This window comes from Bacillus sp. NH11B (assembly GCF_001884205.1).
GTDB classification, from domain to species: Bacteria; Bacillota; Bacilli; order Bacillales; family Bacillaceae_G; genus Bacillus_A; species Bacillus_A proteolyticus.
In genome coordinates this window covers 1-45597 of the sequence record NZ_MAOG01000127.1, presented here as the reverse complement: position 1 = coordinate 45597, position 45597 = coordinate 1, and the positions used below count along the sequence as shown (strand labels likewise).

Sequence of the window (45597 nt, the reverse complement as noted above, 5' to 3'; positions counted from 1 at the left end):
TATGCATTATCCCATAGAGATAGGAAATGATTGAATACAAAACGAGAACAGCCAATCGTTTTATTGATTAGGATTGCCTGTGCTTTATTTGGATAGATACGAAATTTATATGCTTTATTAATCATCATTCATTTCACCTCCATTTCGATATGTGTCTATTATACAACAAACATACATTCGATAGGTAGTGAAGTAACAGTTTATGTATGTCGAACAATTAAGATGGCTTCCTGCCATCCCTTGTCCGAAGCCAATTCATCTCCCACCTACTCACTTCGCGTTCCTTGGGGAAGGAGTCTTCTTGGCTAAAATGATAAAAGCAACAACTACGCTTCAATTTCATTCGTAAAGTATCAGGAGTAATCCCCCATCGATCACTCACTTCTCTCGGTGTAATAATCTCATATAACATAAATAGCAATTAAAACCGCTTTATTAAATTGTTGATGTCTCTAAACAGCTTGTTAACCGAATTAAAGAAGTCGTAGCGACATTTTGACTCATCCTTACAAATAAAAAGTACGCCATCTTATCTCAATGGCGCACTTTTTTATACAAATCATTTAGAAGAATATATTTATTCCATGCCGTGTATGTAGAAACCCTAAGTGAATCAGGGTAAGGGTGGTGTTTCATTAAAAAAATTTTTAAAACTATAAAAAAAGGGTTCTGGTGCAAAAACTTCAAAATAATTTACAAGTGTTTGTGCACCAGAACCCTTTTGCTCATGAATAGAATACAAATTTGTATTCTATTCATGAGTTCTGTATGTTCATATATATTTACTTTAATTTCAAGATACGTTCTATTTCCTCCACACTTAACTTACTTGCTTTTGCAATAGTTTCAAGCGGTACACCAATTTCATGCATCCCTCGAATCATTTGCATCTTACCTTGCTCAATACCTTTTTCCATACCCTCTTGTTCTGCATGCGCTAGCTTAGCTTGTTCATCTAGAAGTAACTTCTCTCGAGCTTCATATGCTATTCGGAAAGAAGAATCATGGCTCATATTTTCCCATTTATTTATAGCCTTTTGTAAAATTGGATCTTGATTCATTGCAATCTCCTCCAATGTTTGAGTTAAATGTTCATCTTCATGTGCTGGCAATAATAACATCCAACGAACAAATGTATTTTCCCACGGGTTTACTTTTTCTTCACGCCATTGTTTTACCAACTTCGGTATCTCTACAAAATGGATTTCAATGTCGTCACTTAATAGTTGCTGCATTTTTGTATTCCATAATTGTCCAATGGTATGAAATGTATCATCCTGAGAAAACAAAATAAAGTCTAGTAAGTTAATGGTAATTGTTTTCCGAAGTGAACGATATGGCATTCCTTCTTGCATTTGGGATGTATAAAGTTTACTCCAATAATATAAAGATCGCTTCACCATATCATGTGTATTTCGAAGCTGAATTTCTATATTCACTTGTGTTCCATTATCTAGTGTTGCTAAAAGGTCTAAAATCGATAACTTATCATCTTCATAAGATTTATGGAGATGCGGATCATCTATTTGTAGCGATGTAATTGGTGCCTCTAAAGATTCCTCTAGAATTGCATTTAAGAAACCTGTTAAAATTTCCTCATTTCCTTTCGTCCCAAATAACTGTTTAAAAGCAAAATCAATGCGTAAATTTACTAATTTAGTGGACATGGGTTTCCTCTCCCTGTCTATATTATCTCTTATCCTTATTGTACATAAAAAAAGGTAGAACATGCAAATAGGCTCTTATGCTATCTAACATAAGAACCTGCCTAAATTCGCAAAAAAATTGGTGGTTCTGCACAAAAACAATCACAAGTAACATCGTTTTTGTCTAGAACCTTTATTTTCGTCTATTCCTTTTCCGGCCAAATTTTCGCGTTTCGTTCTAATAACCACTTGTGATCTTCCTCCATGATACGATCATTCCATGGATTATTCTCAAGATGTCGAATCATCCAACAAAAATACATCGCATAGCCGGGCGCTGTTGCTTGTGGGTGATCTAACTCACCTGGAATTGTAATAAAGCTATTATGTACAACGCGATAAGCATCCTCACCAACCATTGCACACCCAAATCCCTGCGGCTTGTTAAAGCGATAATAATATACCTCTGGTTGGTCGTGATGATGTGGCGGATAACTGGACCATCGCCCTGGATAAGAAATAACTTCTCCTACTACCATATTAGAATATGCCGCATTGTTATAGTCAAAAATTGTACGAATAACACGCTGTGCTGTTCCCTCCCATACCCCTTCTCCGGCTACAACACTTTGACACTCATTTGGAGTATACAGCTTGGACGCGAATTCTTGGTGATTATCGGTTTTTTGAACAAGCACTTCACTATCTGACAGAGCAGTAATTGTAACTTTCACATTTTTAGCCACATGTAAACACCAAGGGTTTTCTTCAAAAACAGACTCTCTTTGAATAACTTCTACATTTCCTTCCCACTCTAAACGTATTGCCCCTTCTAGTAAAAGAACTGCCGTTTCATTCTTATTATCAAATAGCAACTCTTCTTTTCCATTAGACATCTTATATATGCCTATATCCATTAACATATCACTACATTGACCGTTCATTTCTGTTAATACATTAAACCCTTCTTTTAATTCGCCTAATTTTCCTAACATGACGTTCTCCCCCTTGTTAAATGGATACTCTATAATTCTCTACCTTTTTCAGCTAACTAAATTTCGAATTTCTTCTAATATTAATGAAGAAAGCTTTTCTGGTTATACTCTGTTTTCACTTCCGAATATTCGCATATGATTTTTAACGTTTTCGTATGCGGCCTCAATAACATCTTGATGGTATGTAAAGTAATCTGAATAGGGAGAATTCCCCACAGCAGCATTTACCGTAGTAATTACATTCTGAAACGTGGCTGTTGCTACATTAATTTTACGAACACCATGTTGAATACATAACTTGAAATCCTCTGGACTAATGCCAGAACCACCATGTAATACTAGTGGAATACGAACTACCTCATTAATTTCTTGTAGGCGGTCTAATCGTAAATTAGGATCTCCATTGTACATACCGTGCGCATTTCCAATCGCAACAGCTAACGCATCTACGTCTGATTCTTCTGCAAATTGTTTTGCTTCTTTAGTACTTGTCAGCAACATCTCAATATCTTCTGATCCGTCCTCACTACCACCAACTCTGCCAATCTCAGCCTCTACCGTCGCTCCGTACTGTTTCGCAAGCGCTACAATTTCTTTTGTCCTATGGATATTCTCTTCTAATGGAAAGTGAGAGCCGTCATACATAACCGAACTAAAACCAATTTCTAACGTCTCTTTAATCTTTTCAAACGTCATACCGTGATCAAAGTGAACTGCTACTGGGACAGTCGCTTTTTTCGCCGCAGCAACCATCAAAGGACCAATCAGATGAATTGGCGAATGATTCAAACGAACTTCCGCAATTTGTAGAATAAGCGGCGAACGCAACTCTTCTGCTGCTTGAATAGCTCCCATTACCATTTCCATATTAGCGACACTGAAAGCTCCGACCCCATAATTCTCTTGATTTGCCTTTATTAAAATATCCTTCATTTGAACTAATGGCATTACATCTTCACCTTTTTCAATATTATTTATTGAATGGAAAAACAAACGTCTCGTCTTTTTACTCCTTATGTAAGAGGAAAAGTTGATTGCCGAATAATTAACTCAGGGGTAAGAAGCAAACGTTTCTTACAAAGTTTTGGGTGTTTCATCTCTTCAACGAGCATCTCTACTACCCTTGTACCCATTTGCTTCATTGGCTGGGCAATGGTCGTTAACATAGGGGTTGTCGTAGTAGAAAGTACTGTATTATCAAAACCAATAATTGATAAATCTTCAGGGATATTCAGGCCCTCTTCTTTAGCAACCTTCATGACCCCAATCGCCAATAAATCATTACAGGCAAAAATCGCGGTAGGCCTTTCTGGTAGTCTCAAGAGTTGCTTAGCACTCTCATATCCACTTTGAATTGTCGCTTCCGTTTTCACTACATAATCTCGTGGTACAATTATTCCCTCTTCTTTCATAACATCCTTAAAAGCACGTAAGCGAAGCTGATTACTTTTGGCATCCTCTGTAATGATAGCAATCTTCCTATGCCGTAAAGATAGTAAATAGGACGTAGCTAAACAAGCGCCTTTATAATCATCTACGGTTACAGTATTGACGGATAAATTGTAGATTTCTGAAGCGATTAAACTAACAGGTACATCCTGTTTTACCATATTCTCTAGTAAACTAGCATTTCGAAAAGCTGAAGCAATAATAAGACCATCAATTCTTTGACGAGTTAACAATGATAAATACTTCTTTTCTTTCTGTGCATCATTATCCGTATTACATATCATCACATGAAATCCTAGTTCATAGCTTCGGTCCTCAATACTTCTTGCTACTTCTGCAAAAAACGGATTGGAGATGTCAGGGATGAGAAGACCAATCATTTTTGTTTGTTTTCCTGTTAAAGCGGATGCCACGACACTTGGATGGTAATTTAGTTGATCCATAACCTGAAGTACTTTTCCCCTTGTACGCTCACTTATATTTCCAGTCCGGTTAATTACCTTTGAAACAGTTGATATAGATACACCAGCTTCCTCTGCAACACTATAAATTGTTGGTTTCATATGACACCTCCTTTTCCTACTACTACATATTCCTTATATGTCATTGAAACTTGTAGTCTCACAATGCGGAAATTAAAGACCTGCTTTTTCTTGTATAAACTTTCGGGCTTTTAATGCGTATTCAAAAGGATTCGCTAAAGCTGGGTCTTGCTCTGCTTCTACCACAAACCACCCTTTATAATTAGAGTTTGCAAGGATAGTAAACACTTCATCAAATACAATTACACCATCCCCGGGAACTGTAAATGCACCATTCTTCACTGCCTGTAAGAAGCTTAATTCGTTTTTCTTTACAGCATCTACTACTTCCTGGCGAATATCTTTTAAATGTACGTGTTTAATACGAGGTAAATATTTTTTCAGAATATAAAGCGGCTCTTCTCCTGAAAAAACAAGATGACCTGTATCAAAAAGCAGAGATACAAAATCTGGATCAGTCATATCCATTAACTTTTCAATTTCTGCCGTTGTTTGAACCCCCGTACCCATATGATGATGGTATACAATATGTAGCCCCTTTTCCTGAGCTAATTTACCAAGGTGATGTAACCCATCCGCAAGCTTATCCCACTCTACTTCTGTAAAAATAGGCTTGTTTTTAAATAGCGGTACATCCATTAAACCTTGAATACTATGTCCTTGCTCTGAAACAACGATGACTTTTGCACCCATATCATGCAAGAAATCTCTATGCTTAATAAATGCTTGTACAGTCTCTTCAAGCGGCTTCGTTGTCAAAAACATACTAAACCATGCGCTAGCAATCTCCAGGTTTCGTAATTCCAAAGATTTTTTCAATACAACTGTATTTCTCGGATATTTATTACCTACTTCACTTCCATTAAATCCAGCTAGTGCCATCTCACTAATACATTGTTCAAAGGTATTTTCTGCTCCTAGCTCCGGCATATCATCATTTGTCCAAGCAATTGGTGCAATTCCAAGTTTAATTGTATTTTCTTTAAACATTCCCTTGTCTCTCCTCTTTGCAAAATGTTATAGAATTTCGCCAAATTCTCTTATCTGTTCGTTAAAAAGATAGCTTCCTAAACAATATGCATGTAGATAAAAAGCTCTCTTTGTGTCCTAATCTAATAAGATCTTGCCTTTTGCAAGTTACTTACTTTACTCTCGTACGCAGCTTGTACACTTTGACTATTAGATACTTCTGCAACACCTACATGCCACCATGACTCGTATCCATCTGTCATTGTTTTTGGTAATACTTTAATATCAATCAATGTAGAAACCGTTTGGTTTTTCGCATCTTTAAGTGCTTCCTGTAATTGTTCTATCGATGTAACACGATACGTTTTCACGCCATATCCCGCCGCACTAGCTGCAAAATCAATTTTCATAATGGCCCCGTTTAATTTACGAGTTTCCTGATTTCGGTAGCGAAACTCTGTTCCAAAGCTCCCCATTCCGTTGCCCATTTGTAAGTTATTAATGCAGCCAAATCCGGAGTTATCAAACAATAAGACGTTAATTTTTTTGTTTTCTTGAAGACTTGTGACGAGCTCAGAATGAAGCATTTGGTAACTACCATCCCCTACCATTGCATATACTTCCTTCGATGGTTCAGCTAGCTTTGCACCAAGTGCACCTGCAACCTCATAGCCCATGCAAGAGTATCCATACTCCATGTGATATGTATTTGGTTTGCTCGATGCCCACATTCTTTGTAAATCACCCGGAAGACTTCCTGCCGCACCAACGATAATTGCATCTTCATCAAGTAATGTATTCATTTGTCCAATGACTGCAGTCTGTGTTAATTGTGTACCAAGTGCGTCTACATACTCATTTAAATTCTCATCGAAATGACCTTTGACTTCTGGCGTAAAATCTTGATTTGTAAACTGAATGCTGTGTAGGCGTACTAATTCTGTAGACCAAGCCTTTTTTGCATCTGCGATTTCTACTGTATAACTAGAACGATAATCAATTGCTTGCAGTTCATCTATTAGCGCAAGCAGCGCTTCTTTCGCATCTGCTATAACCTTCAATGCATCAAGCTTGTTCGCATGAAATTCTGAAATGTTGATGTTTAAAAACTCAACTTCTTCATTTTGAAATAATTGTTTAGATGCAGTTGTAAAGTCAGTAAATCTCGTCCCGATTCCAATAACAAGATCCGCTTCCTTTGCAATTGTATTGGCTGCTAAATTTCCAGTTACCCCAATGCCGCCAAGATTATATGGATGACTGCTTTCAATCGCGCTTTTCCCAGCTTGCGTTTCTCCAAATGGAATGTGGAATGTTTCAGCAAACTGTTTTAGTTCTTCTGCCGCTTCTGCGTACCTTACACCACCACCGCAAATCATAACCGGCTTTTTCTTTCTCTTAATCATTTCAACCGCATCCGCTAAGCTGGCTTTTGTAGGTAGACGACGTTCAATACGGTGAACACGCTTTTGGAAGAAGTAACTTGGAAAATCCCACGCTTCCCCTTGAACATCTTGTGGTAAACAAATTGTTACAGCTCCTGTATCTGCCGGATTCGTTAAAACACGCATGGCATGAATCATAGCTGTCATCAATTGTTCAGGACGGTTCACCCGGTCCCAATACTTACTTACAGCACGAAAGGCATCATTCGTTGAAATAGATAAGTCATGCGTTTGTTCAATTTGTTGAAGAACAGGATCAGGTTGTCTCGTTGCAAACACATCACCTGGAAGTAGTAAAACGGGAATATTGTTTGCAGAAGCTGTTGCAGCAGAGGTAACCATATTTGCTGATCCAGGACCAACAGAAGAAGTACATGCCATAATTTGTTTTCTGTGTTTTTGTTTTGCAAAGGCCATCGCAGCATTTGCCATCCCTTGCTCATTTCTCCCTTGATATACTTCTAATTCGCCTGCGTCTTCTTCTAAAGCTTGACCTAGGCCCACTACATTTCCATGACCAAAAATCGTAAAGATTCCCTTAATAAACTTTTGTTGCTCTCCATCAAACTCTACATATTGCTGATTCAAAAATTTCACCAATGCTTGCGCCGTCGTCATTCTAACAGTTTGCATTTTATTTGCTCCTTTCTATCTCTATCCGTCATTCTGCATATGAAAAAGGAGTATCAGGAATTTGATAGACTCCTAATACTTCCTTCTTATGTTTTAATACTTACGTTACTTTCGCTTACGAACAACTAGAGAGATTCTACTTCTCTCTTAATGATTACTTTTCCCAACGAGATGTAAGCATTTTCTTTCTTGTGTAAAATTCAACGCCGTCAGTACCGTTCGCATGAAGGTCACCATAGAAAGAGTCTTTCCAGCCAGAGAATGGGAAGAATGCCATCGGCGCTGGAACACCAACATTTACACCTAACATACCTGATTCAATTGTTTCACGGAATTGACGTACACTTGCCCCACTATCTGTATAAATGCAAGCTCCATTTGCAAAGCGAGACCCATTCGCAACTTCAATCGCTTCATCCAATGATTTCACACGAACAATTGATAAAACAGGAGCAAAAATCTCATCTTGCCAGATTTTCATTTCTTTTGTCACGTGGTCAAAGATAGTTGGACCAACGAAGTATCCAGCTCCTTTTACCGCTGTATCTTCACGTCCATCACGAACTAATGTAGCGCCCTGTTCTACACCTGAATCGATGTAACCAATTGTGCGCTCTTTATGGTTATCGCGAATAACTGGTCCTAAAAATACATCTTCATCAAGACCATTGCCGATTACAATTTTGTTTGCTTCTTCTACTAGTCTTCCAATTAATTGATCTGCAATTTCTTCTTGTACTGTTACAACAGAAGCAGCCATACAACGCTCACCAGCTGAACCAAATGCAGCACTAATAATTTGCTTTGTTGCTAGTTCAAGATTCGCATCATTTAATACAATGGAATGGTTTTTCGCACCCGCTAACGCTTGAACACGTTTTAAGTTTTCTGTTCCTTTTTTGTATACATATTCTGCAACTGGCTGAGAACCTACAAACGAGATTGCTTTCACTAATTTGTGTTCAAGAAGACCATTTACTACATCGTGTGCACCATTGACGATGTTTAATACACCTTTAGGTAAACCAGCCTCTTCAGCTAATTCGGCTAATTTTGCAGCTAGAAGTGGTGTGCGCTCTGAAGGTTTTAACACAAATGTATTACCACATGCAATCGCAAGTGGGAACATCCAGCATGGAACCATCATTGGGAAGTTAAAAGGTGTAATCCCGCCTATAACACCAATTGGGTAACGATACATACCAGACTCAATACCTGTCGCAATATCAGGAAGCTGTTTTCCCATCATTAATGTAGGAGCACCCGCTGCAAATTCCACGCACTCAATACCACGAAGAACTTCACCGTAAGCTTCGTTATAACTTTTTCCATTTTCAATCGTAATAAGTTTCGCTAACTCTTCCCAGTTCTCTACTAGTAATTGTTGATATTTAAATAGAATACGAGCACGTTTTGGTACAGCTGTTTTAGACCAATGTTTGAACGCTTCATTTGCTGCTAGTACAGCTTGTTCAACATCTTCTTTTGTTGAAAGTGGTACTTGAGCGATTACTTCTCCTGTTGCAGGATTATATACAGCTTCCATCTTAGTTGAAGAGGATTCTACCCATTCGCCACCAATATAGTTTTTTACAATTTGTGCTGTTTGTACTGTCATATTCATTCTCTCCCTTTTATGTAATGTAGAAGCGTCCATAGGATACGCCTTTACTTGATTATTGGTTTATGATGTTTCTATACAATTTCCTCTGCCGTTTCCATGAATGCAGAAATTTCCGCCCTTGTTGGCATTGCATCAGAACAGCTATGTTTGGAAATAACAATGGAAGCTGAAGCGCCTCCTAATCGCATCGCTTGAGGAATCTCAAGCCCTTGCATTAAGCCGTAAATAAACGCAGAAGCATACGAATCACCAGCACCAAACGTCTTTAGTACCTTTGTTTTAAAGATACCGCCTCGGTGAGATTGACCGTCTCTCGTATAAGCGATTGAACCATCCCCGCCATGCTTAATTACGACGATTTTCGCATGATGAGAAAACCATCTTTCAGCCGTAACCTGATCATTAGATTGTTCGTAGTTTAATAGTTTTTCCATCATATCGAATTCTTCACGCGTTCCAATAATGACATCAGACTTTTCAGCCGCTAGATTGTAATACACAGCCGTTTCAGCTTCTGACTGCCATGTATAAGGGCGGTAATCAACATCAAAAAATACGACTACATCATGCTTACGCGCATATTCTAACGCTAAAAATACCGCCTCGCGAGAAGGGCTTTTCGCTAAAGCTGTTCCTGAAATTAAGAGTGCTTTTGATTGTTTAATATAGTCCTCAGATACTTCTATTGGATCAAGATTTAAATCTGCGACATTGTCACGATACATTAAAATACTGCAATCTTCAGGGCTTTTAATTTCTGTAAAAGCTAGACCTGTTACTGCACCCGTACGATCAATACATATCTGATCTGTATTAATATCGTTGTCCTTTAGGTACCCTGTAATAAAGCGGCCCATTTGATCATCGGACACTTTACCGATAAATCCTGTTTGTAAGCCAAGACGTGCCGCACCAATCGCAATATTGGCAGGAGATCCCCCCACATACTTAGTAAACGTTCTTGTTTCCTCCATAGGGCGTTGTGTTTCATTGGCATTTAAATCAACGCATAAACGTCCAACTGCAATTAGGTCTAATGGACAATCTTCTTTAAATATAAGTGGATTCATTGTTACTACCTCCCGTGCTTTATGTAAAGGTAAATGATATGGTTAAAAAATTTTATGACCATACTATTCACGGCTCTTTAACTACCCATAAGTAAGCGCTCTCTTTATTGATTTAAAGCAGGCTGTTTATGTTCAATTTGAACAGGTTTTCCTGTTAGTAAAGATTCTTTCGCGGCCTTCGCAATTCGCTCTGCTTGTAACCCATCATTACCACTGCAAATAACAGCTTGCCCTTCTATAATTGACTTTGTAAATTGTGTTACTTCTTCAATGTAAGCCTGCGTATAGCGCTCTAAGAAGAAATAAAGCGGTTTATCTTTTACAACACCTTCTGTTTTTGACACTTGTACTGTTGTCGGACAGCAATTATCAGCAGCGACCGCTCCTTTTTCACCAAACACCTCAAGACGCTGGTCATATCCATAAACAGCTTGGCGGCTATTATCAATTACCCCTAAAGCTCCATTCGCAAATTTCAATGTGACAATTGCTGTATCAACATCATTTACTTCCTGAATGGATGGATCAATTAATGTTGTACCATATGCAAATACTTCAACAACTTCACTATTCATCACATACCTAGCCATATCAAAATCATGAATCATCATATCCATAAACAATCCACCTGAAGAACGAACATATTCTATACTTGGCGGTTGTGGATCTCTAGACGTAATTTTTAAAATATGTGGGTGTCCCACTTCTCCTTGTTGAATAAGATCATAGACTTTTCTGAAGTTAGGATCGAAACGGCGGTTAAAACCTACTTGAAGAGATACTCCTTGTTCTTTTACTACTTCTAATGCATCTAATGTTTCTTCTACCGAGAAACTAACAGGCTTTTCGCAGAAAATATGTTTTTTCGCAAGAGCCGCTTCTTTAATAATTTGCGCATGTGTATTTGTTGGTGAACATATAAAGACAGCATCAATTTCTGGGTCTGCTAATAAATCCTGATAGTTAGTTGTCAAAGTGGAAATTACTTTGTCTGCAGCCCACTTTTCTAGATGACTTATCACTACATCTGAAACCGCTTTAATTTTTACTTGTGGCATAAGCTGCAAATTATCAACATGCAGTTTCCCAATTCGTCCAGCACCAATAATCCCAATCGTTAAAACATTCATATGATTTCTCCCTCTTTATTTAAATTTAAGAAACAAAATGGAAGTCTATAAGGTTTAGCACATCAAATTAAGTTAAGCGCTTTCCCTATTTTTCTTCATTATACACACTTGATTCTAAATTGAAAACATTTTTATTTTTTTGAATACTTTTCTTTTCATCCGAATTTCAAATTTCGTGAGTAATCGTAATCCATGCATCTACAAAGTAATAATAAGAAACAAATAATCTAAACAGCTACAAAAATACTCTTTTAAAATACTGATATAACAAAGGAAATTAAGCCTTTTAAATAGTAAACTCCCATCTATAAGTTATTTCTTTCTTTTCATACTCACAATTATTTTAGTGTCCGATAAGTAAATAGATTGCAAGCTATGAAAGAAAGTTGTAAATTGTCAAAAAATTTCATTGACGACCCCATAATGTAAGCGTATACTTTTTTTATCAAAAAGAATTAAGCGCTTAACCAAAAATAATTTATCGGTGGTGGGAGAATGAACGCAATTGGTTCAAACAAAACATTTATGGACAAGATTGGTATCCCTTCTAATTTAACTTGGGGATACATAGGGATTATTGTTTTTATGATTGGGGATGGTTTAGAACAAGGATGGTTATCCCCTTATCTCGTTGAGAATGGCTTAACGCTAGAACACGCTGCTTTTCTGTTTACTATTTACGGAATTACTGTATCTGCTTCTTCCTGGTTTTCGGGGGTATTTGTACAAATGTGGGGACCAAGAAAAGTAATGACGTTTGGTTTAGTATCATTCATTTTAGGCTCCATTGGGTTCATCGGTATAGGAATTCAACATATGAATTATCCCGTTATATTACTTTGCTACGCTCTACGAGGATTTGGTTATCCCTTATTTGCTTATTCTTTCCTAGTTTGGGTATCTTACAGTACTCCTCAGCAAATGCTTTCAAGAGCAGTCGGATGGTTCTGGTTCGTATTCCAGCTTGGCTTAAGTGTTATAGGGGCCTTTTATTCTAGCTATATGGTTCCTAAAATCGGGGAAATCGCTACTTTATGGAGTGCTTTAATTTTTGTTGTCGTCGGGGGATTATTCTCAATTGTTGTAAATAAGGACAAATTTAAGGCACAACCCGTAAGCGCTAACAAATCAAGTGAATTACTAAAAGGCATTACCATCGCATTTGAAAATCCTAAAGTTGGTATAGGTGGTATTGTTAAAATTATTAACTCGGCCGCTCAGTTTGGATTTGTTGTTTTCCTGCCTACTTATATGATGAAATATAATTTTACGATGACTGAATGGCTACAAATTTGGGGTACTCTATTCTTTGTAAATATGGTATTTAATATTATTTTTGGTATTGTTGGAGACAAGTTTGGTTGGGTAAATACGATTAAATGGTTCGGAGGAGTCGGTTGTGGAATTGTAACTCTTGCCCTCTATTATGTACCACAAATGGTAGGGCATAATTATTGGGCTATATTATTTGTTGCATGTTGCTACGGAGCAACACTTGCCGGTTATGTACCTCTTACAGCTTTAGTACCATCTTTAACTCCTGAAAATAAAGGCGCTGCAATGTCTGTCTTAAATTTAGGTTCAGGGTTATCAGCATTCGTTGGTCCATTAGTAGTAACTGCTTTCATCGGTCCATTAGGTGTAGGCGGCGTAATGTGGATCTTTGCTGGATTGTACTTCTTTGGTGCATTCTTAACTCATTTCCTTACTATTCCAAAGGAGAATGAGATGAAACAGGATTTAGATACGAAAAGTGGAGAGCAATTCTCAGTATAAATTCTTAATAAAAAAGAAGGTCATCATAACTTCTCATAGTTATGATAACCTTCTTTTTTTACATTCAAATAGACCACTAAAGAAACCTATCATGTAATATCCTTTACTGAGGATCGCTCTACTAACTGAGGAATAATTGTAATTTTTTGCTTAGCATGCGCCTTCATTTCCATCGTTTTTAAGAGTTGTTCAAACGTACAGGCTGCCATTTGTGTAATTGGCTGTTCAATCGTTGTTAACCCAGGATCTGCAATCTCAGCATAGATGGTATTATCAAATCCAATAATTGATAAATCTTCCGGAATCGAAAGTCCTTGTTTTCTTGCTTCATTCATAAGGCATATAGCAATTAAATCTGTACAAGCAAAAACCGCTGTAGGCCTGTTAGGTAAATTAAGTAATTCTTTACTTGCACGTTTGCTATCTTCTACTGTCGAATAGCAGCTAATGATAGCATCATCATCTAATGAAATCTCTGAATCCGTAAGAGCTTGTTTGAAACCATTTAGTCTTCCTAAGCTACTTTTTCTATCCTTCTCCATCATAATCGTTAACGATGTATGGCCTTTCTGCGTCAGATAATTCCCAGCTAGATAGCCTCCCCTCATATCATCAGTTGTCACCACATGAGTTGTAATGGAAGGATGATCTACGGTGAATAAAACAAGCGGTAAATCTCGATTCACGATTTTTTTAACAAGTTTATAATCATTTAGTTCCGTTGCAATAATAATGCCATCTACTTGCTTTTTAAATAATAGATCAATGTACTCGTGCTCACGTTTTGTTTGATGGTCTGTACTACATAAAATAAGTGTATATCCAGATTCTCGTGCACTATTCTCAAAAGCTCTTGCTACTTCTGCAAAAAATGGGTTTGAGATATCTGGGACAAGTACCCCAATTGTATATGTTTTTTTGCCTGTTAACGCTGCTGCTACACTACTTGGCTGGTAATCTAATTCATCCATTACCTGATTTACTTTGTTTATTGTTTTTTCACTAATACGCCCAGTTTGATTAATTACCTTGGATACAGTTGCTATTGATACACCTGCTTTTTCCGCAACATCATAAATTGTTGGTTTCACTTTAATTATCCCTTCTTAATCATCTTTTTCTATATTTTATCATAAATATATTTTGCTTCTTGGTACGCAAGAGGAAATCTTTTGAAATTCCCAAAGAATTGTCCCCTTATGTGTATCTCCTCTCATTTACATAACAACTTGTTCTAAGTGGAAAATTAACTGATAGATATCCGATTAAATGGGAATAATTAACAAAACCTTAGAGCCCTCTATCTAAATGGGGATTCAAAGCTTTTCTCTTGAAATGATACCGGAACTCTACTTATTTTTACTCAGTTGATAAATTCAATAAAATATTTTTAGCCAAACTATTTTTAATTATAAAATTTAGAGATAAACTTTGGTATCATTTAAAGAAATCATATATATAACCTCCAAATAGTTTTTACTTTGCTAACTCCGAATTAGGTATCTAAAAGCACATGATTATCCTCAGCATTATATTTCTAAATATTGCTGGAAAACAGTATAACAATCTCGTTCAATTACGACAATATTTTTTAGGTTAAGTTGATTAAAAATTCGCATTTCTACAGTACCAAATAGTTTTCCACTTCCAAGTCCTTGTCCAACATCATCTTCTTCAACAAGATCGTCTTTTGGAATGATGAATCCATTTGTAAACCCATATCCATTTTCTTCTGCGAGCTCCATATAAGCTAGCTGATATAGATATTGTTTGGTGACATCACCAACACCCGGTTGCCCTTTAATTTTCAACTTGCCATATGCATCCGGCTCCATTCGGATAACATAATATTTCGCATCGAATATACGAAATGTCTTTGTTGTTAGGTCAACATCTAGCACATCTAGCATTAAGGTTTTACTTGCTTTTACTCGTTTATTATCCGTTGCATGAACCCAAACTGGTTTCTCGACAAAATCACCTAATTTGAGTTTTTTCCAGTACATTTCTCGTTTAGCTTCTGGGACATCGGAATCATCATAAGTTGCAAACTTGTGCAATGCAAGCGAGTTCATGTCCATTTGTAAGCTATTCCGATATACCGATACACAAACATCTTCCCAAACTAAATTAAATGCAGTGGTACCGTATAGTTGAATCTCATCCTCAGGTTGGTATGCTTCTTCTTCAAGATATTTTTTCATATTGTTTAACATTATCTGTTTACTAGTTACGAATTGTTTTGAAAACTCTCGCTCAATTAAATAGAGCAAATACTCAACATCTCCAAAATCTGTCGTTTCTTCATCTGATATTTGGAAATTAAAGTCCAATCCAATGTAAGGCAAAATCCCTTCAACTTCACGATTAATCTCCGAAATAATAGCAGCATGAACCCGACGAATGATATCTAATTCATTAAGAACAGAAGTTTGAGTAAACAAGTCCAAATACACAGGCGTTCCATCAGAGATATATGCAGATGACTCATTTATAGTCTTCTCCCATAAAATTTGTCCTTCTCCGTTTTGCTCGATTACTATTTCATCATTTGAATACAATCCATTCTTCAAATAATCTTGTAGTAATTGAATCATCATAGAAAGCTTACTCTTTCCAAATTCGTCATTCACTGACAGATTGGAAGAGTGATTTGCTTGATACTTATCGATTACTTTTAGAATCTGACTAAATTTCTCTACCTTCTTTGGGTCATTTTCAAAGTCATCTCTCCAATATTTCGGATACACAAAAAAACAGACATCCCGTACTAAGACAATGCCCACATACGTGAATTTGTAGTGCTCATTTTTATCTTCACCAAGATCATCTAAATCAACCTCATCTAGAACATCTTGTCTTGGGATGAAATGCTTTAAACAATGACTTAATTCCAACCGTTTCAAAATATCTCTTAGTTCTTCATCAGAATATGAAACATATTGTCTTGCTTTTGATTGGAAGCCGCGAAAATTGAAATGTCTTTCCTCTTGCATTTCAATGATTTTCATATCGCCACCGCCCGCCTATTGTTCTTCTTCTTTTTCTTTTTCGGCAACTTCTTCATTACTTATTTTAAATAGTGCAAGACCATCATCCCTAAATTTTTTCACTACTTCTGAATAACGCATTTTTTCAACTCCATGGAATATCCTATCAGGGCGTATTTTTGCTACGTCATCAAACAAGTACATTAACACTTTGGACTCAAAAGATTTAGTCACTGCCTCGTTATCACTTCTTAGAATATTTTCTGAAATAAAGTATGGACCCAACATTTTATCCTCTGGAATATTATTGTAATCTGAAAGAATATCATTGATGAGTCGACGCATAACATTCCAAGAAATCGTTTCTCCTTTTGGAAGGTTGATTTTACTGTATCCAGCAAATCTTTCCTTACCTTCATTTGTATTCCAAGCATCATCAATACCAAAATATTTCTGTTCCCAACGACGTTTAAATGCTGTATCCATTGGCATAACCCCCTGGTCAGCACTATTCATTGTTGTCCAAATAAAGAAATTACTTGGGAATACTAATCCATCTTTCAACGTACGTTTCATGTTTTCAGCATAAGGTTTATTCTTTTCTTCTGCATAGACCGACTCGAAATATAGCTGCAAGTCTTCACTAATCGCAATGGGATATTCGCTTGAGAAATCACTCTTGCGATCAAGCAGTTGGAACATCTCTCCAAACACAGCTGCAACATTCGCGCGATTTAACTCTTCAACTATGAGAAGATAGGCTGAATTTGGGTGGAGTAGCGCTTGCACTAATTGTTTTATTAATGCTCCTGGGATGAACTTATAAGTAATCTTTTCTTCCAAAACAGGTTTGCCATTTATATCTCGAACAGGAATCTTTGTGGGAAACGGTTTGAATACACCCACAAATTGCCCATATGACATGTTCGGGTGGAAAGTTACTCGTTCAACCTTACCTTCGAACAATTGACTATCAATTGCTAGTTGATAGCTTTTTCCTGTTCCTGGTGCACCGAAGTAGATATACTGACGAAACTTTTCTTTCAGTTTATCGTTAAAAGTATCTACATATTTTTCGTCTTCAATTATTAAATTAAAGTCTGTTTCGTTAGCCCAGGTTACATAGGAATTCCACGCTGCTTCCCATCCTACTCCCCCAGATTTATTAATAACATACGATTGTGGCAAATTAGGAACTAACTTAGCTAACTCTTTTAGACTTTCAATGTTTACTTCTGTTACAGTTTGTTTTGGATCATTCCATAAGACAATTGGTACATCAACTATTGGTGGTTGCACCTTGTTAATTTCATTAATAAGTTTATTTAAATTTTTCAGAAAATTTTTCCTGCTCTTTGTTGGATCTGTCCCAGAATGCGAAGATTTCGCGAACCACCAATTCGCAAATTGTTGCTGAAGGTCCTTCGTATCAATTTTTTGAACCTCTTCCAATTCGACGCTAGTACTAGTAAGTTCTTCTGGTTTAAACATGACAACGTCAGTAATATCAAATTCTTTTGCTACATCCTTTTTAATGATGTACGCTTCGTAAATTAATTCCCCTTGACATTTTAATAATACTAATACATCTCCCTCAGCAAACAACTTGCGAAACAATTTGAAATTATCTGTTGAAGTTGTTGTATTTGCGAATTCAATTTGAGGATTTGCTGGTCTACTAATCTTTACAGATACTTTTGTCAACACAGTCCCTTTTTCATCAAAGTGTATTCCACTAGATTCATTCACATGACTAACGTTTAACTCATTTATAAATACAGGAACTTGTAGTGTAAAAAATGACTCGAATTCCGAACTTTTAAAACCAGGATTTAGTTCGGAATCAGTGTAGTGCAGAATGTTAACATAAGGGAAAAAGTCTTGGCTTTTTTTTCCTTCAATTGTAATATACGACTGAGAACTACTTGCAGTAGCCTTAGACAATAAATCTCTAGAAGCCAAGGTTTTTATTAAAATTGCATCATACTTACTCTCGAGTTGAACTCCCGCAGTATCTCTAAGTGATTTTTGAATTTTTTTTAAACCCTCATTGAATGATAATTTTTTCATAAAGTTACTCACTCCTTATCAATGCAATTCTAACACAGTTAGAAAAAGGCTGGCACAATACATTTCCAGTCTTTACAATCACAAATGTTTAATTATTTCATTTCCAATAATCTTTTCCATTAAAGGTGGTACGCTATTCCCAATTTGTTGATAAGTCAGGGATTTAAGTATCCGGGTTTTGGTGTGCTTTCATTTGAAATGCAAATACCAATACATTGCAACTTCATCACTTTCCTCATGTATACCTTTATAGGCTAAAAAATCAAACCCACCAATTACAAATCCACATTTTTCATAAAACTTACATGCTGCCACATTATTATTTTGTGTTTCGAGCATTATACCTGGCATATTGCTTTCTTTTGCCCACTGCGTTGCTTGCTCAATTAATCTTCTACCAACCCCAAGTGAACGATAATTTTTATCCACCTTTATATCTTCTATGTAAGCATAATGATTCCAATTCTTTTTCAATACCATTACTCCTATTATTTGGTTATGTAAAATGGCTATGTAAATTACTTGATCAGGCTTATTTATATATTCAGTGTACGCTAGTTCATCATCATATTGATCTTATAAATAACTTTTCTCATAACTTGGAACGTCTTCTACTGTATATTCTATTCGCTTATTTACTTTTGAAAGAGAAAGAATTAACCGAGAATTCACTATAAAACTATCATCAATCTCCGGTAAATTGTTTAAATCATTTACTTCTAGCTCTCTAATTAAAAGGTTCATCGTATTCTCCTTTAAGGGGACCTCCAATTAATATTATTTCCCCTAGTTCTTTCTATGTTCTTTATTTGATTCTAATTTACTAACTGATTAGGATTATACTATCAATATGTAAAAGTTTATGAGAGTAATTGCAAGAGTCATAAATTGTTTCACCAGAATCAATTTACCTAATTAATTCGCCGTTTATTTTAATTGAGTTATGAATATATATATATGAGAGTAATTTGTACAAGCTGTAGTACGTTTTTTACAACAAATTTCTCTTCAAAATTGTTAAAAGGGGGATTTATCTTGATTTGTCCATCGTTTAATAGAGCGATAAATTATATGGTAGGGACTCATCCTGTTGGAATCACGAGTGGTGATTTTAATGGGGATGGTAATCTTGATTTAGCTGTTGCAAATAACAGTTTTGTATCAATCCTTCTAGGAGTTGGAAATGGTACATTTCTGCCCGCAATGAATATTAATATCGGGGATTCTCCATTAATAGGAATCCTTGCTGCTGATTTTAACGGGGACGGAAAGTTAGACCTAGCTGTAACAAACGACGAACCTGGTAACGTTATCTCAATTTTGTTAGGAAACGGAGATGGCACATTCCAATCTCCAACAAATTACGCCACAGGAACACGTCCTGGACAATTTGTTGCTTCTGATTTTAACGGAGATGGAATTTTAGATTTAGCTGTTACAAATGATATTTCCGGTAATGTTTCCATCTTTTTAGGGAATGGAGATGGCACATTCCAACCCTCAACTTTTTATCCGGCTGGAGATGCTCCTATAGGAATCACGACAGGTGATTTTAATAGAGATGGAAAGCTTGATCTCGCCGTTACTGATGTTGGGGTAGGTGCGAATAATGTATCTGTCTTGCTAGGAAACGGAGATGGCACATTCCAGCCTCCATCAAGTTTCCCAGTAGGACAATCTCCAGTAGGAATCGCTTCGGCTGATTTTAACGGAGATGGAAAACTTGATCTTGTGGTCGCAAACGAAAATAGCCAGAATATTTCGGTCTTATTAGGGAACGGAGATGGCACATTTCAACCAGCAGTAAATTACCCAGTGGGGACAGTAGGAAGTTTCCCATTATTTGTTACGGTAGCTGACTTCAACAACGATGGTCTTCTCGATCTTGCAGTTGGAAACCTTGGCACAAACAATGTTTCAATCTTATTAGGGAACGGAGACGGCACGTTCCAGGCTGCAGTTAATTTTGAAGTAGGACAAAGCCCTGAAGTAATTATAACAGCTGATTTTAACAATGATGGTGCCATCGATATAGCTGTTCCGAATTATGAATCTAATAATGTATCAGTATTACTAAACAACTGTTTCTCAAGTTGTGGTCAACAACATTCTCAACAAGTTTGTTACGTTCTTCAATTCAATATTTCCACACAGAAATTTTCCACTACAATAACTTGTGAGTCTTGCAATCAGTCCGTTACATTTAACCCTTCAACAGGAAATCTGACCATCACACTTCCATTTACAGTTACTTATACAGTTACAATCACAAACACTTTCGAATTGAATTGTAACCTCATAAATGTACAGGCAAATTTCTAAATACCAAAGGGAAAAGAACCCTGGTAACTAATCAAGGGTCCTTTTCCCTATATTATTAAGGAAACAAACACTACTGATCCGTGTTTGCCTTAAATTGTTTGTCTTATTAGTTTTATCAATGGCTTACCCTTCACAATATTGCCCCTGCATTACAAGTTGAATATGTTCCTAAACACAATAATGCTGATAATAACCAACCAAACCTTTCAAGGTAGTTCTCACCTACCATTGTAAACAAATAGAAATACACAACGTTGAGGTAATGATTTGCTACGCCAACACCAATTAGTATAATGGATGAAGGATAGCATATATTTGTCTAAAATCCCCTCTTTTAAGAATCAAATTTTCAAACAGACATTAACACTATAAACTCAATAACTTTACAGTCGGAATATCCGCTGGTGCCCATTTTAACTCTAATAATTTTTCAGATTGAACCCACTTGAGTTCTGCATGCTCAAGTGCTTTAGGTATACCGGACTTTATATTTGCCTTATAAGTAACTAGATGAACTATAATATTCTCATACTCATAATCCACTTCTTCTATTTTGTCACCTACGTTGATCAAACATCCTAGTTCTTCTTTAATCTCACGAACCAATGCTTCTTGCGGCATTTCCCCTTCATTAATTTTCCCGCCTGGAAATTCCCAATAGTTCGGTAATGACATTGCAAGAGAACGTAATGCACATAGTACTTCATTTTTCTCATTAAAAATAACAGCTCCAACAACCGATACTTTTCTCTTCATGAATCGTCACTTCTTTCACATCTTATTTAGTACATATACTCTCTATATCTCGTCTTCTTGCTTATATCGCGCCAGCTTTTTCTCTAATTTTGCAACATCTTCATGTAGATTTAAAACATGCAGCTTCCGATGACAATTCGCACATATTCCAACAGTGTTATAAAATGTGATTAAAAACCTGTATTTTATATGATAGATTATAAAAATACACAGTATGAAATTAACCAATGATAATTCAAATAAAAAAATCCCCGGATCATTAAACAGATACGGGGATTTTTTTATCGATGATTCTCTATATTTCCATACGTTTCATATGACTTTTGCTGTAACATCTCACTGTTAACAAAATAATGTCAGGCTCATAATGCTTCCACTTAAACAAATGTTTTGTTTCCATACCGATTAAATACTTTTGTGTAGTAGTAGTATCCGTATGTCCAAGTTTGATAGATTTTTTGCACCAGAACCACTTTTCTTATATTTTTTTAATAATCTTATTAAGTTTTTTGTAAAATTCACCTTTTGTCTTTACATGATTAAACTGATTCGGATTAATATTAGCTTTTTGAGAGAGTGCTACAATCTCTTCTTTTGTAATTGAATCTTTAGTATTTATAGATGCTATATTTGTATATTTTCCATCTTCTGTTTTTGGAATTTCTAAAATCCCTTTATTTACAAGATCTACTACAGCCTTATGCTCTGAAGAATGTGTATCTACACCAGTAATTTTCCAATTATGCATAACTTTTGGCGTGTATACACCATTCTTTACCTCTTTTAAATATGTAATAGCAAGGTTACGGATGGTTCCACCTGTTTCTCCAAATGCATTCTCTTGTTTAGATGACCAAATTTGTTCAAACTTACGCCCCTCTAAAGCTCCACCTTTTGCCTGAAGAGCCTCCATTCTATATGCATTCATTCCCAGCGTCATAACATCGTTCATTTTGATTGGTTTATTTGTACGAATAGATCGTAAATTTGTAATTCTACTTCCATATGGTTTTGTTAAATCAATTTCGTATTTTACGCCCCCAAAGAAATCGTTCGTACTATATTTAGACGCACGGCGGGTTTTATCAAAGCTAACTGTTACATCTCCGGCACGAGATGAGTTAAAATACCCTGCCGCCCATTCCATGTAGTCTTTTAAATCTTTCCCAGTTATCTTATATACTGTAATTTCTCCCAACGCATATTGGTAATTATACGCAATATCTTTCTTCTTTATAGGACCTACATCCAAACGGGCATAATCGTTATCAATTTGATGGGCTACTACATCTGCTTTGCTGTAATAGAGCATGACTTCATGAAAGAAATCTGATAAAGGTGTCTCTTGAATTTGCACACTTGGAATACCTTTGATTTCATTTTCAGGAACTAGATTTCTACCCTTTAATTGAGCGACTACAACATTTGCATCTCCTCTCGCATACTCGTGAAAAGGAGTTAATGTTTCTTCAAGTTTAGGATCAGATAATACCGTTGTTCCATCAGCATTTTTTACAGGTATAGCGGTAGCTGTTTTACTTTTTAAAACCGGCTTTCCATCTTGCTTTGTAAAAGTAAGGTCAATACGTGAGATATGCGTTCCATATTTATCTGGTTCTGTAATAATAACACCATTTACAACTTCTTTTTTTACAAGTTTATGCATATGAGCTGCAAAAATAGCGCTTAGTTCCGGACAAGCATTCGCAATATCTTGAACCCCAGTACCAGGGATTCCATTCTCATTTTCTAGTCCCATATGCATAACCCCTACCATTACATCTACTTTACCTTCTAATTCTTTAATTGCCTTTTTTGTCTCTTCTACTGGATTTTTCACCACTAAACCATCCAAATGATTTGTCCCTTTTTCAAAGTCACTGATCATTGGTGTATTCATGCCAATAATCCCAACTTTAATTCCACTTTTTTCAACAATCGTATATGCAGGAAGAAAACGCTCTCCATTCTCCTTATAAATGTTTCCTGCTAACGTCTTTCCTTTATATTGCTCACTAACTTTTTTCAATGTATCTAATCCAAAGTTGAATTCATGATTTCCAAATGCCCACGCATCATATCCCATTGCGTTCATCGCTACCATCATTGGAGATTGTGGCTTATCATTGAATAATTCTACCGAGTTACCTTGAATTGTATCCCCTGCATCTAATAACATGGTATTTGGATTTTCTTGACGTACCTTCTTTATAACCGTATAAAGTTGCGTTAAACTTCCACTCGTATTTGCCCCATCAAGTGCATAATCCCAAGGCATAAATCTACCATGAATATCTGCAGTACCTAACAATGTAATATTAACATCAGATTCCTCAGCCTTAGAGATAGCTGGTTTGACTGTTACTGCCGTTACTAGAAGCATAAGAATAATAAAATAACATACATAGTTCTTCCATTTCATTTTTTGCATAATAACAATATTTCTCCCCTTTTTGTACCGTCATAAAGTTGCTTGAACTTTAAAAATGTAACTTATTATTTGGAAAACTTCAACTGTAAAAGATAATTTTGGTGGTGGTTCTGTTGCAAAAATAAAAGAGAGTAAAGTATATACCCCTAACAGAGTTGTACTTACGCCACTCGTCCAAACAATTGATGGATAAATTCTTTCTAATTTTGAACAGACTGGTCCAATAAATCAATCTATTCTTTTTTGATCACATGAAAACAGATAATAAAGGTATTTAATTTAGGTGTTATAAATGCAATTACCACATATCATTATTAAACTAACAAATGAAAGTGAAGCAACAAGAAGAACAGCAAAAACAACAAGAGTTAAAGAAACAACAAGAACAAGAAATTCAAAATAAACAAAAAGAAGCAACTCCTCAGCAAAAAACAAATCAAGCATCAGAACAGAATGGTTCTTGTAATATTTGTCACTTTACCTATAAATTGGCCACAGTTGGAAGCATAAGTTGGCCAGAAAACACTTGTTTTCGCAGATAATAATCTAATTATTCAACGGAATTGGAAGTATAAATTGGCCGTAAGTTAATTATTAACCCATAAATTGGCCGAAAATTTTAATAAGAAGCATAAAGTTAACAAAAGGTAAGGTATTTTTATGCTAAAAAAACCTAGATTATCAATAAAACCTTCACTAAAAATAGCACCAACAATAACCGAATCTCTTACGCTAATCCTAATTCTATAAATAAAAAGTCGATTTCCTGTACGTTAAGAAATCGACTTTTTAATGAGTAATTTAATGTCTTTATTAGAAATGAGCTTGATTAAATTAAATCCAAAATATCTTTTGGGGTATTTAATACATAATCAGCTTTTTCAAAACCTTCTTTTGTCTTTGAGCCCCATAAAGCGAGTGCGAATTTAACACCAGTACTTTTCGCACATTGCATATCGTATATAGAGTCTCCAATGTATACTGCCTCATTATTAGGAACATCTAATTGTTTCAAACAAGCTAATAATGGTTCAGGGTGTGGTTTGTGTTTATCCGTATCACACGCACAAATTGTATGTTCAAAATGACCGCTTAGACCAAATGGCTCGAACTCATCTATTAATTCTTGCTTAGTTTTTGATGTAACAATACCAAGCTTTAATTTACTAAGGGATAACTCTTTAATAATGCTTTCTAATTCTTCAAACACGGAGACTTCATGAGAAAAATCTAGTACAGATTTGGCCCATTTCGGATGAACAACGTCTATATTTTGTACATTTAATTTTTTTAAGGTTTCTTTTCCAGGAATCCCTAATGCAAATCTTAAATCTTGTAACGCATAATCTTCCTTTAGTTCTTCTTTTAAAACTTTTTGTAAGGATTTTAGTATTGCTTTTTCTGTGTCTAAAATTGTGCCGTCTACGTCAAAAACAAGAGATGTTATCAAAATAAATCCTCCCTATTTTTTAATCTTCACTTGCAATTACTACTTCAACACCGTTTTCTTTCAAAGTGTTATATAAATCATTAGACATAACTTGATTTGTAATGAGTGTGTCTATAGATTCAAGCGTTAAACCCTTATAATTTCGTCGCTGATTCCATTTAGTGTGATCTGCCACTAAAATAACTTGATCAGCATGTGTTATTAATTCACGCTTGAAATAAATATCTTCTTCAAAACCATAGTATATCCCGTCTTCTGTAATACCTGCGGTTCCAATGAACACCTTGTCAAAGTGATAATCTTTGAGTTTTTCAGTGGTAGAAGTCCCCGTAGTATGTCGAGAAACCTTATTTAAAGTTCCTCCCAAAAGGTGAATAGTCGTATCTTCAGATTGAGCTAACATATAAGCAGTATCAATCGAATTCGTCACAATAGTTACGTTCTTTGATTGCAAATGTTGCGCTACAAAGTTGACTGTTGTTGAAACGTCTAAATAAATCATGTCATTGTTTGCAATTATATTTGCAGCTTTCATTCCAATCAATTTTTTCGTTGCTAATTCAGTCTGTGACCGCTCTTGATAAGTATCAATTTTCTTATGAAAAGTAGCTAAAGCTACTCCACCATAGGTTCTAACTATTGCTTTATTTCTTGACAGTTTTACTATATCTCTTCTTGCAGTATCTCGTGAGATATGAAACATTTCACACATTTGTTTTATATTCATGGTTTTATGTGTTTCTAAATAATTAAGGACTCGTATCAATCGTTCTTCTTGATTCATAAATAACCTCCTTAAAGGTATTTTAAGTAAAAATAAGTTAATATTCAAGTGATTTTAAGTCATATAATATAAAAATATCTCTGAAATTAAGTAGTTTCAAGTAAAAATGGTAAAACTTTATATTAAAGCCTTTATAATTTCAAGCGATTTTATGAATGATTTAAAAGTTTATCCTGGAATCATAAGTTGGCCGTAAACTAAAAGAAGCATAAGTTGGCCAAAACGGCCATCTTATGCTTCTTTTTACAATATTAAAGGTAATAAAAATAGTAAAGGCGAAAAGATTTATCATATGCCTGGTCAACAGTTTTATGATAAAACGAATGCTGAGGAAATGTTCTGTTCAGCAGCTGAAGCACAAGCTGCAGGATATAGAGCATCAAAAAGATAGCACTAAAAAAGCCGTCTCGATTTGAGATGGTTTTTTCTATCCACTGCTTCCCTCCTCACTATCTACACAAACTCCATGTTGCTGTCCAATCCTGACTCCCACTCTTCGCATAGCATGCACTAAAAAGGCGGTTCATGCTTAATATGTCAAACTATTATTACGATCGTTCACATAAGTGCTGCTGGAAAAGTGTAAAAAATGCGACTGTGAATGTCATTGTGAGCCTCGCTACCAAACGTATACATCAGGCCTTTATTCCGTAATGCGAACACGGACTTCATCCAAGTTTCTGCACTTAATCAAACAGACGAACCGCAAACCGTAACTATAGCGGTTCAGAATTACCAAGACACTTGCGATGGTGACATATACCCATCGTATGGATACCTTTGTGGCGAGTTAATTTACGAAGGCGGTTCAGATATTGAAGTATGTAACGGCAACGAAAGTGGATGTATTTATTGCGAGCCGGAAGGAATCAATCAGTTTGTTGGACCGGCTACATTTACGATTCCACCTCGGCAGTTGTATAGCGTAAGGGTGTTTATCCCAGCTGACCCGCTTATACCGGTAGAACCGATATACGTAGTTTGAGTTTCATATCCGGTAGATCCTAGCAGACCAAGTGACCCTTTTTATCCCACCGCCCCTGGTCACCCTGTTACCATAAACACATGGGGCATTCAGGCGTGATTCAGCAAGGTAAAACGGTTTTGAACGGGCAGTTTACGAGGTTTCCAGGCGAACTTTTTTAACATAATAAAACAAGAGCCGTCCAATTAAGGACAGCTCTTATTTTACTTCACATACACAAAAGATTCATTTGCTGTTACATAGTATGTTTTTCCTTTGCTATTGTGTACTTTATATTGTGACGATCCATTGACAGTTACTTTCGCATCAATCGTGAATCCTAATCCTGCATCTACTACTCCGGCAACATCTTTATCCTGCCAAGATGGAGATTCATAGGAACGTAAATTGTCCACTTTAGAAATAGCTCTTTTACCAGATATAGTAGAAGCTTCCTCACCATAGTAACGAATGTATGAAGAATCATATAAGGATGTTTCTTTAAGAATTACTACACGAAAAAGACATTGTTAAATTTAAGCAAGAATTTTTTCCTTATTACTCTCAATACCATGAAGAATCCCTTTATATTTTCTAGAAAATATAATTGACAACATTACATAATTAAAAAATAAGCTAATAAAAACACCAAATATATTCAAGTTAAACACATAAATGGTAATAACCATCATTACAAAAGTAATTAAATTTATTATAGCTGTTTTTATTAAAACATAATTACTTTGCCCTATAGCTTGTAAAGCATATTTATAAACATTATGTAACGGATTAAAGATATTAGCTATTATAATAAAGGTAAGTATACTTGCAGCATAATTAATTAAATTTGTATCATTTGTAATAAAGGCTACAACCTCATATTTTAAAAATACAAAAATAATACTTAAAAACATGTAAAATACCATAATAAGTCCTAAGGTTACCCTAGGAAGTTCCTTTAAATCCATTAATTGTTTAGATCCGTACCTTTCACTAACTAAAGTTAAAATGGCAGAAGAATACATATACATTGGAATTAATATAATACTTAAAATTTGAGAAACTAATAAATATCCTGATAATTGTATATCTCCTGTTCGAGCAATCATAGCATTTACACCTATAATGAAAATACCGCCTTCTAAAATCTCTTGACCAACTAGAGAAGTGCTCTTTTTACATAAGAACTTTAAATTATTAATATATATTTTAAAGTTTAGAAAAGTAATTTTTAATTGTTTTCTACACAAATACATATAAAAAAATAAATTTATACTTAAAGCAATTATAGTTGCTATGGCCGAACCACTTATTCCTAATTTCGGAAAACCAAAGTTACCAAAAATCAGAAGATAATTTAATATTACATTCAAGATTGAGGCCACCGTTGAACCAATAAAAATCCATTTAGTTTCTTTTATTATTTTAAAGAAAGTCGAAAATGTAAATAATAATAATTGAATTAATATATATACACTCATAATAGTTAAATATTGAATAGAGTCCTCTAAAATATTTCCTTCAAAACCAAAAACTATAGATAATAAGGGCCTTTGAAATATGAGTAATAACAACGCCAAAGAAATACCTATAATTATATTAAGAAAAATAGAAGATATAAAATAATTATTAAATGATTTTATATCTTCTTGTCCCATGCTTCTTGATCCATAAATATTAAAGGAAACTGACATTACTCCTAATATGCCTGCAAATGTGAATAAAAGTGAACTCACTACACCAATAGCTCCATAAGCTTCAACAGAGATTCTCCCAATCATTGCTTGATCTACTAATTTAATTAATAACCCAGCTATTGAATTCACAACTAGTGGTACAGCTATATGATTAATTTCTTTAATGCTGTTAAGATAATTAAACCTCATGCTGATAGCTCTTTATAAATATCAGATTCAATTAAATTAGAAGATATAATACTCAATAAAGGGAAGTCTAATAAAAATTCTTTTATTGTCTCTTTACTCATATCTTCAGTTATTCCATATTCCTCTGATATTTTATCAGAAATGAATTTAAAATCTTTTCCTTTAGAAATATAGTATAAAATTTCTGCACCTATATAGTTTGTTACGTAGTATTCTAGGGCAATTGGATCAAAAAAAACATATTTATCGCCCTCTTGTCTGAATATTATATTTTTCTTACCCTGAATAATAAAACATTTAATTTCATCCATTTGCTACACTCTCCTCAAAAAAGCAACTATTATCCGAACCATATATTGAGTTTGTTAAATTAAAGGCAGAAGATCTACATCCACCTCCACACCACTTATGACTACAGGTACCACATTTACCATTTATATTATCAAAGGATATATTTCTTAATTTATTGAAAACAGAAGATTCATTCCAGATTTCCTTAATTGATGTACTTTTTATGTTACCAGCTCTAAATTGATCAATTCCCATCATTAAATCACAACCAAATACATCACCATTATATGCAATAGAACAAGCTTTCACACCTGCTTGACATGATATTTCCCTTTCCTTTGTATGTATATCCGTTAAGTTCAGATCTTGATCCCAAACAGATAACAAATCTAAACGATTATAATGTTCTAAAGGAAAATAATATAACCAAAACACAGGACTTTCATTAGGTGGAATTATTTTGAAATTTAATTTAATATCCCCTCTACTTTTCATTTCAGATAGATTTAAAAACATAGGATACCAATTATTCTTATCCGCTAATATACTTCCATCAGAAGCTCTACCTGTTGGACAAACTACCATGACTGTCATATAAGTTATTCCTAATAATTCATTCAGTTTAATTGTATTAATAAGGTCATTAACGTTGGTTTTATTTAACGTAAAAAGAGTAGATACTGGTATATTATATTTTTGTAAATTTTTAATACCTTTAATTGTCTTTTTAAAACTACCATGACCACGGATTATATCGTGCACTTCTGGACAACTTCCATCTAAAGTAATACATATTCTATCAAAATCAAATTTTGATAATTTACTTGCAACTTTATCACTTATTAAAATTCCATTAGAATTAATTATTTTAGCAAATTTATATTTTTGAGTTGCACTTAATATCTCAAAAAAATCATCTCTAATAAAAGGCTCGCCACCAGTTAAGGAAATCCTATGAACGTTCATATCATCTAAGTCTTGAAATAAATTATTTAAATGATTTAGATCCATCTCCTCATTTTTTGTTTCAAATGGACTAGATGATGCATAGCAATAATCACATTTTAAATTACATCTATTAGTAATACTTATATCTACTAAAGAAGGAGCCGAATAGTAATTTCTCACAAAAACACTTCCTTTCATATACTAAAATTTGATGTAAACAGGAGTAGATTAAATTCTACTCCTGTAAATGTAAATTAATGTTTTCCCCAAACGCTTTGACGAATAGTTACAGGTTTTTCAAATTCCTTTTTCATATCAAACATCTCCTTTAGAAATAATATTATAAATTTATTAGATTAGAAATTATCAATTGTTAATATTTACCTATTCGCAATACCACTATAACATGGCTTCTATAATTTGATTATTGATAATTTTGAATATTCCACAGGTAGTTCCAACACAAATTCATTCATTATTTTAAACTAAAGTTTTATTAATTATATTTACCCTTCTTTAAATGAATATAGGTAACATAATTTCTTTTGTAATTCTAAATTAGTGTTTTCCCCAAACGCTCTGACGAATAGTTACAGGTTTTTCAAATTCCTTTTTCATATCAAACACCTCCTTTAGAAATAATATTATAAATTTATTAGATTAGAAATTATCAATTGTGAATATTTTCCTATTCACAATATCACTATAACATGGCTTCTATAATATAATTCTCAATAATTTTGAATATTTCGTGTATGGTTTCGATATATAATCATATCTTGTTTTAAAATAAAATTTTATAAACCTTGCTAAAGGAAATAAAACATTTTAATTATTGACGAAAAAAAAGAGAATGCCCCATCATTAAACAAATCGAGCCTCAGTTTTTATAGAGGCTTTTGTTATACTCTTTTTCATCTCTTAAATTTGAAGGGTTTCTTTTACATGTATAAATAAATTTTCTAATAAGCCTGGTGTAGATTCTAATCCCTCCTTCTCACTCTCTTCTGTTACAGCACTTACAAACTCTCACATTACTTGTGGCCTAATAGTTCTACAAATCGTTTTTCACGCATTTCAAATGTTTTTATCTTTATTTTGAACACCGCCCTTATTTAATACTTTTCTTTCCTGATAATAGTAATACCCGCGTTATTATCTCTTGTCAGTAGATTACAATATTATGTATAATGAAAATATTATCTTTCCAATAAATGTTAATAAAGAGATGCTATAAGTACATACAAAACGTATCATCAGCAATCGATATATTAACAGATTTATTCTATGTATACTCAGATACATACATGGGAATCAAAACTATGGAATTTTATGTACAGATTAAATTAATACAAGATGGAAGATTGGTAGCAAATGTACTCAAGGAAAAAAGAGTGTTCGATTTGATTAATGTTATAAAACTACTTGAAGTGACATCTACCGAACAAATTGAAAACATATTCAGGGGGAATTTCAAATGAAAACATTTGGTAAAGTATTATTAGCAGGAACATTGGCTCTTGGCGGTTTAACAGCAATGAACGTGGAAACACCCAAAGCTCAAGCAGATGGAGCGAGCGAATTTTGCCGATACATTTGTGGTCCTAAAGAAACGTTGAACAATTTCACAATTCAACTTTCAAATACAGAATACAAAATGGGACAAAATATTATCCTACGAGCAACAAATGATAATGCATATGATGTACATTACCAAGCATCTGTAGAAAAACAATACGATACTGGTTGGGATTATTATGACGCTGATTTTCGCTATGGTTCACTATTACCAGCTGGAACAAACGTATATGAAGATTTTGATGCTGAGACTGGCAATGGTGGAGCAATTTCTGAACCAGGAACATATCGCATGAAAATTGAAGTAACGCATGCTAATGGCCACGTTGACACAATGTACACAGCGCCAATTACATTAGTAAATTAAATAAGGAGTTTGCTTCACATCTTATAGTATATATTTTAATAATGTCATTAAATATTTACATGGACATAATGGATAATGAAAGGAAGGTTTATACCTTCCTTTTTCTTATATTTTAGAATAAATAACGTATCCTTCCTGAATGTTGTATATAAAAAAACAAGGCAACACCTGTCATGATAATTAAAAATACTTGATAATAATCAATCATCTGTAATACCCCCTTCATACAAAAATAAGCTCAACAAAATATTCACTTAATACACATGTAATAAGGTCAAACAATGTAAAATTCAGCTACAATCTCATTCATAATTTTTAAAATTAATTCTCTCCTTCTTTTAAGAATACTTCTAAACTTGATAGATTACGTTATATCGCTACTCTTGTATGCAGAATTACATATCAACCTCCATTGAAAACCATTCTCAATGTAACTATAATGGTTTCAGGAGGTGATATTTTCACTTCCTTTTCAAATCTCACAATATATTAAAGGAGGAACTAGCATTATGAAAAAAGTTATTTTATCAGGGGCGTTAGGAATTGCAGTACTATCAGGTATGAACTTACCAGGGGCAGAGGCACCAAAAGCGAGTGCAGCAACTACAAATTTAGAAATTCAAGAAGTTACAAAATATTACTCTATGAGTTCTTATGAAGTGTCTCAAAAGGAAACATTTAATCTCAATAAAGGGGAAGAACTTACAGTCTTTGTACAAAATTCTGGGTTCCCAATTTCTTATACGGTCTTTGATGCAGATAATCAAATAATGGGCACCTACAATGCTAATTCACCATATGGTCGCGTATTCAAAGCACAAAAAGATGGTAATATTTCTGTACAATTTCAAGCAGGTGCAAATTCTTCATACATGAAGAAGATGAATTTCACAGCTAAATTTGCAGTTTCTAAGCTTAACTAACAATCAAAATTTCATTATCTTCTTTCAAAAAATTAAAAAGGTATATCCCTTCAACGGGATATACCTTTAACTTTAGTGAATTTTATATTGACCAGATAATTGCTCTTGCGCCATACGCACTAAACGTTTGGTAATTTCTCCACCTACTGAACCGTTCGCTCGTGCTGTTGAATCCGGTCCAAGTGTAACACCAAACTCCTGAGCAATTTCATACTTCATTTGTTCAATTGCACTTGCTGCAGCTCCTACCAAAATCTCGTTTGAATTATTATTTTCGCGAATTTGCATTTCTTACACACCTCCATTGAATTTGGTAATATCATGCTCTATTTCCAGAAAAATATGTAAAAAGATCAAAAAAAAGACGCATTAAGGTGTCTTTTTTCAATATGTTTTTATCAGAGGCAAAATAAAAAGCAAGGCCTTTTGGCTACGCGCTTGAAGAAGGAGAATTCTTTCGAGGAATTCGTTAAAACAAAAAGAACTTGTAGGAATCTCTACAAGTTCTTTTTAGTTTCAGGTGAATATACGAGACAAACTATCTTACAGATTCATCATAGAAACTACAGGGGTAATGCTTTGACAAATATATTATATAACAAATATTAACAGCCATAATTTTAATTTTGAAAATTATGTGAATTAAGAACGAAATTAGCTTTTTTCTTAACTATTATTAATTTCGTTTACTACTAACTTCTTTTTCCTTAAATAAACTGCTCGATCCGATTTTTTTGCAACTTCTTGTGAATGCGTAACTACAATTACACATTTATCCTCTTGATGAGCGAGCTCCTGAAACAACTCAATAATTTCATTTGCTGTTTCTCCATCAAGGTTTCCTGTTGGTTCATCAGCAATCAATAAATCGACATTGCAAGATAGTGCTCGAGCAATTGCTACACGTTGTTGTTGTCCACCACTTAGTTGCAAGACATTTCGTTTCGCTTCTACTTCTGTGAGTCCTACCTTCTCTAATAATTCTAATGCTCTTGCTTTTTTATTTTGTACCTTCACACCTGTAATTTCCATTGCTGTTAGTACATTCTGAAGAGCGGTCATATAGGTAATCAAATTATACGATTGGAAAATTACGGATACATTTTGATTGCGGTATCGATCCAAACCAATTTTTCGAATATCCTTGCCATTATATAGTACATAACCGTTTTTAGGTATGTCCAGCCCACAACCTAAGCTAAGAGTTGTGGTTTTTCCAGATCCAGAGGGCCCTAAAATCGTGTAAAAATGCCCTTTTTGAAAAGAAAAATTAACATTATCTAGTATCGTTACTTTTTTCCCGTTACTTTCATAATAATAATCTAAGTTTTTAAATTGTAAAATCGTCTCCATATCGAGCCTCCTTATTCATCTTTTAAAAGAATTTGTTTTGGATTTAAGCGTAGAATAGATAATGCTGGAAGAAGCGTTGCTAATATAGCAATAGCTAGTCCAATTCCCCCCATTTTTCCTACATCTTCTCCCGTTACACTTACATCAATTTTATCAATTGGATCTTCGTTTTGGTTTTGTGGAGTACCACCAGCTCCAACCATCATTACACTACCATTTTGTGAATTGTCTTTTTCTTCGCTTGCTGTAGCAATTTCACTCGAAAGTAAGTTATTCCCTACGAATTGAGAAACTTTAGCTCCTGTTGTTAGGGATAATCCTAACGCTAAAATAGCAATACATACTACTTCTACTACGAACTGCGCCATCAGTTTCCATTTTTTCTCTCCAATGGACAATAAAATCCCCATTTCCTTACGACGTGCTTTAATCGATAACATAATGATTAATCCTAAGATAATCGCACCTGCAATAGATACCATATAGATAATCATTTGAGACGTAGAAGCGATATTTTCGATAGGGCCAATCATTTGTTTGTACAATGAATCTTGTGCATCTAACTTAAAATAATTAAAATCAATATCAGATTTTTTTGCTTCTTCTTTAAATGCATCAATGTCTTGTGGATCGTTCAATAAGTACACAACTTGAATACTACTACTCATACCTTCATCTGTTTCTAATTTTTTCAAAGTAGAGTAAGGCATATATAGTTTATTAGCTGGATTCATCATAGGAGGGGGATTTTGACCCATTGGTTGCTCATTCGTTTCGTAAATACCGATAATTTCAACTTCAAGAGTTTCCTTCTTATCCCCTGATTGAACTTTAACTTTATCTCCTACTTTCAAATTGTTTTGTTCCGCTAATCGTTTTTCCATTAAAGCTACATTCTGATCTTGCATCTGTTCTGTAATTGGTTTTCCATCAACGATTTTACTTTTTCCATTTTTAAAACTATCTTGTAATAGAGTCTTGCGAACTCCTTCTATCATAAGAGAAGAATTCATATCTATTTCTGAACCTGAACCTGATCCTCCCACCATTGCAACGTTACCTTTTCCTTTTCCTTCTCCTTCTGAAGCTCCTACTAATTTAAACCCATCCGCAATTCCGAAATTATTGGTTATATAATTATAGTCTTTTACATGCTTGGACTTCGCTAATTTGTCTGCTTCTTTTGTGTTGAGCTTCGACGGCTTAGGCATCTCGCCAGTTTCCCTAGCTTGTTGACCTAATTTGTCAAAATCAAGACCTAAAGTGACATCTGCACCTAGTTTTTTTCTTGCTGCATCAGCAGCTTTTTTTGATGCATTTTGGATTGTGAATCCTGCCAGCACTAAATTTGTAACAATCAGGAAGACTGCCATCAAAATTAATGATGTTCCTATTCTTTTTTTCATACTGAGAATTGCGCGTTTTATAAAATTCATTTTTCCTAACCTCCTTGATAGCTGTTATTCTATATACGCTATCTAGAGTTTGTATGGAGTTACTCAGTAGTTTATCTAGAGATATATGGAGTTTATGTGTACTTATTCATTGACCTTAGCAAGAAAAACTGGAACACAAATTAGAATACGCAATTGATTTTGAATATTGGTAGAGAGCCAGTCCATTAATGTGGAGTGAGGACGAATGGAATGATCGTACATATAAAACTAGTAAAATAGAAAAAACCACCGAAAGGTGGCTGTTAAGCGGTACGTGTTTGTTCCATTAATTTCACGGTTTTTGTTAGTTTTTCACCATTTCGATAAACGGTTACTTTAATTGTATCCCCCAATTTTTTCTTTTCATATAAATATTTACGGAATTGAACGACATTTTCTATTTTTTGTTCATCCAATGCAATCACAACATCATACTGCTGTAAGCCGCCCTTTTCTGCTGGTGATTGATTTGAGATATTCCCCAACACGGCACCATTTGATATCTCTTTTGGTAATTTTAATTGATTACGTGCAGAATCTGTCATTTTCTCTACATCTAATAACTGTACACCCATCATTGGACGTTTAACTGTTCCCTCTTTTTCAAGAGACCCTAGGATTGTTTTGGCTATATGAATCGGGATTGCAAATCCAATTCCTTCAACAGCTTGTTGTGCAATTTTACTCGAATTAATTCCAATGACTTCACCCTGTTCATTAAATAAAGCTCCTCCACTATTCCCAGGATTAATAGCTGCATCTGTTTGAATTACCTGTGCTTGCCAATCCACTTGTTGATTTCCAAGTGTACTAACAGGTATTTCTCGTTCCTTGCTACTAATAATCCCCTTTGTTACAGTACCTTCTAGCCCCAATGGATTCCCAATGGCTATTACCGTTTCCCCTGTACGAATTTTTTCTGAGTCTCCAAGTGTTGCCACTCTTTTTACATCTGTCCCGTCAATTTCTAATACCGCTAAATCTAATAATGGATCTGTCCCTACTACTTTAGTGGGAACCTTTTTACCATTATTCAATTTCACTTCTACATTATTCGCACCGTCTATCACATGATTATTTGTAACAATGAAAGCCTTATTACCGTTTTTTTTATATATGACCCCTGATCCCGAACCTGCTTCTTCTGATTGATCTTGCGTATTAAATGCATCTGCATTTTGTTTATAGTTAATGACACCTACGACAACTTCTTTTGCAGATTCAATCATATTTTGAAGGTTGCTCACATCTTCTGGTTTGTAAGAGGTCGGCGTAACCTGATTTACTTCGTTATGTTTAGGAGATTGGTCTGCATTTCCTTTGATTTCATTTATATAAGGGATGGTCAATCCAATGGTAATTACACCAATCATTGCACCAATTATTCCTGTGAAAAAATACCCTGTTTTTTTATAGACTTTATTCCTATTGTTTTCTGTTTGATTTGTATCATAATGTCCCATTGTGAACATCCCTTTCTCCTTTAATTTCAATTGAATATTTTTATGTTCATATTTGAATTACGATGTATGAATGTGATATTTAGGAATCACCATTTCAAAAAACATTTCACCTTTAGGCATGGTTTAGACATAAATCAACTGTTTTTTCGTAGGAATAGCATTATATTTGAATTTTTCTATAAATACATGTATGACGATATTCAACCCCACCTCGAGCTGGTCTCTAAAAAAAAGAGCCTATTCGGCTCTCATCAAATCAATTATTCAATGTACATAGCATGTTATACGGGTATTGGCACAAAGCAGCAAGAAGGAATCATAACCTCAATTAGATTCTTTACTCTTTTGTTATAAACTTAGAGCCGAAAGTTCTCGTGAGAATGGATGGTAATAGGTTTGCGTGTAAATAAGAAGGAAGGGATAAAAATTGATAGATTGTGTAAGTCGTCAACATCATGTATCATTCCTTTCTATTTGATACATGTAGCATACAAACCTAATCTGTATTCTATATGTAGTTAATCTAGAGTTATAGTAAAGATTTTCAGTACCTCGTTATTGAATGCAAAAAAAAAGAATCAATTTGATCCTCTCTATTTTTGTTCACTAGACTTATATAGTTTTCTTTTATTTACACTTGTGTATTTATTTAAGCACGGCGCTAATTTCAATTTTTGTTTTTTCTCTTTTATGCGACCATTATTCGAATGAGTGGCCATCCACAGTTGTACATCTAATAAAGAAAGAATGATGTTTGCTTCCAGTGACATCTTGATTACCTCCCTCTGTCTTGTTATGTATATAACCTATCTCATGCATCTGGAGCTGATTTGAAATACATGTAGTTTTCTTGTGAAGTTTTTATAGTGTTTCTAATACGTCTCCACATCAACTCCAGACTGGAAGGTTATAATGACTACAAGAGGTGATATTATGAAGAACTATCACATTTTGGTGGTAGAAGATGATCAAGAAATACAAGAATTAATCAAACAATTTTTAATGACACAACAGTATAAGGTTATAGTTGCATCAGATGGATTAGAGGGCATGAAACAATTTAATAAGCAGTCCTTCGATTTAATTCTTCTAGATGTGATGATGCCAAACCTGAATGGATTTGAAGTTGCCAAAATGATTCGAAGTCAGTCAAATATACCAATTATTATGCTAACTGCGCTAGAAGAAGAACAAGATCAAATGAAAGGATTTGATCTTGGAATCGATGATTATATTACGAAACCTTTTTCTTTTCATGTTTTGATGAGACGAGTCGAAGCAGTACTGAGAAGAAGTAATAATCAAAGTACGGATAATCATTTTGTATTTAGAGAACTACATGTCGATGGCGATGCATATAAAGTATATGTAAATAAAGTTGAAGTTCCCCTAACGACAAAAGAATTTGAAATTTTGCAACTACTACTTCAAAATGAAAAAAAGGTACTCACAAGAGAAAATATCGTAGAAAAAATTTGGGGATATGAGTATGCTGGAGACACACGAATGATTGATACGCATATGAAAAACATACGAAAAAAATTAGATATACCCTACATTAAAACAGTAAAGGGCATTGGTTATAAAATCGATGAATAGGATTGTAAAGATCATGAAGATGAAGAGAATTACCTATAAACTCTTTATGACTACATCCCTCATTTTGTTAGCCTTTGCAACCCTGATTTATGTAACTTTATACTTCTTTCTCCCTAAATTTTATGAGAAATACAAAACAGATCAGCTTCAAACGGGAATCGAAGAAATAATTGATAAATCTAAAGATCTTACGCTTCAAAATGCAACACCACTTGTTGATGAATACGCACAAAAAAATAATGCAGTGATCTACCTTCAAGATAATGAGGGAACAATTATTTATACTCCTTCTTTTACTTTTCTTCAAAGTACTATTCAAGGGAGTACTATTCAAGGGGGTACTGTTCAAGGGGGTACTGTTCAGGGGGGTACTGTTCAGGGGGGTACTCCAGCAAAAGGTTTTGTTACAACAGTACCAATAAAGGGTTTGGCTCAATCTCGTAATTCATTTGAGGCTACCAAGCCAATACAATTCCAAGATGTTAACTTAACGCTTGTGGTGTTCGCAACATTTCAACCGATCGATGAAGCTTCACAGGTCTTGGTACGTTTTCTTCCCTTTATTAGTATCATTGTACTGGTTATTGGTTTAGGAAGTGCTTATTTCTATTCAAGGTTTATTACAAAACCACTTATTTATATTAATGAAGGTGCACAAAAGATGGCAAACTTAGATTTCTCCGAAAAAATTGAGGTTCGTTCTACGGATGAATTAGGGGAATTGTCCAATAGCTTGAACGATATGTCCATAAATTTACAACAAGCAATTTTTGATTTACAAAAAGCGAATCAGCAATTGAAAAGTGATATTGAAAAAGAAAGAGAAATAGAAACAAAGCGAAGGGAATTCTTTGCTATTGTAGCACATGAATTAAAAACTCCTCTTACTGTTATGAAAGGTTACTTAGAAGGGATGATATATAATATCGGCCCTTATCAAAATCGTGACCAATATTTAAAGAAAAATCATCAAATAATTGGAAGTATGGAACAACTGGTTCGCGAAATTTTAAGCACGTCAAAACTAGAACAACATACCTTTAAACCACAAGTAGAAGAAATAAATCTTTCGAAGTTAATAGGTACAATCACAAAAGACCTCGAATTTTTTGCTTCTCAAAAAGACATTCAAATAATAAAAGAAGTCGATTCTGACATTTTTGTTTATACGGATTGTGTTCTTTTAGAAAAAGCTTGTAAAAACATCATTCATAATGCGATTATGTATTCACCACTTAACGAAAAGGTCTATATAAAGTTAAGCCAAAAATCTAAGCAAAACTATATCGAAATGCAAGTCCTTAATACAGGTGTCGAAATTAAAGAAGAGAATATACAACATATATTCGAACCCTTTTATCGAATCGAAAAATCAAGAAATCGAAATACTGGAGGGAGTGGCTTAGGATTATATATTGTAAAACAAATTTTCGAATCCCTTTCTATCACGTATTCTATGAATAATACCAAACAAGGCGTACAATTTTTGGTTACCATTCCATTATCCATCAAGTAAACAACAAAAGAGTCTCGATCTTACTTCATCCTATAGAAATAAGATCGAGATTTTTCATATAGGATACCGTCACATTGATAAATATAATTACTTACAATATATGTTATATTCTAATATTTTATTATTGATAACTGACGGTATCATTATATTTCATTCTGCAGCTTATTTAGAAGAGTTATGTACATTTCGAAGAAGTTCTTCAATAAGTTTTGTTTTTTCATTCACCTTTGTGGCATATGTGAAATCACCATAACAATATGGATACCTAAAATTATTTTTATTTCCACCACAATTGTACATCGCTGGATTTTGATCAACTTTCATCTTAGAAAACTTTTTAGCCGAATCTTCCGAGTGTTGTTTAACTTCTTGACTGGCAATAAAATCAATATACCCTGGTCCCATATTATAGCTTTGAATAATTGCATCCATGCTAACATCTTTTTCCGTTCCATATTTGTACATTTTAGCAAAGTGTTTTACCCCTTGTTCAATGCTCAAGCTTGTCTCTTGAATTTCATTTGGCTTTAATCCAAGTGATTCAGATGACTGCATAGGGTCTTTTCCCTCACCTCTACTCTCTTGGTACATAATTCCTAATAAAACTGCTGTTTTCCCTCCTAAATTATATTTTTCTAATTCTTTTTTCAAGGTAGCCTCATATTGCAATACACGTTTTTCGGTAGCGAGCGCTTTATTTTGTTGAACATTAGTTTTATGATTAATATATAGTATTCCAAGCATTGTTCCTAAACCTAAAATACTAATAAGGAATACTTTAATAATTTGTTTTTTACTCATATCCTTCATATATTTCTCCTCGTATAAGAAATTCAATTTTTCAATGGCGGTTGGTTATTTACAAAATATATAATAATCATCATCTATTTCTCTGCCCCTTTCAGACTCAAATTTATTTCTTTTAGGTTTAAAGTTTAATATAAAAATTTAAAGATAAGATAAAGATAAAATAAAGAAAAGATAAAGTGCATTTTTAGAGCACTTTAAAAAGATATTGGTACAAACGAATACGTGGGACAAGTTGTAGATATGAATGGATATAGTGATAATCGAGAGGTTATCATACAAGTTATTAATTATGGAGATATCATTCTAGAAGAAGTTGTACTATTTAATAACTTACTTTAAATTTACTTTGCTCATTTACTGTATTCTAACAATCATCATCACACATGACTTAATATATTATTGAAAAGAAAAAAGCTCTGCACTATGCAGGCTTTCTTTATGATTTCACCGCTAAATTATTCATAAAACTTTCTATAGAATTCGCCTGAAATATACGTAAATGAGGAGATTGGACATCGTAATGTTTGTCAGTAATGATAAGGATTGAAGGAAAGAATTTAGAACTTTTCGGTTGCCAGGATTCATTGTGCCATTCTTGGCTATGGAAGTATAACTCATATCTGTTTATCTTATCTTGCATTATTTTTTTACTGTACACTGACTTTTGAACTTCAATAAAGAATGGCGATCTACGCCATATTGTAAAAGCATCCGGCTCCATATATAATTTCCCATACTTTGGTTCAACTTCAAATAGTTTAGGATTTTCATAATGAACGAGTTGTTTGTATACGTCCACAATACCAAGGAAATGAGGAATTTTTTGACTTGTCTTTCTGATAGAACTTGGCTGCGGAAAATAAATGTATGGGTGCTGTAATACGTTAGCATCAACATAGCCGTCTCTTCTTAATCGTTTCATAACCGTATTACAACAAGTTACCGCATTCTTTAAGCCTTGAAAATGCAAGTCAATAATATCGTCACGGGACATGCATCTAAATCGCTTCAAATCATTCAAAATTCCTTTATCTCTACTCTTCATCATCTAACACCCCAAATAACGGAATTTCTTCTTGAGATGAATTCTGGAGTATTTTCTCCTCTTTAGACATGCGATATGTTTCAACAATCTGTTTCGCCTTACTTAATTCCAAATAAGGAGCTTGCACTTTCTTTAATCCATTTCGTTTTAAAATCATTTGGCCTGATTGCTCTAAATGCTCTGAACCAGGAGTACCCATGATATTACTATTAATTGCACTATCACATTTAAAGCCAATTCTTACGGTCATATTGAGCTTTAACTTACCATCTAACACTTTCGCATCTGGCCGCTGCATACTAAGCATAAGAAACACCCCAAGTGATCGGCCGACTGCTGAAATCTTTTCAATTGTAGTCATACACTCTTTTTCATCTTTTAGCATGGCCACTTCATCGATAGCAAGTAGAATATATGGTTTTTGATGATTAGGATTTAATTTGTTGTACGCATCAATATGATCAACTTCATATTCTTCCATAAGTTTTCTTCGTTCTCTAATTTCCTTCCATACCTTTTGAAGCATTATTTTCATTTCAATTTCTTCCATACAAACTTCTTTCACATGCTTAACTCTACGCAAAAAATGAAATTCAGAGTTTTTTAAGTCACCAAGGTACAAATGCAACGTATCAGGAGACATATATTGAATGAGTGTGGATAATACAACACGTACCATACTACTTTTCCCACTTCCCGTTTCTCCTGCTATTAATAAGTGTGGTGTATTGGAATCAATCATATCGTACGTAATCGTTTTTCCAAATTGATCCCGGCCAACCACAACAGGAAGACGGTACCCTTTTAATAAGGGCTGCCATTCTCTATAACAGTAATTGTATGGTTTTAGTCCAGCAGCTGAACGGAATGCATGTAGTACAAACTTTTTCATATCACCTTCAATCGTAAGATTCCGTCCTAATATTTGTTGAAAACAGAACCACTTCTTTTCAATCTTCTGTGGATCTAATCCGTTTGGGATGGTAAATACATATCTCACGCTTTCTTTCGAAGAGGAAACATCATGTATCTTTGGATAAATAGGTACTTTGCCTCCACGCGTTTGATGTTCCGTATATAAACCTGCTTTTCCGAACACCTCCATAAGCTGATTCCTTAACCTTTGCGTACGAATCCACTCCTTTATAATCCCCATTACTCCCTTCCCTCCTTAAAACATGATTATGATACGAACAAATACATATCCAATCAAGCAAACTCCACCAATTCGCGTTCCGTGATAAATACCTTCACTTACAAATTTAGCTGCCGATATATAGTCATGTCGCACCAAGTATTTTTCTAACATGACTGCTCCGATTAAAATCGTTCCCATAACTCCTAATGCAATGTAAGTATGTAATACCTGATCCGACATATGAAGGAATGCGAAAGGACTTAATGAATTGTATTTACGGATTTTCTGTTCTTTATCTTTGTATGACCGATCCATAAACTCGCGAAAAGGAATTATTTCTTTCCTAGCACACATTTAAATACCCCCTTTATAAACAGAATTTAGAATGTAGATATTACATAGCTTCATCTACTTAATACCGTGGTAGTTTTACCTTGGTAGAAATCTTGATAAATACTGTGGTAATTATTCGCAACTTACTTTGGTAACCTCGTATACTTCTATCTTAATAAATACCGTGGTAGCTGCTTTGATACATCATATTGTGGACAGCTTGTACATTATGTAAAAAACTTTTGCCGTCTATGCGAATAGTTTTTTACATTTATGTCCACAATGTTGAAAATAGGTTCAGGAGGGATTTAAGTGTTTTGGAAATTCGGAGGGAAAAACCGAACAAAATTAGGTGATTTTTTAGATCGGAATGGCTTCACCCAAAATGATTTAGAAAAGACCGCGAAATTAAGTCGTCCTACGGTTTCAAAGGCGTGCAATGATAAAGAATACATACCTAGTCCAACTGTAATGAAAAAAATTTTAAAAGTTATTAGGCAAATAAAACCCAATGTTAAATCCACCGACTTTTGGGATATGTAAAAACTGGCTAACTAGAGTCAGTTTTATTTTTTTACAAAAACCACTTTATAAAAGAACATACATTCGCCCGTAATAAGAACAGACGTTCTTGTTTAAGGAGGCATATCGGTGTATGATTACTCAATCTTGCCAAATCGAATTGTTTTATGTGTAGATCTTCGTAGCTTTTATGCAAGCGTGTCCTGTATCAAGATGGGATTAGACCCACTACATACCAAAATAGCTGTAGTAGGAGACGTAAACAGGAGTGGCTCCATTGTTTTAGCTGCAACACCACCATTAAAGGCATTAGGTGTTAAGAAAATGGTAAGGTTGTATGAATTACCGCGGCGTAAAGACATTCTTGTTGTAAACCCAATTATGGGAACTTATATCAAATGCTCAAATACAAATAGTGCGACAGCAAGATACAGAAACACATTGTTAGGGGGACATAAAGCATGAAAAACGCTACTATGCCAAAAGGAAGAGGAATGGTCAAATGGACCCCGTTCGCAGCAATGCCTGAACAGTTTGCTGGTATTTGTAATTTGAACCATAACTTTGCCGCTTGGGCAAGCTTATGGTTCTTTTTGTTTGTGGCGAATTTATGGTTCCAAGAATAGAATACATCTAATCATGGTATAGGGTTGGCTATAGGGGGCGCACCACATACCTATCAAGCTAAGAAAAGCAAATAACCCAAAACGAAAAAATTGGCATCCTCAGGTGAAAATGTACATTTTTTGTTTTGGGGGTACTTCAAAATGTTGGGTTGATGGGCATTTTGTACTATTTTTTATTATACATCTCTAAATTTTAGAGAATGTTCACAGCTGTAATTTTGCAGGTTGAAATAGCAAACCTAACGGTTGTAGTTGGATTTATAGGTAAAGTACCTAGAACTATACCAAGACCTGTTTGTTCCACGTTAAAACCTGCTGCAGTAGAACCAGTACTTGCTAAAAGATTCACTGTAGTACCGATAAGCGTATCCAATAACTCCCTAATTGGTCGTTCACGACAATCACATTCGCATCCTGAGTCTACAGGCGGAAGTAATATTATAGATGGCCCTGGTGGTAAAAATCCTACCCCTGTTACATCAGAAATATTGACCACAAAGGATGTGCTACCATCTGTAACTGTAACTAAAAAATCATTTACGGAAGTGATAGTAAATAAAAAGAAAAGAGGGGGGACGTTGGGCGCGTCTGCAATAGTGCCAAGAATCACAGTTTCCCCAATAAGTTGCTGTAAAACGTTCTGCATAGGCAAAACACAGCAATCACAAAGACAACCTTCTGTTGCTCCTGTTGGGCCTGTTGCTCCTGTTGGGCCTG

39 protein-coding genes and 7 pseudogenes are annotated in these 45597 nt (G+C 34.6%); 11 read left to right on the top strand and 35 right to left on the bottom strand.

Going from position 1 to position 45597, the window contains the following annotated elements; translation table 11 throughout:
• From BAU27_RS23445 to iolG, 11 genes are all read right to left on the bottom strand, one after another.
• A partial coding sequence (locus tag BAU27_RS23445) for a helix-turn-helix domain-containing protein (RefSeq protein WP_175546557.1) occupies positions 1-128 on the bottom strand: 128 nt, incomplete at its 3' end.
• Between the two features lie 89 nt (positions 129-217).
• Positions 218-412 (bottom strand): helix-turn-helix domain-containing protein, encoded by a 195-nt coding sequence (locus BAU27_RS33615; protein WP_483295356.1) that lies wholly within the window; start codon positions 410-412, stop codon positions 218-220.
• Positions 413-782: 370 nt separating this feature from the next.
• On the bottom strand, positions 783-1667 hold the full coding sequence (locus tag BAU27_RS23435) for an Rpn family recombination-promoting nuclease/putative transposase (RefSeq protein ID WP_071772115.1): 885 nt from the start codon (positions 1665-1667) through the stop codon (positions 783-785).
• 182 nt (positions 1668-1849) lie between these two features.
• Positions 1850-2641 (bottom strand): 5-deoxy-glucuronate isomerase, encoded by a 792-nt coding sequence (locus BAU27_RS23430; RefSeq protein ID WP_071772114.1) that lies wholly within the window; start codon positions 2639-2641, stop codon positions 1850-1852.
• 102 nt (positions 2642-2743) lie between these two features.
• On the bottom strand, positions 2744-3589 hold the full coding sequence (locus tag BAU27_RS23425) for a class II fructose-bisphosphate aldolase (RefSeq protein WP_071772119.1): 846 nt from the start codon (positions 3587-3589) through the stop codon (positions 2744-2746).
• Positions 3590-3654: 65 nt separating this feature from the next.
• Entirely contained in the window at positions 3655-4653 is a 999-nt protein-coding gene (locus BAU27_RS23420; RefSeq protein ID WP_071772113.1) for a LacI family DNA-binding transcriptional regulator, read from the bottom strand.
• A gap of 72 nt (positions 4654-4725) precedes the next feature.
• Positions 4726-5622 carry a myo-inosose-2 dehydratase gene (gene iolE / locus BAU27_RS23415; protein ID WP_071772112.1) on the bottom strand — a complete coding sequence of 299 codons (897 nt, stop codon included), beginning with the start codon at positions 5620-5622 and terminating at the stop codon, positions 4726-4728.
• Positions 5623-5744: 122 nt separating this feature from the next.
• On the bottom strand, positions 5745-7679 hold the full coding sequence (gene iolD / locus BAU27_RS23410) for a 3D-(3,5/4)-trihydroxycyclohexane-1,2-dione acylhydrolase (decyclizing) (RefSeq protein ID WP_071772111.1): 1935 nt from the start codon (positions 7677-7679) through the stop codon (positions 5745-5747).
• Positions 7680-7833: 154 nt separating this feature from the next.
• On the bottom strand, positions 7834-9297 hold the full coding sequence (locus BAU27_RS23405; protein ID WP_071772110.1) for a CoA-acylating methylmalonate-semialdehyde dehydrogenase: 1464 nt from the start codon (positions 9295-9297) through the stop codon (positions 7834-7836).
• 77 nt (positions 9298-9374) lie between these two features.
• The gene (gene iolC, locus BAU27_RS23400; protein WP_071772109.1) at positions 9375-10373 is read right to left on the bottom strand and encodes a 5-dehydro-2-deoxygluconokinase; all 999 of its coding nucleotides are present in this window, start codon (positions 10371-10373) and stop codon (positions 9375-9377) included.
• A 104-nt stretch (positions 10374-10477) separates the two neighbouring features.
• Positions 10478-11503 (bottom strand): inositol 2-dehydrogenase, encoded by a 1026-nt coding sequence (gene iolG / locus BAU27_RS23395; protein ID WP_071772108.1) that lies wholly within the window; start codon positions 11501-11503, stop codon positions 10478-10480.
• Positions 11504-11998: 495 nt separating this feature from the next.
• Here iolG and BAU27_RS23390 point away from each other — a divergent pair, with 495 nt between their 5' ends.
• Positions 11999-13279: an MFS transporter gene (locus BAU27_RS23390; protein ID WP_071772107.1), complete on the top strand. Its 1281-nt coding sequence runs from the start codon at positions 11999-12001 to the stop codon at positions 13277-13279.
• Between the two features lie 89 nt (positions 13280-13368).
• On the opposite strand, the gene BAU27_RS23385 is transcribed toward BAU27_RS23390, so the two are convergent.
• From BAU27_RS23385 to satA, 4 genes and pseudogenes are all read right to left on the bottom strand, one after another.
• A complete protein-coding gene (locus BAU27_RS23385; protein ID WP_071772106.1) occupies positions 13369-14370 on the bottom strand; it encodes a LacI family DNA-binding transcriptional regulator in 1002 nt (333 codons plus the stop codon).
• Between the two features lie 438 nt (positions 14371-14808).
• On the bottom strand, positions 14809-16290 hold the full coding sequence (locus BAU27_RS23380) for an LlaJI family restriction endonuclease (RefSeq protein ID WP_071772105.1): 1482 nt from the start codon (positions 16288-16290) through the stop codon (positions 14809-14811).
• Between the two features lie 15 nt (positions 16291-16305).
• A complete protein-coding gene (locus tag BAU27_RS23375; RefSeq protein ID WP_071772104.1) occupies positions 16306-18339 on the bottom strand; it encodes an AAA family ATPase in 2034 nt (677 codons plus the stop codon).
• Positions 18340-18528: 189 nt separating this feature from the next.
• A pseudogene (gene satA, locus BAU27_RS23370) lies at positions 18529-19083 on the bottom strand (streptothricin N-acetyltransferase SatA).
• A gap of 291 nt (positions 19084-19374) precedes the next feature.
• Between satA and BAU27_RS23365 the strand changes: the two are divergent.
• Positions 19375-20661, top strand: coding sequence for an FG-GAP repeat domain-containing protein (locus BAU27_RS23365; RefSeq protein WP_071772103.1), 1287 nt, complete (start codon positions 19375-19377; stop codon positions 20659-20661).
• A 366-nt stretch (positions 20662-21027) separates the two neighbouring features.
• Here BAU27_RS23365 and BAU27_RS23360 read toward each other — a convergent pair whose 3' ends face one another.
• Entirely contained in the window at positions 21028-21417 is a 390-nt protein-coding gene (locus BAU27_RS23360; RefSeq protein WP_071772102.1) for a (deoxy)nucleoside triphosphate pyrophosphohydrolase, read from the bottom strand.
• Positions 21418-21895: 478 nt separating this feature from the next.
• Positions 21896-23848, bottom strand: a complete 1953-nt coding sequence (locus tag BAU27_RS23350; RefSeq protein ID WP_071772100.1) for a bifunctional metallophosphatase/5'-nucleotidase — start codon at positions 23846-23848, stop codon at positions 21896-21898.
• Positions 23849-24183: 335 nt separating this feature from the next.
• Here BAU27_RS23350 and BAU27_RS33610 point away from each other — a divergent pair.
• Positions 24184-24318, top strand: a pseudogene (locus BAU27_RS33610) (sunset domain-containing protein); the annotation flags it as partial.
• Positions 24319-24677: 359 nt separating this feature from the next.
• Here BAU27_RS33610 and BAU27_RS23340 read toward each other — a convergent pair.
• Together BAU27_RS23340 and BAU27_RS23335 are read right to left on the bottom strand one after the other, a co-directional pair.
• Positions 24678-25298 carry an HAD family hydrolase gene (locus tag BAU27_RS23340; protein ID WP_071772098.1) on the bottom strand — a complete coding sequence of 207 codons (621 nt, stop codon included), beginning with the start codon at positions 25296-25298 and terminating at the stop codon, positions 24678-24680.
• Between the two features lie 19 nt (positions 25299-25317).
• The gene (locus BAU27_RS23335; RefSeq protein WP_071772097.1) at positions 25318-26082 is read right to left on the bottom strand and encodes a DeoR/GlpR family DNA-binding transcription regulator; all 765 of its coding nucleotides are present in this window, start codon (positions 26080-26082) and stop codon (positions 25318-25320) included.
• Positions 26083-26329: 247 nt separating this feature from the next.
• Between BAU27_RS23335 and BAU27_RS33605 the strand changes: the two are divergent.
• Positions 26330-26473 (top strand): annotated as a pseudogene (locus BAU27_RS33605) (sunset domain-containing protein); the annotation flags it as partial.
• 797 nt (positions 26474-27270) lie between these two features.
• On the opposite strand, the pseudogene BAU27_RS23325 reads toward BAU27_RS33605, so the two are convergent.
• From BAU27_RS23325 to wgkA (BAU27_RS33595), 6 genes and pseudogenes are all read right to left on the bottom strand, one after another.
• Positions 27271-27534: pseudogene (locus BAU27_RS23325) on the bottom strand (N-acetylmuramoyl-L-alanine amidase); the annotation flags it as partial.
• A gap of 48 nt (positions 27535-27582) precedes the next feature.
• Positions 27583-28932, bottom strand: a complete 1350-nt coding sequence (wgkD, locus tag BAU27_RS23320; RefSeq protein WP_071772096.1) for a tryglysin-associated MATE efflux transporter WgkD — start codon at positions 28930-28932, stop codon at positions 27583-27585.
• A complete protein-coding gene (gene wgkC, locus BAU27_RS23315) occupies positions 28929-29243 on the bottom strand; it encodes a PqqD family peptide maturation chaperone WgkC (protein WP_071772095.1) in 315 nt (104 codons plus the stop codon). Before wgkC ends, wgkD begins: the two co-directional genes overlap by 4 nt.
• Positions 29236-30351: a radical SAM/SPASM peptide maturase WgkB gene (gene wgkB / locus BAU27_RS23310; RefSeq protein ID WP_071772094.1), complete on the bottom strand. Its 1116-nt coding sequence runs from the start codon at positions 30349-30351 to the stop codon at positions 29236-29238. The genes wgkC and wgkB overlap by 8 nt, the downstream gene beginning before the upstream one ends.
• A 74-nt stretch (positions 30352-30425) precedes the next feature.
• Positions 30426-30485: a tryglysin family RiPP peptide gene (gene wgkA / locus BAU27_RS33600; RefSeq protein ID WP_423176837.1), complete on the bottom strand. Its 60-nt coding sequence runs from the start codon at positions 30483-30485 to the stop codon at positions 30426-30428.
• 244 nt (positions 30486-30729) lie between these two features.
• The gene (wgkA, locus tag BAU27_RS33595; protein WP_423176837.1) at positions 30730-30789 is read right to left on the bottom strand and encodes a tryglysin family RiPP peptide; all 60 of its coding nucleotides are present in this window, start codon (positions 30787-30789) and stop codon (positions 30730-30732) included.
• 859 nt (positions 30790-31648) lie between these two features.
• On the opposite strand from wgkA (BAU27_RS33595), the gene BAU27_RS23300 reads away from it, so the two are divergent.
• Together BAU27_RS23300 and BAU27_RS23295 are read left to right on the top strand one after the other, a co-directional pair.
• A complete protein-coding gene (locus BAU27_RS23300) occupies positions 31649-32116 on the top strand; it encodes a hypothetical protein (RefSeq protein ID WP_071772092.1) in 468 nt (155 codons plus the stop codon).
• 509 nt (positions 32117-32625) lie between these two features.
• Positions 32626-33039, top strand: coding sequence for a hypothetical protein (locus BAU27_RS23295; protein ID WP_002162054.1), 414 nt, complete (start codon positions 32626-32628; stop codon positions 33037-33039).
• Positions 33040-33111: 72 nt separating this feature from the next.
• On the opposite strand, the gene BAU27_RS23290 is transcribed toward BAU27_RS23295, so the two are convergent.
• The 5 genes from BAU27_RS23290 to BAU27_RS32430 all read right to left on the bottom strand — a co-directional run bounded on the left by BAU27_RS23290 (position 33112) and on the right by BAU27_RS32430 (position 38061).
• A complete protein-coding gene (locus BAU27_RS23290) occupies positions 33112-33327 on the bottom strand; it encodes an alpha/beta-type small acid-soluble spore protein (protein ID WP_001167057.1) in 216 nt (71 codons plus the stop codon).
• 378 nt (positions 33328-33705) lie between these two features.
• Complete coding sequence (locus tag BAU27_RS23285) at positions 33706-34392, bottom strand: ABC transporter ATP-binding protein (protein WP_002150937.1); 687 nt, start codon at positions 34390-34392, stop codon at positions 33706-33708.
• Positions 34393-34403: 11 nt separating this feature from the next.
• On the bottom strand, positions 34404-35828 hold the full coding sequence (locus BAU27_RS23280) for an ABC transporter permease (RefSeq protein ID WP_071772091.1): 1425 nt from the start codon (positions 35826-35828) through the stop codon (positions 34404-34406).
• Positions 35829-36091: 263 nt separating this feature from the next.
• Positions 36092-37300 (bottom strand): S1C family serine protease, encoded by a 1209-nt coding sequence (locus BAU27_RS23275; protein WP_071772090.1) that lies wholly within the window; start codon positions 37298-37300, stop codon positions 36092-36094.
• A gap of 584 nt (positions 37301-37884) precedes the next feature.
• Entirely contained in the window at positions 37885-38061 is a 177-nt protein-coding gene (locus tag BAU27_RS32430; RefSeq protein ID WP_002150942.1) for a hypothetical protein, read from the bottom strand.
• 163 nt (positions 38062-38224) lie between these two features.
• On the opposite strand from BAU27_RS32430, the gene BAU27_RS23270 reads away from it, so the two are divergent.
• On the top strand, positions 38225-38890 hold the full coding sequence (locus BAU27_RS23270) for a response regulator transcription factor (RefSeq protein WP_002150943.1): 666 nt from the start codon (positions 38225-38227) through the stop codon (positions 38888-38890).
• A gap of 13 nt (positions 38891-38903) precedes the next feature.
• The gene (locus BAU27_RS23265; protein ID WP_071772118.1) at positions 38904-40406 is read left to right on the top strand and encodes a sensor histidine kinase; all 1503 of its coding nucleotides are present in this window, start codon (positions 38904-38906) and stop codon (positions 40404-40406) included.
• Positions 40407-40568: 162 nt separating this feature from the next.
• On the opposite strand, the gene BAU27_RS23260 is transcribed toward BAU27_RS23265, so the two are convergent.
• The 4 genes from BAU27_RS23260 to BAU27_RS23245 all read right to left on the bottom strand — a co-directional run bounded on the left by BAU27_RS23260 (position 40569) and on the right by BAU27_RS23245 (position 43753).
• The gene (locus BAU27_RS23260; RefSeq protein ID WP_071772089.1) at positions 40569-41216 is read right to left on the bottom strand and encodes a lysozyme family protein; all 648 of its coding nucleotides are present in this window, start codon (positions 41214-41216) and stop codon (positions 40569-40571) included.
• 436 nt (positions 41217-41652) lie between these two features.
• Complete coding sequence (locus BAU27_RS23255; RefSeq protein WP_071772117.1) at positions 41653-42228, bottom strand: replication-relaxation family protein; 576 nt, start codon at positions 42226-42228, stop codon at positions 41653-41655.
• Between the two features lie 22 nt (positions 42229-42250).
• Positions 42251-43417: an FtsK/SpoIIIE domain-containing protein gene (locus BAU27_RS23250; RefSeq protein ID WP_071772088.1), complete on the bottom strand. Its 1167-nt coding sequence runs from the start codon at positions 43415-43417 to the stop codon at positions 42251-42253.
• 15 nt (positions 43418-43432) lie between these two features.
• Entirely contained in the window at positions 43433-43753 is a 321-nt protein-coding gene (locus tag BAU27_RS23245; RefSeq protein ID WP_071772087.1) for a hypothetical protein, read from the bottom strand.
• A gap of 291 nt (positions 43754-44044) precedes the next feature.
• Between BAU27_RS23245 and BAU27_RS23240 the strand changes: the two genes are divergently transcribed.
• The 3 genes and pseudogenes from BAU27_RS23240 to BAU27_RS23230 form a co-directional block, all read left to right on the top strand.
• Positions 44045-44275 carry a helix-turn-helix domain-containing protein gene (locus tag BAU27_RS23240; protein WP_002150963.1) on the top strand — a complete coding sequence of 77 codons (231 nt, stop codon included), beginning with the start codon at positions 44045-44047 and terminating at the stop codon, positions 44273-44275.
• Positions 44276-44383: 108 nt separating this feature from the next.
• Positions 44384-44662 (top strand): annotated as a pseudogene (locus BAU27_RS23235) (Y-family DNA polymerase); the annotation flags it as partial.
• Positions 44663-44715: 53 nt separating this feature from the next.
• Positions 44716-44799: pseudogene (locus BAU27_RS23230) on the top strand (YolD-like family protein); the annotation flags it as partial.
• Between the two features lie 274 nt (positions 44800-45073).
• On the opposite strand, the pseudogene BAU27_RS23225 reads toward BAU27_RS23230, so the two are convergent.
• A pseudogene (locus tag BAU27_RS23225) lies at positions 45074-45597 on the bottom strand (hypothetical protein); the annotation flags it as partial.

Coding starts and splice junctions, on each gene's coding strand:
- BAU27_RS23430 (WP_071772114.1), bottom strand. CDS start 2,641: ATGTTAGGAAAATTAGGCGAATTAAAAGAAGGGTTTAATGTATTAACA.
- iolE (WP_071772112.1), bottom strand. CDS start 5,622: ATGTTTAAAGAAAATACAATTAAACTTGGAATTGCACCAATTGCTTGG.
- BAU27_RS23280 (WP_071772091.1), bottom strand. CDS start 35,828: ATGAATTTTATAAAACGCGCAATTCTCAGTATGAAAAAAAGAATAGGA.
- BAU27_RS23265 (WP_071772118.1), top strand. CDS start 38,904: ATGAAGATGAAGAGAATTACCTATAAACTCTTTATGACTACATCCCTC.
- BAU27_RS23285 (WP_002150937.1), bottom strand. CDS start 34,392: ATGGAGACGATTTTACAATTTAAAAACTTAGATTATTATTATGAAAGT.
- BAU27_RS23270 (WP_002150943.1), top strand. CDS start 38,225: ATGAAGAACTATCACATTTTGGTGGTAGAAGATGATCAAGAAATACAA.
- BAU27_RS23260 (WP_071772089.1), bottom strand. CDS start 41,216: ATGAAGGATATGAGTAAAAAACAAATTATTAAAGTATTCCTTATTAGT.
- wgkC (WP_071772095.1), bottom strand. CDS start 29,243: ATGGATGAAATTAAATGTTTTATTATTCAGGGTAAGAAAAATATAATA.
- iolG (WP_071772108.1), bottom strand. CDS start 11,503: ATGAATGTTTTAACGATTGGGATTATTGGTGCTGGACGAATTGGGAAA.
- BAU27_RS23360 (WP_071772102.1), bottom strand. CDS start 21,417: ATGAAGAGAAAAGTATCGGTTGTTGGAGCTGTTATTTTTAATGAGAAA.
- iolD (WP_071772111.1), bottom strand. CDS start 7,679: ATGCAAACTGTTAGAATGACGACGGCGCAAGCATTGGTGAAATTTTTG.
- BAU27_RS23335 (WP_071772097.1), bottom strand. CDS start 26,082: ATGAATCAAGAAGAACGATTGATACGAGTCCTTAATTATTTAGAAACA.
- BAU27_RS23375 (WP_071772104.1), bottom strand. CDS start 18,339: ATGAAAAAATTATCATTCAATGAGGGTTTAAAAAAAATTCAAAAATCA.
- BAU27_RS23295 (WP_002162054.1), top strand. CDS start 32,626: ATGAAAAAAGTTATTTTATCAGGGGCGTTAGGAATTGCAGTACTATCA.
- BAU27_RS23300 (WP_071772092.1), top strand. CDS start 31,649: ATGAAAACATTTGGTAAAGTATTATTAGCAGGAACATTGGCTCTTGGC.
- wgkD (WP_071772096.1), bottom strand. CDS start 28,932: ATGAGGTTTAATTATCTTAACAGCATTAAAGAAATTAATCATATAGCT.
- BAU27_RS23250 (WP_071772088.1), bottom strand. CDS start 43,417: ATGGGGATTATAAAGGAGTGGATTCGTACGCAAAGGTTAAGGAATCAG.
- BAU27_RS33615 (WP_483295356.1), bottom strand. CDS start 412: ATGTTATATGAGATTATTACACCGAGAGAAGTGAGTGATCGATGGGGG.
- BAU27_RS23290 (WP_001167057.1), bottom strand. CDS start 33,327: ATGCAAATTCGCGAAAATAATAATTCAAACGAGATTTTGGTAGGAGCT.
- BAU27_RS23420 (WP_071772113.1), bottom strand. CDS start 4,653: ATGAAACCAACAATTTATAGTGTTGCAGAGGAAGCTGGTGTATCTATA.
- BAU27_RS32430 (WP_002150942.1), bottom strand. CDS start 38,061: ATGTCACTGGAAGCAAACATCATTCTTTCTTTATTAGATGTACAACTG.
- BAU27_RS23275 (WP_071772090.1), bottom strand. CDS start 37,300: ATGTTCACAATGGGACATTATGATACAAATCAAACAGAAAACAATAGG.
- iolC (WP_071772109.1), bottom strand. CDS start 10,373: ATGAATCCACTTATATTTAAAGAAGATTGTCCATTAGACCTAATTGCA.
- BAU27_RS23350 (WP_071772100.1), bottom strand. CDS start 23,848: ATGCAAAAAATGAAATGGAAGAACTATGTATGTTATTTTATTATTCTT.
- BAU27_RS23425 (WP_071772119.1), bottom strand. CDS start 3,589: ATGCCATTAGTTCAAATGAAGGATATTTTAATAAAGGCAAATCAAGAG.
- BAU27_RS23380 (WP_071772105.1), bottom strand. CDS start 16,290: ATGAAAATCATTGAAATGCAAGAGGAAAGACATTTCAATTTTCGCGGC.
- BAU27_RS23405 (WP_071772110.1), bottom strand. CDS start 9,297: ATGACAGTACAAACAGCACAAATTGTAAAAAACTATATTGGTGGCGAA.
- BAU27_RS23390 (WP_071772107.1), top strand. CDS start 11,999: ATGAACGCAATTGGTTCAAACAAAACATTTATGGACAAGATTGGTATC.
- BAU27_RS23435 (WP_071772115.1), bottom strand. CDS start 1,667: ATGTCCACTAAATTAGTAAATTTACGCATTGATTTTGCTTTTAAACAG.
- BAU27_RS23245 (WP_071772087.1), bottom strand. CDS start 43,753: ATGTGTGCTAGGAAAGAAATAATTCCTTTTCGCGAGTTTATGGATCGG.